Origin of the sequence: Butyrivibrio sp. AE3006, assembly GCF_000424165.1 — a bacterium.
Taxonomy (GTDB): Bacteria; Bacillota; Clostridia; order Lachnospirales; family Lachnospiraceae; genus Butyrivibrio.
In genome coordinates, this window is sequence record NZ_AUJJ01000022.1 from 1 (window position 1) to 57,671 (window position 57,671).

Sequence of the window (57,671 nt, forward strand, 5' to 3'; positions counted from 1 at the left end):
GCATAAGCTTGCCAATACAAGAAAAGGCACTTGGAGAGCGGCACAGATGCTTTCCATTGCGCTTACAAATAAAATAATAGCCAAGCTCGGATATACGTCCATGCTTGACTATTATCTGAAAGTCTGTTGAAAACTAAAGGAACCGCCTTGGTACCGAACGGTATGCCGGGTGGTGTGTGAGGTCGGCTACTCACTTGAGGGGTAGCCTCCTACTCGATTATAAAATGCTTTTTACATTTCGAGAGGGGAATATAGAGAGGAGCAAACTTGCGCAAAACATGAAGAAATTTGGGGTTATTTTTCCGCCTATCGGAATGCGGATAATCAAATCAGCCGTCGGGGTGCTGCTGTGTTTTGTAATTTATTTTCTCAGGGGAAAGCAGGGCACACCATTCTATTCGGCTCTTGCAGTGCTTTGGTGTATACAGAATCAGACGAGTAACACCTTAGGGAATGCGCTGCAGCGGACAATCGGAACCTTTATCGGTGCCGTATACGGACTCATCTATATACTTTTCAGAATGAATATTCCGGCTATAGGTGACAGCTTTTGGCATTACGCAATTATCTCTTTTATGCTGATTCCTATTATTTATACGACAGTAGTGATTCAGCAGAAGAAGGCTTCATATTTTTCCTGCGTAGTATTTCTGAGCATAGTTGTTAATCATTTCATGGATGATAATCCTTACTTATTCGTTCTTAACAGATCCTTTGATACCCTGATAGGAATTTTCCTCGGAGTTGTACTTAACTCTACTCTTATCTTTAAGGAGTTTTACGGGAAAAACTATTCACAACATATTACCGGAGCAGACATTGAAGCACAAAAAGAGGAAGGAGCAGAAGTATGACGACCTATACGGATATTTTCAGCAAAATGGAACGGGTAGAGGACATGGAGCTATACGCAGGTGCGGGGGATGTGAACGAGCAGCTGGCCAGGTATGGCGTAAAGTTTGGAATCTATAAAAACAATGAGTTTAAGGAACAGCTTTTTCCCTTTGACATGATCCCCAGGGTCATTGACAGCAAAGAGTTCAGTTACCTTGAAAAGGGGTTAAAGCAAAGGGTAATGGCCCTCAATCTTTTCATTGAGGATATTTACGGAGATAAGCGCATCGTTAAGGATGGCGTGGTGCCTGAAGAATTCATCTATGCAGGAAGCGGGTACCTGCCCCAGTGCGAAGGGATAAAGCCGCCAAAGGGTATATATTCCCATATTTCCGGTATCGATCTTGTGCAGGGAAAAAACGGGGAATGGTATATCCTTGAGGATAATCTGAGAATCCCTTCAGGTGCTTCTTATCCCATGATAGCAAGGAAAATTGCAAGACGGAGCGCGCCGGATCTTTTCGCGGGAAGGCATATTGAGGATAACAGAAACTATGCATCGCTCCTTCGAAGGACCATGGACCACGTGAATGTGGGCGGACATACGGTGATACTTTCTCCCGGACGATATAACGCCGCTTATTTTGAACATTCTTATCTTGCTGAGAAAACAGGTGCACATCTTGTGACGGGACACGAGCTTATTGTGGAGAATGATTATCTGTATTTCATTGACTACTCCGGAAGAAAAGAGAGAGTAGGTGCAGTATACAGGCGTATCTCAGATGAGTATCTTGATCCTATGAATTTTAACAAGGAATCGGTTATCGGAATTCCGCACATTTTTGATATATACAGAAAAGGTAATGTGGCGCTAATAAACGCACCCGGAAACGGCGCTGCGGACGATAAGGGAATCTACTACTTCGTTCCCAAAATGATCAGCTACTATCTGGGAGAAGAAGCAATTCTGAAAAATGCTCCCACATATCTGCCTTACTATGAGGATGATATGAAATACATTTTGGCGCATCTTGATGATCTGGTTCTCAAGGATGTGGCAGAAGCAGGCGGATACGGCGTGGTATTTGGAAATAGGATGAGCGCTGACGAGAAAGAGAACTTCAAGGCAATGCTACAAAGAGAGCACAGAAGATTCATCGCTCAGGAGGTCATTGATTTCCTTGATATAGACATAATCGAGGGCGGCCAGCTCCTTCCGAGAAAGGCGGATCTAAGAGCCTTTGTACTTATGGCGGATGAGCCTATGGTATGGAAAAGCGGCCTCACCAGATTTTCCAGAAATCCTGATTCATTTATCGTAAATTCATCACAGGGAGGAGGTTTTAAGGACACATGGGTATTATCTCAGTAGAAAACACCGACAGACTTTACTGGCTTGGCAGATATACGGAACGGGTTTATTCCACCATCAAAATTTTCGAGACAAGATTCGACTCCATGATAGATATTGATGACCTTGAATATTCAGAGTTCTGTAAAAGTCAGGATATACCAAATGTTTATAAGTCCAGAGAGGACTTTGCCGGCAGGTACTGCTTTTCTTTGGAGGATGAGAATTCTATTTTCTCTAATCTTATGCGGGCCTATGATAACGCAATAGTTCTCCGTGAAGAGATAGGAAGTGATACTCTTTCCTACATTCAGCTTGCAGTGTATGCCATGAACCAGGCAGCTATTTCTAAGGCGCCGCTGATCGGTTTGCAGAAGGTAACCGATAACCTGGTGGCATTTTGGGGTATGGCAGATGATGCCATAGATGAGTCCTCAATCAGAAACATGATACGGGTGGGAAAGATTGTAGAAAGGATTGATCTCTATGCCCGTCTTAAGGAACCGCCGGAGAAAATAAGAAGGGAGGCCAGAAGACTTTCAAACAGAATTGATAAGAGCACAATGAGATACAGCTTCAAGACCATGGCACACGTGAATTATCTCGTTCAGCTGGACGACCTTCCCTATGAAAAACTGATTGAATCTGTCGAAAAACTGGTAGGTGATGATCTGTGAAAAAACTAAGGTTTGGGTATCACATGAGATTATCCTTTAGCGGAGCTGTGACTAACCACAGATTTTCTCTAAAGTGCATACCTCATGATACGGATATGCAGCATATCGATGAGATAAGCATATCCGTTTACCCTGATCACATAACAAGTGAAGATACTGATTCTTACGGAAACATAACGCTGTTTGGATATACCAATGAGTTCCACAACAGCTTCGGATTTGATATTACAGGCATGGCTACTACGGGGCTTTCTGAATATGAAAAATCCCAGGAACTTCACAGAGTGGGCCTGTACAGATATCAGACTCCTATTACGATGCCGGGAAACAGTATAGTCGATTTTTACAGCGGACTCTCTTTGTCCGAAATGAAAAATGCAAAAGATAAGGCCCTGCACATTATGGAGAGATTGAATGAATTCTTTGTATATGGACAGGGCTGTACCTGTATGGAAACTACGGCGGAGCAGGCTTTGTCCGGTGGCACCGGTGTCTGTCAGGATTACGCTCACATAATGCTGTCCCTTTGCAGGATCGAAAAAATACCCTGCAGATATGTGGCCGGCATGATGATGGGTGAGGGCCGATCCCATGCATGGGTTGAGGTCTGGGATGACAGAAAATGGTATGGCTTTGACCCCACCAACAGAAAACTTGTTGATGATGAATATATAAAAATATCAAACGGAAGAGACTCTGCTGATTGCCTTGTTAATCAGGGTATTTTTACAGGAAATGTTACACAGACCCAGGGAATAAGAGTGATTGTGGAAGAGGTTTAATATGAGTGAACTTATTGAAACCCTAGAAGATGTGGTGAGAATACCGCTTCCTGTTGGCGAAGAATACACCATCAGGAAACACAGGATAGAGCTCCTTGAAGGGAAAACAAAGGATAAAAAACGAATATGCATAGTAACGGGAATTCACGGCGATGAGTTGGAAGGGCAGTATGTATGCTTTGAAATAGCGAGATTATTAAGAGAGGGAGCAGAGAATCTGAGCGGTATAGTTGATATTTATCCTGCTCTAAATCCTTTTGGTATCGACTCTATTACAAGAGGTATACCTGCTTTTGATCTTGATATGAACAGGATTTTCCCGGGTAGTCGTGACGGGGATATGAATGAATTTATCGCGGCAAAAATCGTGGAAGAGCTGCAGGGAGCTGATCTTGTCATTGATATCCATGCCAGCAATATTTTCCTTACGGAGATTCCTCAGATAAGGATTAATGAGCTCCATGCAAAAGAACTTGTTCCTCTGGCTAAAAAAGCAAACATGGATCTTATCTGGGTCCACGGAGCAAATACGGTTCTTGAATCAACTCTTGCCTACGCCCTTAACAGTAAGGGCACAAATACCCTGGTTGTGGAGATGGGTGTTGGAATGAGGATAACTCCTGAATATGGACATCAGCTTACAAACGGCATCTTTTCTCTTATGAGCGAGCTTGGCATTTGGACCGGAAATCCGCCAATGGTCAAGGATTCCATCGTGGCTTTTGATGCAGATGAAGAAGATGTGTGTTACCTTAACGCGCCCTGTTCCGGAATATATATGAAGGAAAAGGTTCATGGAAGTTTTGTGGAAAAAGACGAGCTTGTGGGCAGGATCATCAATCCTCTAAGCGGAGAAACCATGGCGAATATTAAGGCACCTGAAAACGGAATGATATTTACCGTAAGAGAGTATCCCGTGGTTGAAGAAGGCTCGCTTATGGGAAGAATCCTTAGAGAAAAGGTATATATGGAGAAGCAGCTATGAAAGAGGTTGAATTATATTCATTCAAAGGTCTGTACAGGGATGATTTCAGGGTAAAGGGTTACAGGTTTGGAAAGGGTGAAAAAACAGCATGTGTCCTTGGAAGTCTTAGAGGAAATGAGTATCAGCAGATTTATGTGTGCAGCAGGCTTATTACTGATCTTAAGATGCTGGAGGAAGAGGGATTTATTGCAGAGGGACACTCTATCATGGTCATTCCCTGCGCAAATCCATATTCGGTAAATATAAAGAAACGATTCTGGAGTATTGATAACTCGGATATTAACAGAATGTTCCCCGGCTATGACAAGGGCGAAACCACTCAGAGAGTTGCAGCGGGTATTTTTGATCAGATAAAGGATTACAAATATGGAATTCAGTTTGCATCCTTCTACATGCCGGGGCACTTTGTACCTCAGGTCAGAATGATGAAGACGGGAAATGAAAATGTGGAGCTGGCAAAAAAGTTTGGTCTGCCCTTTGTGGTGCTGCATAATCCCAGACCTTTTGATACGGCTACATTGAATTATAACTGGCAGATATGGGATACGGATGCGTTTTCTATTTATACATCAAGTACGGAAAAAATAGATAAAGTCAGTGCGAGACTTGGAGTAAATGCGGTTCTCTCTTTTCTTGCAAAAGAGAATATCATCGAGTATTCCGGCATGACAGGCTATACCTCAAAGGTTGTGGAGAGCGAGCAGTTTCTTAGCATAAGAGCCACGGAAGCAGGTTTCCTTGAGTCCCTTGTAAAAGCGGGGGATACCGTGGAAAAGGGGCAGGTTCTTGCCTATGTTACAGATCCTTATACGTCTGATATTATGCAGACGGTAACGGCCACCGAGGATGCAATAGTTGCATTTGAATATGACAGTCCAATTGCCTTCAAAAACACTGCTTTATTTAAGTTAGTTCCCGGCAAATGGTGATTTTATGGGAAACTTGATTTTTTTATCGGAAAACTTGATGAATTTTATTGTGGTATAGGAAGCCATCTGATATAATCCATTTAATTAAGTTAACGCTTTAAAACGTCAAAACGTTGGAGACATGGCTATGTAATAGGAAAGGGTGCTTTAGATGGAGACATGGTATTACGTTGTGGAAAGTATTGACGGCGATTATGCAAATTTAAGGAGAACGGATATTGAGTCCGATGACCTTAAGCTTGTGGCAAGAGCTCTTTTACCTGATGGAATTGCGGAAGGGACTCAGCTTAAATACGAACTGATGCAGTATACAATAGTATAAGGCAGTATGGCAGCCATAGTTTTTGGCTCCGATAATGAATTTATAATGCGGTGTAAAACAGACCATTATCCGTGCAGGATGGGTCTGTTTTTTATTATCTGCTATTTTATTGTCAGAGCACTGTAAAAGGAAAACGCACCCTTAAAATGACGTAACTGTTAATGACAAAAGTAGTAGATAAAGGGGGATTTTGAGATGTTAGAAATAAAACATTTAACCAAAACCTATGGTGATAAAAAAGCCGTAGACGATCTTAGCCTTGAGATCAAGGAAGGAGAGATCTTTGGCTTTATCGGACACAATGGTGCCGGTAAAAGTACCACACTTAAGAGCGCTGTAGGTATCCTTAATTTTGATGAAGGGGACATACTTATAGATGGGATTTCCATGAAGGCAGATCCCATCCGCTGTAAGAAAGACCTTGCTTACATTCCTGATAATCCGGATCTGTATGACTTCATGAGCGGAATCAAATATCTGAATTTTGTCGGAGATATATTTGAGATACCCTCAGATCTTCGAAACGACAGAATCAGAAAATATGCGGATCTGTTTGAGATCACAGATGATCTGGCACTTCCTATCGCAGCATACTCTCACGGAATGAAGCAGAAGCTTGCACTTATTTCGGCATGGATGCATGATCCTAAGCTCATAATAATGGATGAGCCCTTCGTGGGTCTTGATCCGAAGGCATCACATCTTCTGAAGGAAATGATGCGAATTCACTGCGATAAGGGCGGTGCAATTTTCTTTTCAACCCATGTACTTGAGGTTGCAGAAAAACTCTGTGACAAGGTTGCCATAATCAATCACGGCAAGCTTATAAAAGTCGGAACTATGGATGAAGTCAAAGGCGATGATACATTGGAAGATGTTTTCCTTGAACTGGAGGCGGTCTAAATGCTTAGGACTCTACTTAAAAAGCAGCTATTTGAAGTATTCAAAGGATATTTTTACGATGCGAAGAAAAACAAGATGCGCTCACCCCTCGCTATCGGAGCGTGGATTGTATTTTTCTTTGTGATAATGGTGGGACTCCTGGGAGGGATGTTCCTTGCATTGTCATTTACTTTATGCGGCCCGCTCATTTCTGCAGGGATGGACTGGATGTATTTCCTTATGATGGGCGGAATGGCGATTCTCCTTGGCTGCTTTGGAAGCGTGTATAACACATACACCGCTTTGTATCTTGCAAAGGATAATGATTTACTTCTTTCAATGCCAATTCCTGTTCGCAAGATTGTAGGTGCCAGACTCCTTAATGTTTATCTGATGGGAACCATGTATCTGGTGACGGTTATGATACCCATGGATATTGTATATCTGATGGATACCGGGGTATCAGTCATGAAGCTGATATGTATGCTTTTGCTGTTCTTTATCCTGTCATTTTTTGTTCTTGCCCTCTCGAGTCTGCTTGGACTATTTGTGGCAAAGATAAGTCTTAAGATAAAGAATAAAAGTTTTGTAACTGTGGCTGTTACACTGCTTTTTATAGTTGGCTATTATTTCTTTTATTTTAAGGCGGGGATTTTTATCAGAGACCTGCTGCTTCATGCACAGGAATACGGCGAAAAGATAAAAGGTGTGGCTCATGTTCTTTATCTCTTTGGCCTTATCGGAACAGGTGATATTGTCTGTGCAATCGGCTTTACAGTGGTGGTTTCTGCTGTGGTTATCTTTATCTGGATGAGGATGCTTAAGAGCTTTATGGCCATTGCCACTGCTACAGGAAAAGTAAAAACTCAGCGCTATGTTGAGAAGAAGGTTAAAGAAAAGAGCCTCTTCGGAGCAATGCTTTCAAAGGAGCTTACAAGATTTACATCAAGTCCCAACTATATGCTTAACTGTGGCCTTGGAATACTTCTTATTCCTGCAGCGGGAGTTTATTTCCTTTTGGAAGCTAAGGAGTTTATGCCTCTTATAAACGAAGCTATGGCAGATCGCCCTCAGTGCGCAACAATCCTTGTGTGCATGGCGCTGTGCCTTCTTGCTTCGATGAATTCTATGGCTGCACCATCTGTTTCGCTGGAGGGAAAGAATCTTTGGATAAGCCGGTCACTTCCTATAAAGCCCTGGGCATCGTTGGCAGCAAAGGCAGGACTTCAGATTATCCTTACGGGAATACCGATGCTTTTGGGAAGCATAATGACAGCTATCGGCGCTGATGCACCTTTGGGAGAGAAGGTTTTACTGGTGCTTATGCCTATGGTATTTGTTCTGTTTTCGGCAATACTTGATACCATGATAGCAGTAAAGATGCCGATCCTTAGCTGGACAAACGAGATTGAGCCAATAAAGCACAGCGGCGGAGTATTTCTTGCTATGTTTGGAAGCTGGGTTATCTGCGTGATATTTACAGCATGCTATATGTTCTTTGGATATCTGGCAGGGAATATGGTTTATATGCTGATCTGGACAGTGGCTTTTGCAGTTCTTTCAATTGTCATGGCGCTTTGGTTAAACAGCAGTGGGGCAAAGGAATTCGCAGCACTTTAAATTAATTATAAATGCGAAGAATACTTCTGAAATTCTCCATCTTTTGTTATCATAGATATGTATGATTAAAGAGATGGAGAATTTTTTATATATGGGTTGTTGTCGCAAATGGGGAAATCTTTTTTCTGGCATTGGGAAAAGGATTATTTGTTTTTCGTTTTTGATTGTTCTTATAACTGTTTTTATAAGTCCTTTGTCTGTAAGAGCAGAGGATGGCTCTTTGGCAGATCCAGAAGATAAGATCATAAGAGTCGGATACTACGAGAACGAAGTTTTTGAGGAAGGTGCTGCGGTTGGCGCCGTTAAAACCGGTTATGCATACGAGTATTATCGTAAGCTTTCCGAATACACAGGCTGGAAATATGAATATGTCTATGGGAGTTTTCAGGAGCTCTACGACATGCTGGTTAAGGGCGAGATAGATCTCATGGCGGGACTCGCCTGGAAAGAGGAGAGAGCATCTATTATCGCATATCCCGACGAGCCCATGGGTAATGAGACCTATACTCTGGTAAAACACGACAGAGATGGCACGGTATCAAGGAATCCCAAGACTTTAAGAGGGAAAAAGATCGGCGTTTTACGAAGCGCCATGGTGGATGAGCTCGAGAAATATCTTGTGGCAAGCGGTACCACCGCAAAGGTTGTGATATTCGAGGATTATGATTCTCTTTTCACAGCTTTTGATACCAAGGAGATCGATATTCTGGCAGCTGAGGGCTATGGTACCCGTGAAAGGGAGCATGCCGAGGTTATCAGTAATTTCGGTGCCAATGATTATTATCTTTGTGTAAATATTAAAAGAAAAGATATTTTGGATGAGCTTAATTATGCACAGCTTCAGCTTTCTGTGGAGGAACCAAGTTATTTAAGTACTCTTAGAAGTAAGTACTACGCATCCACAATCTCAAGTCGTTCTTTTTCCGAATCTGAAAGGACCTGGATGAGCGAGCATTCAAGCCTGACTATTGGCTATCTTGAGAATTATCTGCCCTACAGTGATACCGATGAAGAGGGCAATGTGACTGGTGTAATAAAGGATCTGATTCCCACTATTTTGGAAAGTTTAGATATTTCCGGAATAGATGTAGGTTATGTGGGGTATCGCAGCTACGATGACATGATTTATGATGTTACAAGAGGCGATATTGATGTGGCTTTTCCTGTGGGAGGCGGCCTTTACTATTCCGAGGAAAACGGGATATACCAGTCAAATGCAGTGATTTCAACATCCAGCGATCTGGTTTACTTAGGAGAATATAACGACGATGTGGTTACTCATTTTGCTGTAAATGAAAACAACAAGATGCAGTACTATTACATCAAAACTAATTTTCCCGGGGCTGAGGTAAGCCTGTATCCTTCGATAGAGGAGTGCCTTGATGCTGTTCTTGCGGGAGAAGCAAATGCGACCACACTTAATGGTCTTCGTGCAAACGATATTTTAAGGAACAGAAAGTATTCGGGCCTTTCCCTTAAGCAGCTTAGTATGGCTGATGACAGGTGCTTTGGAGTAAAGATAGGAAATGAAGGACTTCTAAAGCTCCTAAACCGCGGAGTGAATATCATCGGTCCTGAATATGCGCGGAATATGGCCTATCGCTATGCGGGTCTTCTTTATTCGTATTCAAACATGGATATGTTTAAAGATAATGTATGGCTGTTTCTTTCAGTGATTTTGGTTATTGCTGTAATTGTAATTTTGATCAGATTGTTAAGGACAAGGGTTCAGTTTTTCAGAATGATCTGATGGCTTTAAGTAACGGAGGAGAGTAATTATGGAAACTATTTATTTTGCAGGTGGGTGCTTCTGGGGCACTCAGAGATTTTTTGACCAGTTTGACGGTGTTATCAGTACTGATACGGGCTATGCCAACGGCCCCACCGAGAATCCTACCTACGAGGAGGTCTGCAATGATTCAGGTCATGCAGAGACAGTGAAGGTTGAGTTTGACAGCAGCGTTATCACACTTGATGAGCTGATCGGATATTATTTTAAGGTCATTGATCCCACATCAATTAACAAGCAGGGCGGAGATGAGGGAATTCAGTACCGCACAGGAATTTACTACACAGATGATTCTCAGCTTTCTGTTATCGAGAAAAGAATGGCTGCTCTTGAAGAGGAGCTTGGACAAAAGAGTGCCATAGAGGTTAAGCCCCTTGAGAATTTCTATAAGGCAGAAGAGTATCACCAGAAATACCTTGTGAAGAATCCTCAGGGATACTGCCATATTCCGGCTATTATGTTTGAGATTGGCAAGAAAAAGTCCTGATCTTTTTTATAAATATTGGGTATCTATGATAAATGCAGGAGGCGTTTATGGGAAGCAATAGCGGAAATGATTATCCATTAAGCAGGTTGCGAAATCCTTTTATGGAATATAACAACATAGAGATTGTGGAGATATCTCCCGAGAAAAGCGTTCTTAAGGCCACCATAACGGAGAATTCCTGTAATCCATACGGGATGGTTCACGGCGGTCTTTTGTATACACTTATGGACTGCGTCGCGGGAATAACGGCCAGAGCCGATAATCACAATTATGTGACCCAGAACGTCTATGTGAATTATCTTTCAAATACAAAGGACGCAAAGGAGATTTTTGCCGAGAGCAGTGTAATAAAGCGTGGTAAAAGTGTTGTGGTTATTCATGCCAGGGTGACGACACCTGATGGTAAGCTGCTTTCAGATGGCAACGTGGACATGTTCAGGTTACCGGATAAAGACCAGTAGGGGGATATGCCATGCAACTAATAAATACTTTTCCTACAAACAGTATTAAAAATTTTTCATACAGAAGAGGGCACGTGCTGCCGTTTGGAGCATCCCTCTATCATGATGGTGCAGTTAACTTCAGTATCAATTTTTAAAGAAGACCTGAAGTGCATGGTACATGTGAAGCTGCCAAGCTTTCATGTCGTGAACACCGCCGGGGATAATGAAGAAATCGTAGTTCTTATCCTGAACCAGCAGGTCGCTCTTAGCAACTGCTTTTTCCATGATATCCTTGTGCTCCTCGAAGGCGATGTCCTTATCACCGTTGCAGCAAAGCATGAACTTAAGGTCGTAGCCATTTTCTTTGCCCTTTTCAAGTGTCTCGCAGATTCTCTTAACCTCAACCTCGTGATCACCGAAGGGGCCGCAGCATCCTGAGAAGGGACCATACCATGCAAACAGATCGAAGTTATTGTAGAAAGCAGCTCTGTAGGTGGTCATTGAACCAAGAGAAAGCCCTGCAAAAGCACGGTGATCTCTTGTCTTAATGAGATTCTCCTCAGATATATCTTTTCCCGAGAATCCTGCATACTTGCTCTCGGCTGCAGGAATCAGGTCTTTGCGAAGTTCGTGACAGAAGTTTTCACATCTGGACTCATCCTTGGTGTGCTTGTCATCCTCATCGTGATAGAAAGTAGGTGTTACAACGATGCAGGGATCGCAGAGCTTTTTCTCTATCATGTTATCAAGTATTGTCACAGTGTCAGGGAAAAGCTTAAGCCACCAGTCCTGTGTAAATCCGCCGCCATGCAGCAGGTAGAGAATGTTGTAGTTTTTGGTTTCATCATAATCATAGGGAAGATATACCCATGCTTTTTTGTGAAGAGTTCTGTTCTCTTCATCATAAGTGTTTGAATCGTACTCAAGCAGCTCGACGCGGCCCTTCTTTTCCGCTTCTACGAGCATTTCCCCCGGCATTTCAAAAACGTAATCCATTGTTTTTTGCTCCTCCTTTGGTTCAGGCTATTTTGATTGGACTTAGGCCCGGATTTTGTCTGTATCCATGGCCATCGGCGCATTCTGCCCGAACTTATAATAGTATCATATACCCTTGTGTGGAGCGCTTCTTTCCAAATATTGCTATGTTTTTGACAAACCGGTTAATAAACGGATTTTTAATACTTTTTTAGCGATATTTAACTTTATTTTTCATAAGTCTGTGTCATAATTAAGATAGGTTAATGTTTTTGGTTTCCAAAAAAGGAGAGCGCTATGGAACAGACCTATCTGGCAGCGGAAAATTTGCTTCGTTATGTGGTTGAGTTTTCTACACTTTTATTGGAATTCTTTGGCATCTGCATTCTGGTGTACACCGGTGTGAAGAGCTTCATTTACTGGATAAAGAAAAATGATGCCATAAGACTTGAGCTTGCCCAGGGCATAGCACTTGCTTTGGAATTTAAGCTTGGCGGTGAGGTTTTGAGAACAGTTGTTGTTCGTGAATGGGCTGAGCTTGGAATCCTGGGAGCTATCATAACTTTGAGAGCTGCTCTGACTTTTCTGATCCATTGGGAGATCAAGAACGAGGAAAAGGCTTTAGAAAAATAACACATGAATTTATATATTGAACTTAAATGCAAACAGCTCAAGACCAAAAGTCCTGAGCTGTTTTTCCATGAAATCAAGCAAAAATGATGCGACCCCATGACAGAAAAGAAGGGGGCGAGCCAAAGGGTCACACGGTGAGTATAATAGTTCGCCTACTATGACTCATCTATCATAAAAAATACCATTTAGGTGATTCATGCACTACTTAATTTTTGAAGTAGTACCTCTCAAAATTTGTCACAGAGCGGGTTTTTGAGAATTATATCAAAAATGAGTTTCCATTTAACTTCCTATTGCATCGCTGAAGAATACTTCTTTTTTATGGAGTCATGAATAAGAAACAACTGTTATATTACACTATAATATAGACGCTCTGACTGTTCTGACTGTGCGATTCAGCTGAGCATTTAGGAAGTAGACAGACAAAATAAAAAATGCAAAGATGATATTACTGTCAGGAACAGTACAAAACAAGGTAAAAAAGGAGTATCATAGAATACGCTGATTAAGTATTTTGGGGAAGGTATTTGGGGAAATGTCAGTACTTCTTTTAGGAATTTTCGATTTTATAGGCACAGTTGCCTTTGCTATATCCGGTGCGATCACAGGTATCCAGAAGAGGATGGATATATTCGGTGTTAATATTCTTGCCATTCTGACGGCTTGCGGAGGCGGTCTTATGCGAGATATTGTCATGGGCAATTTTCCGCCGCAGATGTTTATTAATCCCTTTTATGTTTTGGTGGCAGCCATTGTTGCCAACATTGTTTTTTGCATAATGTTTTTCCATAAGGGTGTACCTGAGAAGTTTACAGGTCTCTATGACAGGGGGCTTTTTGTATCTGATACTCTTGGGCTTGCGGCATTTATGGTTGACGGTGTCATGATCGGAGCTAATTTTGGTTACGCTGATGATCTGTTTCTCCTTGTTTTTCTCGGCTTTATCACAGGTGTCGGCGGAGGCGTGCTTAGGGACGTTCTTTCCAATCAGATGCCTGCTATTTTCGTAAAGCATGTTTATGCCCTTCCCGTAATAATTGGCGGAATTCTCATGGTTTTCATGCACGAACTTTTTCATGCCTGGAATGCTGCGATGGTATGCAGCTTTGCCCTTGTGATTTTGCTCAGAGTTCTGGCAAGACATTTCCTCTGGAATCTGCCAAAAGTGGACCACGGGGACGTGGTTAGTGGACCAAAATAAAGTGGACCAGGGGGACGGAGTCAATTTTATTGATTATTAGGAGAACCGGCGTTGGCAGGGATACAGAGTCAATTAGATTATTTACTGAAAAATTGGGATCTTGATAATCCGCATATTCTAGAACAGCTAAAGGAAGATATAAAAAGACCTGTTTACAAAATAAAAACGAATTCTGGATTTTATATTTTAAAGGGATTTTCTTGCGAAATGCCTGAAACTGTTATATCGAGTAATGCTCAGGCACACTTGTTTTTAGGAAATGAAAAGGGCGTAGCACCAAGAATTATCCCTGCGAAAACAGGTAAATTCTATATATGTGACGGCGATTTTTGGCTTTATCTTATGGAGTTTATTGATGGCAGGCAAATGCAAGAGACTCCCGACGATGAATACATGATCGGTAAAGCATTGAGGCAGTTGCATAAGCTGGAAGGATATAACATTAAATCTCCTTTTACTCAGAGCAAAATGCGTTTTTATGAATGGTTCAGAGATCGCAGCTTTGTTAAAGAATTCGATGCAATTCTGGACGATATTCCTGATTTTGAACAATTGGATCAATGCTTTGTTCATACCGATATAGGTCCACATAACGTAATGCTAAGCAAGGATGGAAAGGTGATGTTTGTCGATCTGGATGACGCCGGAATTGGCAGTAGATATCTTGATCTTGGGTGGCCTTTCATCATGCAGTTTGTAGACTTTAATCATGATACCGAAGAGATGAATTATCGCTTTGATCTGGCTAAAAGCTTCCTTAGAGGATATTACGGCGAAGAAGAATTGACGAAAGAAGAATACGATCTGATCTTTTTAGGCGCAGAACAGATGCACATTTCATACATGCAGACTTATGGTCCATATGCTGTGGATTCATTATGGAAAATCCTAAATTTCGGCATAGATCAAAAAGAAACCTTGTGGGATATGATTACTTGTAAGTAGCAATATCAGGAGGAAAGATGCTGATGAATATTGTGGTATATTGCGGGTCAACAAGTGGGAATAATGAGAAGTTCACAGAGTCAGCAAGGACACTGGGCAAATGGATAGGCGAAAACGGACACACTCTTGTTTACGGCGGGGCCAGCAAAGGCCTCATGGGAGCTGTAAGTGACAGTACTTTGGAAGCAGGCGGCAAAGTTATCGGAGTTCTCCCCGACGTTCCACAGATTCAGGAGAGGAAACATCATGGCCTTACTGAGTACATAGAGACTGCCACCATGGCCGAGAGAAAAGCAAAAATGATCGAGCTGGCAGATGCTTTTGTGGCTCTCCCCGGCGGCATTGGAACCCTGGATGAAATCACAGAAGTAATGGCTCTTGGGAGTCTTGATATCACTACCTGTCCCATCGTCTTTTTCAATACAGACGGATATTATCAGCCATTTAAGGGCGTCATTGATAATGTCATAAATAACGGCCTTGGACAGAAGGAGTACTTTAGAAGGGTTCTCTTTTCTGAGGATATGGAAGAGATAGCGGAGTTTATAAGCAAGAAGTGATATCATAGATTTATCAAATTGATGCTGGAGTTAGTGCTTGGGGCGATAATGTGGTAAGTGGTAATGCTAATGCTAATGCCGGGATTGATGCTGAGGCAGTACCTGGTTTTTTTGCTGTTGTGGCTATTTGGTTTAGCCTTGTTGAGGCTTTGGGGGAGAGCTTGTCATGAAAAACATCAGACATCAAGTGGAAGAGGATTATTTTACGCAGACATATTTTGGCGTCGAAGACGGGAGAGACTATATAACAGTCTCAGTCAGGTGCCCATTGGAGTTGGCGAAAGACTACGCGGCAGCAGTATTGAAATGCAAGGCTGAAGATATCAAGGTCATTTCCGGTTTCTGGTATGCAGACGACGAGGATCTGTACGATAAAGACCCAAAGATCCCTTGCAGCAGAGTCCAGGTGTTTTATAGGGGATGAAGAAAATATTGAAGAGATATTATAAAAGAGTATAAATAAGTGAATAATAATATTTGGTTTATCAAGGCGGGAAGAAATTCCTGCCTTTTTCAATGGAAAAATATTGCAGAAAAATAACGCAGGAAAAGAAACTAAAAATCCATTTAATTATCCTTTAAGCCGCAGTTTACGAGGGTTTTAGATATGTGAGGGATAATAAATATATATCATGGAATAGTATGTGTTTATGGAGTTGGATTGGCAGAAAGGCAGTCACGCCTCTATTTTGGGAAAAATTAGAAATTCCTCTGCGCGAGAAGCCTGTTTGAGCTTGTGATGAGGGCAGCCGCGCCTCTATTTTGGGAAAAATTAGAAATTCCTCTGCGCGAGAAGCCTGTTTGAGCTTGTGATGAGGGCAGTCACGCCTCTATTTAGAGGAAAATTAGAAATTCCTCTGCGCAGAAAGTCTTTTTGAGCTTGTGATGAGGACTGTCACGCCTCTATTTTGGGAAAAATTAGAAATTTCTCTGCGTGAGAAGCTTGTTGAAGCTGATGATGAAGGTAGTCACGCCTCTATTTAGAGGGAAATTAGAAATTCCTCTGCGCAAGAAGATTACTTGAGCATACCTGGTCCCTAGATATAACTATTCTGAGAGCGTTTAAGGAAAACAGGAATCTATGCTATTGAATGTTTACAAGAAAGGCAGGTGTTTATATGAATTGTCCTAATTGCGGTCTTGATTTAAATGGTCATGAGAGATTTTGTCCTAACTGCGGATATGGCCTGAAAGGTGAACAGTACAGAGCGCAGGTTCCTACGCAGGCGCCTGCGCCGGATAATAGTGAAATATTGGCAGAGCTTAAGCGAATCAATATGCAGCTGGAAGACGGAAACAGGCAGAGAGCTAAGCTTGCGGATGCACTTGGACAGCTTATTTCCAGCGGAGCATTGTTGAACTTTTTGAAGAGATAAATTGTATTATTCATAGTATAACTAGAAAAAGAGCATCGCTTCGGCGATGTCCTTTCGTTTATGTGAGGAGCATTTATAAATTATTAGTCTCAGGGTATGGGGTATTGAATTAAAATGGACCACCTCGTCCCCCAGGTCCAAAATAATGTAGTATGATATTTATAGAAAGAAGCGAAATGGGGGGTCAATATGCATTCTGATTCTAAAAAGAGTACAGTATCGTTCTGGTCATTCGTGTGGCTACTGGGACTTGCCGGACAGCTTTGCTGGAATATGGAAAACCAGTGGTTTAACACCTTCGTGTATGCAAAAATCGCAAAGGATCCGACTATTATCTCGTGGATGCTGGCAATATCTGCCATGGCAACAACAGTCTCCACATTTTTATTCGGATGCATATCCGACAGAAAAGGAACCCGAAAAACGCTTATATCAGTTGGGTATATTTTGTGGGGAATCTTTACAATTCTTTTTGGAACAACGGAATTTCTGAGGAATCAGGAAAATCAAAATGCTTCCATCATAGGTGTTGCATTTGCTGTCATTGCAGCTGACGCAATCATGAGTTTCTTTGGTTCCATGGGAAATGATATAGGTTTTAACGCCTGGATCAACGACTACATGACTCCGGAAAACTCAGGAGCATTGGGTGCTGCTCTTGCAGTTCAGCCTGTCATCGGAACGATCGCAGGAACAATTCTTGGCGGTCTTCTTGTGGGTGCAGATGACAATTACATGCGACTTTTTGTGGTAATTGGTGGAAGCGTGATATTGCTCGGATTGTATTCTCTTTTTGGAATGAAGGATGCCGAGTCTCTTCGCCCTTCTGTTAAGGGAAGCTTTTCACAGCAGTTTTTCTCTATTTTCAATATAAAAGAATACTTAAAGCACAGGGAGCTTGTCTTCGTAAACTTGATGCTGGCAGTTTACTTTATTTCTTTCAATGTTTATTTTTCACATCTTGGAAACTTCATGATCTATTATCTTGGCTTTACGGCTGATACTATGGGCCTGATCGAGGGCGTGGGGCTTCTTATCGCCATGTTTACGACCATTCCTGCAATTAAGCTTATTCAAAAAGGAAAATCAGCGCTGATAATTTTGGTAGCTATCATTATCAATTCCATAGGCCTTTTAATAATCGGCCTGCTTGTATCACCCACTAACGTTGATCCTTCCACTATCTGGAATCCGCATCTTTTGGCAGGTGTGCTGTTTGTAGGCATCGGATACATGCTGTTTTTGCAAACCATCACCGTTTGGTCAAAGCGCCTGTATCCTGAGGATTCAAGGGGCCAGTTTGAAGGTATACGTATTATTTTCTATGTCCTTATACCCATGGTGGTTGCTCCGCTTATCTCCAATCCCATCATAAAAAGAAGCGGCGAGTTTGTGGATGAGTACGGCTTTACAGAGTATCTTCCTACAAACGCAGTGTTTATTGCAGGATTTGTCGTAGTTCTGTTAACCATCATTCCGCTGTATTTTGCACAAAGAAAGAGTATGGAAAAATCATGAAAAAACTCACAGACTATGGAAAAATAAGTCGCCTGACTGATCAGATTAGCGTTGAAAAACCATATCCGCTTTCAATACTGGAAGGGATTCAAAACGGCGAAATATTTGTGGATGATGTGGACTCGCCAAAGGTTGCACTTATCTGGCACTATTGCGGGTTTGCCAACATCCTTGGCGACTACAATGAGAGATTCATTGAAGAAACTGTGTCAATGATGCGAAAACCACTTGATGGTCACTCGGGGCGTCTGGCGCTGCAGGCAGAAAACGATCTGAAGTTGCAGGAGATGATACTGAAAACGCCGGGAGTTTCTAAATATGATCGATATATTTTTGAATTTCGTGGAGAGAAAAATGTCACAGCACCCGTCACAGGATTAAAGCCCAAAGAAATAAACGCAGATAATTACGACTTGATGAGGGGATGGATAGTTCCGACATTTTCATGGGAGAACAAGAATGCCTTTTTGGAAAAAGGATTTGGATATTTTTTGATCGAAGACGGACGTATGGCAGCTTGTGCGTTTTCTGCCGGAGTCTCAAAGGATTATGTGGATATCGGAGTGGAGACGGCAGAAGAATGCCGGGGAAAAGGATATGGAAAAATCGTTGCTTCGGCAATGGTAAAAGAAACGCTTCGAAGAGGAAAAACACCTTCATGGGGCTGCGATACGAGGAATGAAGCATCCATGAAAATAGCCTGCTCTGTCGGATTTGAAATAATCGGAACACATCCATGGTACAAATATGAAGGTTGATAACATAAATAGTTCCACAAGTAGTAGTTTTTGTAATAACGGATGAATATGTTTCACTTAAGTTACCTCTAGGACCATCTTTTATATTGATTCTTATCGCGAACCAGAAGTTTTTCTGCGACCATATCGCGACGAAGCGTACAGAAATCGTCATGAAAATCAGCGATGATGATATTCACTTCACGCTCTGTGTAACTGCGGTCAGGCTCAAAAGCTTTAGCGATTTCCTCAAGAACAATGCGTTCTTTTTTTCGCTGGGTAGGAATACTTTTAAGTTTGCCATATTCAAAGAAGCTGTCTATTACCTTTTTTCTGTAGTTTTCGTCTCGCTCTGCCTGCAGATCTTTTTCCTCTGACTCTTCCCTAAGGATATCAAGAATTGATACATTAAAGACCTCATCATTGATGGAGTAAATGGTATAGTACTGTTCCTTGCGCGATTTCACGGCTCCAACGTCCACAAGCTTTTTCAGGTGAAAAGAGATTGTGGCAGGGGTGAGGCTTAATCGCTCGGAGAGGCGCTCTACGTACATTTCCTCCTCGATGAGAGACTTTAAAATCTGTATTCTTGATTTGTCTGCAAGACATTTGAAAAGAGCAATTGCCTGTGATTCAGTCATGCTACCTCCTTAAAAGAGCTCGTCAATCTTTTCCAGAATCTCGGAAACCGCGGAAAGCTTGGCTTCTTCGATCAGAATCTTGTAACTGTCATCATGAGCTTTGGCCTGCTCCAGGGACTTCTGCCACTGGCCTGTTATGTTTCCAAATGTTGATAAAAAGGTATCTTTAACATTGCCGTCAGAAGCTTTCTTGGTCGCTGCTCCAAACACGGCTTTGCAGATATCATAGATATTGGATTTGGCCTTTAAGATGTTGCTCTCGTCCATCCTGTCCTGGGATGCCAGATCCTTGACCTCTGCCAGCACTAAGGCCTTTTTCTCATCAAGAAAATCAAATAATTCTTTTTCTTTCTCGTTCATCAGATAATTCCTTACTCTTTCCAAATAAATTCTCCGTGGCCGATCAGATCGTTGTGGAAGTCAGCCTCGTTAGTTCCTCCAAACATTGTGTTATCGCCAATGCCAAGATGGAAGGTGCCTATCATTTTTTCATCCAGAACTGCGCAGCCGCAAAGGCTTGTAACTCCGGGATTCATGCCAAATCCAAGCTCGCAGACAGTGACGTTTTCAGGGCCGAATTTTTCAATAAGGGCGTTAAGTTCATCGTTGTTTGAGCTTGTAATAACGCCATCTTTTATGGAGAGTACAACCTTGTCGAAATCATGTCTGGCTCTGGGGTTCTCCGGATCAGGGAGATATATCTTTTCAAAGAAAATCTCACCGTTTGTCTGATTCTCCATGGGTGCGATGTTGATCTCACCGCAGGGAATATCACCGTCTCCCGCATCAATATCCCATGATCTGTCTCCGAATGAAATTTCGAGGCTGTAATTGTCACCGGTTTTAATTGTAACACCACTGAAACGGCTGTTGGCAGATTTGAGTTCCTCGCATTTCTGTCTGAGGGAATTATAATCTATATCCATTGCAGCTTCCATGCGAGCTTTGTAATCTTCAGGGGCAAGGCCCTCTTTTGAAGCCATAACCTCAGTGGGAACGCGAAGCTGAAGCATCTTCTTTTTGGATGCGCATGTCTGGAAAAGTCTACCCATATATCCGCCGAGAAGTCCCATTTTTTCAGGATCAAGCGGCTTGGTAAGAACGCCCACAGGTCTCTCCATAAGGTCGATGATCACATCAGCATCTTCGTACAATTTGAAAAACTTGTCGCTATAGGTGTGCTCGGTGGCATTTTCATTGATAAGCTGACTAATACTGAGGTTCTGTACCACCATTACCGGTGTTGCGCCGGCAGCAGCTATCTCAGCCTGAAGAAAACCAATATCCTCACTGAAGCTGTCATTCATCCAGTACTGAATAAGTACAAGGTCTCCGGTTTCTATGCTTGATGCAGCGACTATTTTTTTATATGTATCTCGTTTCATAATATCCTCCTCACAATTTCTAATTAGATGATTATCTAAATATAAACACATCTATTATTTTTGTCAATATAATATTAGTGAGGAGAGGTTTTTTTATTTACTATATTCTCTGAGGGCATAGTAATAGTATTTGCGCAGATTTTCCTTAAGTGAAGCCGGTTCTATTACTATGGCATCCCTTCCAAAACGCTTGAAGTATTCTTCAAGCTGCAATTCGGGCCAGTCAAAGTAGTAGAGGTCGCCGTCTATCTTTGACACAAGAGGCCTGTTCTTGGTGACAACCTTAAATTTTCTAACTCCATATTTATTTAATTTGATGACAGCAGATACCGTTTTCGATACTGATTGAGGGCTCCGGATAGCTTTTCCCTGGAGCTCTTTTTGCAGCTCTGAATCAATTTCAAATTTATCTGATGTTACGAAGGCGCTCCTGATTCTTGAGATTCTGAAGGTATGCGGAGTGCGAGTACGGGCATCGCAGCACAGAAGGTAGTTGCACTGTTCTTCTTTAGAAGGCGCAATAAAGTAAGGCTCCACAGCAAAGGATTTGTCATCCTCAGAAGATGTTGTTGTGAAGGTGAGCACACGACTTTCCTTAAGCGCTTTTTCTATATCTTCGTAGGTATCCTTAAAAATGATGGATTCTCTCTGGCTCCTTGGAATGGACAGATATGAATTGAACATGTCCTTAAGATACTGCGAGAGGGAAGTATCACGTAGCATGTTGTTTTCTATAATTCGAATTATGTCATAGGATGATCCGCTGACAGTCAACGTAACAGCTATATTTTTGGAACTGGATATCCTATCGTTCTTTATGTATGTGCTGACGATTTTGTCTGCCAGATGGGCAGCATCTGCATCAGATATGGATGTCATCTCTGTGAGATCGCTCATTATGTTGTTTAACAGAGCCTCGCTGTCATGCCTGTATTGATCGAAGTAGTTGACGATCAGGATTTTCAGGAAGGCATTGAGGTTTACAGTTTCATCCTTCTTAGTGAATTCAAAAAGCTCTGCATCGTTAATAAGTCTTGATCTTGTATCCTCGGATAAATAAATTTTATATTTCTCAGTCATGGCACGCCTCTTAAATGGGGTTGTAAAAATAATAAATATCTATGTGTTTTGTGGGTCCATTGTATCATATTGGGGTTGCGATATGTATGCTAACTGCATCTTTTTATATCCAATTAACTGGGCTAAGATAAAATCACAGAAAGGCAAAAGACACATACAGCAATTTGGTTGGCACAGTCGGATTTCGGTTCGGCTTTGTGGGTTCAAATCCCACCCTTCCCTTTTGGGGAAGTGTGTCTTGTAAGGCTGAAATACAGTAATCAAATAGATACGAACAGCAATAATTCCAATGGTTCGCTACATGGTAGCACCTGGCTTATAACCAGGCATTCGATGGGTTCGAATCCCATCACATATTTAAAGGTTGTATCTAGTGGATTAGGAGGAAAAGAAAATGTTGGAGTTTTTAAAGAAGGAAGCAAATAAAACATATACAGAAAACGGCGCAGTTACTTATGCATCCACTCAGTCTGAGTGCCTTGATATGTTTGCGACAATCGGTGCCCTTAGAAATGCTTCTGAGGATGATATAGTTTGCAGATTCATTAAGGCGTATGCAGAAGATGCTGATCTTGCCATGAAGATGCTCTTTTTTGCAAGAGATATCAGAGGTGGTCTTGGAGAGAGAAGAGTGTTCAGGGTAATCCTTGAGTACCTTGCTATGACTGAGCCTGAATCTGTAAAAAAGAATATTGAGAACGTGGCTGAATACGGCAGATTCGATGACCTTCTTGCTCTAATTGGTACTCCTGTAGAGAAGAAAGTAATGGCTTACATTGCTAAGACTTTAAAGAAGGACATCGAGATTATGAACGGTTTTCAGGAAGAAAATGAAACTGTTTCACTTCTTGCCAAGTGGCTTCCTTCCGTTAATACAAGCAATAAGGAAGCTGTAAAAAATGCAAGAAAGATCGCAAGAGCCATGGGCATGACTGATGCCGAGTACAGAAAAACATTGTCTGCGCTCAGAGCACAGATCAGAATCATAGAGAATAATTTAAGAGAAAAGGATTACACCTTCGATTATGAAAAGCAGCCTTCTAAGGCGCTCTATAAGTACAGACAGGCTTTTTTAAGAAACGACCAGGAAAGATATACAGCTTTCATAACAAAGGCAGAGGCTGATCCTTCCATCATGCATACAGGTACACTTACTCCTTATGATGTTATTGCGCCTGTGATAAAAAGAGTAGCATTTTCAGAGGACGAAAGACATGCCATGAATGCCACGTGGAATGCTCTGGAGAATTATGCTGGTGCCGAAAATTCACTTGTTGTAGTTGATGGTTCAGGTTCTATGTACTGCGGTGTAAATCCGCTTCCGGCAGCAGTTGCGCAGTCACTTGGCATATATTTTGCTGAGAGAAATACAGGCGCTTTTCATAACCATTTCATAACCTTTTCCACCAATCCCAGATTAGTGGAGATAAAGGGAAGAGATATTGTGGAAAAAGTGCGTTACTGTATGCGTTTCAATGAATGCAGCAATACGGATATAGCCAGAACTTTTGCGCTTATTCTCAGAACTGCTGTAAAGAATAACCTTACACAGGCAGATATGCCGGAAAAGCTCTACATCATCTCTGACATGGAATTCGATTACTGTGCGGGTAATGCGAATATGACCAATTTCGAATATGCCAAGGCTGAGTTTGAGAGATATGGTTATAAACTTCCTCAGATAGTTTTCTGGAATGTGGAGAGTCGAAACAGTCAGCAGCCAGTGAAGATGAATGACAGAGGAGTGGCGCTTGTTTCAGGCTGCAATCCTCAGATTTTCTCCATGTTAAAAGAAGGAAATCTTGAGCCATACAGATTTATGATGAGTGTCCTTTCATCAGAAAGATATGATAGGATCGTTGCTTAAAGGATGAATGGGCTGGCAGAATGGAGCTGACAGCCATATATAAAAGGTGCATACAGCAATGAACTACATCGACTGTCAATCGAACAATCTGCCCCGAGGGGGCAGAGGCACCTTGCAAAGAGGAAAAAATAATGAACACAATTGAGATTAAGGGAAAAGTAAATACAGCCATCTGCTACGCCAAGGTAGTGGAGGATGAGGCTATAGAGCAGATCAGAAGAATGTGCGATTTTCCCATGACAGAAGGATCAAAGATAAGAATCATGCCTGACGTCCATGCAGGAAAGGGCTGCACTATCGGCACGACCATGACCATCAAAGATAAAGCAGTACCCAATGTTGTGGGCGTGGACATCGGATGTGGCATGTACACAGTTAACCTTGGCAAAAATCCAATCGACCTTGAAAAGCTTGATGCGACGGCTTTTCTTATACCTTCCGGAAGAGATGTGTGGGAGGGGAGAACAGAGAAGTTCGACCTCACAGAGCTTAGATGTTATCGAATGCTCAAAGAGACAAAGCGTCTCGAGAGATCCCTGGGAACACTTGGCGGAGGTAATCATTTCATCGAGGTGGACAAGGCAGCAGATGGAACTCAGTACCTTGTGATCCATTCCGGTTCCAGAAATCTTGGCAAGCAGGTGGCAGAGTACTACCAGTCACTGGCAGTTGACCTTGATAAGGGTATCGGCGAGTATTTTGAGGCAAGGGATGAACTTATCAGAACTTATAAAGAGCAGGGGAGACGCTCTGAGATTCAGGCTGCGTTAAAAGAGCTTTATAATAAAAAGTACCATGAATATCCCGGAACCATGCCTGCTGATCTTTGCTTTTTATCAGGAAAATATCTTGATGACTATCTCCATGATGTTGAGATTTGCCAACGTTTTGCCAGAAGAAATCGTGAAAAGATGGCTGAGATATTGGTGGAGAAAGCAGGACTTGGAGGTGGAGAGGCTTTTCATACAATCCACAACTACATCGACACAGATGAGATGATTTTGAGAAAAGGCTCAATAGCTGCACACAAGGGAGAGAAGGTTCTGATTCCAATAAACATGAGAGACGGATCTGTGCTTGCTGTGGGAAAGGGCAATCCCGAGTGGAATTACTCTGCGCCTCACGGTGCCGGAAGAATAATGTCCAGAACCGCCGCAAAGAACAACCTTTCCATGGAAGAGTACAAGGAGTCCATGAAGGGGATTTTCACATCATCTGTATGCGAGGCCACAATCGATGAGGCGCCTATGGCCTACAAGTCACTTGATGACATCATCGATGTAATAAAGGAGTCTGTAGAGATAGTTGATGTGATGAAGCCTATTTATAATTTTAAGGCAGCTGGATGAAATGGGACTTCGCCGCTATGGACCGATAAATAAAGAAAAAATTGGGGGCATATTTTTCAGAAATGGATAGTATGCCCCTTTTTTGTTGGGATATAATAGGTACAGCGACGAACCGGTAAAGAGGGGGAATTGTATGGAAAATGTGAACGGAAACTGGATAATGTACGGTGTGGACTGGGATGACCCGGAGTGTCTGCGCACGGTTCAGGATGCAATAAACTACATAAATGAAGTAGGATTTCTGCCACTTTTCAAAAATGATATTCCGGGATTTTCACTGGAGGAACGCACTGTTCCGGGCTACTGGTGGTGCGGAGATCCCAAGGTTGATCCCTGGGAGTGGCGAGAGATCATCGCCAGAAGCGGCGAAATTGCATATGGCAAATTTTTTGAAAAAAAGGCCGGCTTTATCTCTAAGGAATGGCTACCCTATTTCGTCAATTTCAGGCGGGATGGCTATGACTTTGATGCTCTTTGGGATGATGAGAAGGCATCAAGAAAACAGAAAAAGATAATGGACATCTTTGAAACTGAGGATGAAATATATACCAACGAAGTCAAGTTAAGGGCAGGTTTTGGCAAAGGTGGAGAGAAGGGGTTCGAGGGAGTAGTCACAGACCTTCAGGCAAAAACCTACCTCTGCGTAAAGGACTTCAGACAGAGGAAAAACAAAAAGGGCGAGTACTACGGCTGGTCCATCGCGGTGTATGCAAAGCCAGAAACTCTCTGGGGATATGACTTTGTCACCTCCAGATATGGTGAGACGCCTGAAGAATCAGGGAAGGCCATAGAAGAGCACATAAAAGAAATATTCCCCATTGCATCCAAAAGTCAGATAGCAAAACTATTAGCTGGATCAGGATCATCGACTAAAAGCAAGAAGGCTCGTGCTCCTAAGGAATGGATCATTCCTGCCAATCCCAAGTACTATGACATAGTTCACGCATTTGATAATGCTGAGGAGATAGACTGGAAGCAGGGAGCAGGAATCATAACCGAAGATACGGTTTACGTGTATGTTGGTGCTCCTGTGTCTGCGGTAATGTACAAGTGCACAGTCACTGAAACGGACATCCCATATGACTACTCGGATAAAAATCTGACCATAACAGCACTTATGAAGATCAAACTGGAAAAAAGGTATCCAGAGGATAGTTTTACTTTCCAGGTTCTTAAGGACAAGTACGGAATAAATGCAATCAGAGGGCCTAGGGGAATAACTGACAGCTTGAGTGATGCGCTAAAATGAATCGAAAAGTATGTATACTACAAGGCTAATGACAGCTTTATGAAACTGTGATAATGTACGATCTCTTCCCCCTCACATATGGTCATAACGACGCACAAAATAAATCTGTATTGAAAGCAAAACTTTAAATCACACGAGCATACTATCATCTAATGTCCAACAAATGTCCACAATAGCAGTGATAGTTATTCAAAGGGATTACAATTGGGAGTATACGATTCATAAATGAATGGTATGCTTCTTTTTTGTTGGCTATAATAAGTGAAGTGATAGAAATAGATATAAGGTTAAGGTGTAAAAATGGAGTTCTTTGATATTACTGATGAAAATGGAACGCCTACAGGCGAGACAGTTAGCAGAAGTGAGGCCCATGATAAGGGAATATTGCACAGGACTGCTCACATTTGGGTTGTTAGAAAAAAGGGTGATTCATGGCAGGTGCTGCTTCAGAAACGAAGCGCTGAGAAGGAATCATTTCCTTTAATGTATGACACATCTTCTGCCGGTCACATTCAGGCCGGGGACGAACCGCTGGAATCAGCACAGAGAGAGCTGTTTGAGGAGCTGGGAATCGACGCAGGCGAAGATGATCTCACATTTGCCGGTAAGTTCCATATAAACTATGAAATGGAATTCCATGGAAAGATGTTCAGGGACAACGAGGTTGCCTTCGTATATGCTTATGAAAAACCTGTTGATGAGACTAAACTTGTGCTTCAGACAGAGGAAGTGGAAGAAGTAAAATGGTTTGATATTGAGGAAGTACGCAAGGGCTGTGAGCACCGCGATGATACTTTCTGTGTACCGACTGAAGGACTTGAAATCATTACGGAATATCTCAAAAATGGACCACCAACCCCGTCCCCCAGGACCAAAATTTAGAGGAAAGCGATGATAACAATTTCAAAACAACAAGCCAGACAGTTTATTCTTTCAAAGCAGGGACTGATTGGGGCATATCGTTTTAAGGGAAAAGACGGAGCCTATGATTATGTCAGGCAGGCCGGATGTATTCAGTATGATCCGGTGGATGTCTGCGGAAAAAATGCCGAGCTCACATTGCAATCCCGGGTTAAAGGCTTCAAAAAATCCATGCTTCAGGAACTCCTATATGAGGACAGAAAACTCATTGACTACCCGGATAAGGAGCTTTCCATATGGCCTGCACAGGACTGGCCGTATTTTTCTTCCTACAGGGAAAGGAGCCTTGAGTTGGGACGTACCTTCGAAGGATTAGAGGAACTTAAGGAGCAGGCTATAGCGTATATCGATGAAAACGGCCCAGTTTCAAGCGACATGCTTCCGATAGAAGGAGAGATTTACTGGCATTCATCAATGCATTGGAGCGGCAACTGGGACAAAAAATCAGCTGCTGCAAGATCCGTTCTTGAACAGCTATATACTGATGGAGAGCTCGTTATTCACCATAAAAAGGGAAGCCGCAAGTTCTATGATCTGGCGGGAAAACATTTGCCGGAATCTATTTTGAATGCTGAGAATCCCTGCGGAGATGATGAGAGTTTTTTATGCTGGCGAGTACTTAGAAGAATCGGTGCGGTTGGCCTTCTTTGGGACAAGAATAGTACAGCTTTTCTTGGGCTAAACATTAATGCCGAGATGCGGAAAAAGATATTGGCAAGGCTTACGGATGAAGACAAAATCTGTCCTGTTATGGTGGAAGGCATGAAAACCACATTCTATTATCTTTCTTCCGACGATGCCCTGATGAAAAAAATAATTGAAGGAAGTGCGGATCTAAAACCCAGGATGTCGTTTATAGCACCACTTGATCCTTTAATGTGGGACAAGTCACTAATCCTTGCGTTGTGGGATTTTCAGTATTCTTGGGAAATATACACACCAGCAGTAAAGCGTAAGTATGGGTACTACACCTTGCCCATTCTTTTTGGTGAAAAGTTCGTGGGAAGGATAGAGGCTATTCCAGACAGGAAAAATAAGATCCTTTCCGTAAAAGGATTATGGTGGGAGCCGGGAATCCGGAAAACCAAAAAGCTGGACGCAGCACTTTTAAGTACACTGAAAGCGTTTAGCAAATTTAACGACTGTATTTTTGATGAAGGAGTATCATGAGAAAAGCAAGAACAGAAAAAGAAAATGCGATCAGAGAAAAGATAATCTCTGAACTATATGCAAATGAGTATAACAAGTTCATTGGATTTGAAGTGCTGGAGCTAAGTCCGACCTACAGTAAATCCAGGGTTAAGTGCGATGAGAGACTTCACAACACATACGGAAGCATTCATGGCGGAGCGCTGCTTTCTTTTGTTGATGTCATGGCGGGTGCTACAGGAAGCATGAGCGGTTACTATGTGACGACGGTTTCTGCTAATCTGAATTTCCTTTTGCCTGCAGTGAATACGGAGTATATATATTGTGAATGCATGAAGCTGAAAACAGGAAAACATATCCTGGTATTTGATATCAGAGTGACTGATGATAACGGTAATCTTCTTGATAGCGGTGAGTTTTCATTCTTCGCCAGCAAGGTACAGGTACTTGGGGATAACCTAAAGTTTTAGGGAGGATCTTTCCGGCGAAACTGAGATTGTATTTTTGAAAAATAAATAACCTCTAAGCCGGAAGAATAAAGTGCTTGTCTGATGAGATTGGTAGTATAATATTTTTATCGTTATTAAAACATCGTTGGAGGAGGAACAAAAATGGCAGACATAGCAGGAATTCTCAAACAGATTAATGGTAACAAAGAGTTAATGGCGCAGATAGCCAAGGCTGATCCGGCTCAGGCCAAGGAGCTTTTCAAGAAAGCAAACATTGACGTGGACGAGTCAGATATCAAGAAGGTACAGGCTGCTGTAGCAGATGGAAAACTTGATCTTAACGATATCAAAGATCTCGCAGGCGGATTATTTAAGAAATGATTTCAGCGGAGCGGTACGAAAATGTACCGCTCTTATTTTTTGATATTAAAAATTATATAGTGGGAGGATTATTGGACTCGATTTTCTGTATCATGGAAAATGAGGGAAAAGCCAATAATCCTCCCTTTTTATCTATTTATCTTTTTTTACAAAAAATCTTAAGAAATCGAGGGCAAAATTCTATGTTTATTGACACCGTTAACAATTTCATGACCAGCTTCTTGGCGCAGTTCGGGCTTAAATGGGACTTTTTTTATTTTATGATAGGTTATATGAGTATCATGTCACTTTTGGATTATTTCTATGAGTTTAGAAAGGAAATGGATGAAGAGGATGAGGAAGATACCTTTTTTCATAGACACTGATCTGAGGTACTGCGATTCAATGTAAATTGTGGGCTTTATTTTGGCGCGCCTTGATACTACAATTACTGATGGAGCAAAAACTTGATGTTAGGATGAAACAATAGGTAAATGAAGACTAAGAGTTATGAAGATTTTGCAGTCTGGATTAATGAGAAGTGAAGGAAAAAAGTATGAAGAAAAAGAAACTTCTGGTGGTATTCCCGGGGATTGGATATCACTGTGATAAGCCGCTTTTGTATTACGGCAGGAAAACAGCAGCTGAAGCCGGTTATGACGAGGTTATAAATATCGGCTACAGTTGCCCTGTTCAGAACATTCGCTGTGATAAGGAAAAAATGAGGCAGGCCTTTGATGCTCTTTATGCGCAGGCTAAGGAGAGTCTTAGCGGCGTAGCTTTTGATGAATACGCAGATGTCATTTTCATGTCTAAGAGCATCGGAACCGTAATTGCGGCTGCATTTGAAAAAGAGTATGAGATAAAGGGCGTAAGACACGTGCTTTACACGCCGCTGGCAGAGACTATCGAGGTCCTTAATGGGGAAAAGAATATCGACGCGATAGCATTTATCGGCTCAGACGATCCCTGGAGCGATGTTCCTAAAGTGGTAGAGATGGCAAAGAGACAGGGGATTCCAATGCACCTCTATGAAGGTGTTAATCATTCACTTGAAGGAAAAAACACTCTTGAAAACATCGAGATACTTGGGAAAGTCATGAAGAAAACTAAGCATTTTATAGAAAAATAATGGGAGGAAAATGATACTTGAGGTGCAAGTATCACAGAGAAATTTGTTGGTATAAAAAAGAAATGGTTATGGCAGGTGCTCATGAAAGGGAGTGAGTACCTGCCAATTTATGTCTAAGAGAAATTTTTTAATACTCGTATAAAGCTGAATCATCAATGTCTGAAACCTTTGCAAAGCCGGTATTGCTCATGATGTATCGAAGCTCGTTTCCGATTTCTGTAAGGAATTTTGAAACGCCGGGAGCTCCGTCTTTTTCAAGAGAAGGCATCATTGATCTTCCAACAGCTGCAGCGTCTGCTCCAAGAGCCAGAGCTTTGTAGACATCAGCACCGCTGGCAATGCCGCAGTCTACAATGATTGTCATATCTTTATCTTTTAGTGCTTCCTTGATATCAGGCAGGATCATCATCGGAGGAACTGCATAGGGAAGTCGTCCGTGATGGTGACTTACTATAATTCCTTTTGCACCGATCTCTGCGCATTTTCCTTTTTTGATGTTCAATGAAATTTTGATTCATGCGTTAATGTTGAAAAAATATGAAAGATATAATTTGCAAAATACAGTATAATTATGCAGTAAACTAATATTTTTCTTGGAGGGTGAGATATGAGGTTTCTGGGTAACTTGATATGGATTATATTTGGAGGATTTTTCAGTGCGCTTGGATGGTGGCTTGCCGGTATTTTTTGGTGCATCACTGTTCTGGGAATTCCGATAGGAATACAGTGCTTTAAGCTGTCGACGATTTCCCTTTGTCCATTTGGAAAAGAGATAGTTGATGAAGGCGGAGCAGGTTCATTTCTTTTGAATTTGTTGTGGATGCTCATTTCAGGACTTGAGCTGGCACTTGGCAATGCTCTGATTGGCATTATCTTATGTATTACGATCGTAGGAATCCCCTTTGGTAAGCAGTATTTCAAGATCGCGAGACTTGCACTGTTTCCCTTTGGCGCAAGAGTTGTGAAAAAATAAAAAATAAACGGTTAGTGATTTGAATGATTTCAGTCACTAACCGTTTTTTATTACTCTTCAATCCTTCTAAAAATGTTTGCCAGCAGAGCGCCGGATATGTTGTGCCACACCGAGAAGATAGCGCCGGGAACTGTGGCCATGGCAAGGTCAGGAAATGCTGTTCCTGCAAGTGAAGTCGCAAGTCCTGAATTTTGCATTCCAATCTCGATGGCAAGAGCCTTTTTCCTGGTCATTGGAAGACCAAGGATTTTTCCAAGGATAAAGCCAACTGCATAGCCAAGAAGGTTATGAAGGATGACCACAACAAACACGATAGCGCCTGTTTCCAGAATTCGTTCTGAGTTATGAGAAACTACCGCCGCTACGATGAGAGCGATGGCTGTAACTGAAATCAGTGGCAGTACTTCGGATACTTTTTCTGTATATTTCCCACAGAATTTGTTAATGATAAAACCCAGAGCTATGGGAACGATGACCACTTTGATGATGGATACGAACATACTTAGCATGTCCACAGTTACAGTTGTTTTCAGCAGAAGATAAGTGATGAAAGGCGTAAGGAAAGGGGCCAGCAGAGTATTCACACTGGTCATGCCTACAGAGAGTGCCACATCACCTTTGCTAAGGTATGTCATGACGTTACTGGCTGTTCCGCCGGGACAAGTTCCAACCAGGATTACGCCGGCAAGGAGCCCTGCTTCAAGTCCGAATATTTTTCCAAGAGCAAATGCCAAAAGCGGCATGATCGTAAACTGAGCAATGCAGCCGATGATGATGTCTTTTGGTCTTTTAAATACTATTGCGAAGTCTTCAAATTTTAGTGTTAGCCCCATGCCAAACATTACTACCATCAGAAGGTAGTTGATCCATGATGTCTGTATCCACAGACATGATCCCGGCACAAATAGTGCAAGCGCAGCAACCACAAGAACAATTACTGCCATATACTTTCCAACAAATTCACTTACTTTTTTCATTTTGAATATCCCCCTAATCCGGCGCCGCTGCGGGTGCCATCTATTGTTTGGGGACAGTATACTGCATCTTTTTAAAATGTACAGGCCCTTTTTTCAAGAAATTTTAAAAAAGTAAAAAATGATTTGAACATCTTGGTACAGTTGATGTTATGATAATTGAGACAGATAGTTGATCATGTTTGAGTATATAAATATACGGTTTTTTATGAGGGAACAGAACATGAAGAAAACACTGATTTTTATCGTGGGGGTCGTTATGGCTTTTGGACTATTTGGCTGCGGTATTAAAAATTTTGGTGGTGATGCCGGCGGGAAAAATGCTGAAGGCACATGCGGCGATAACATAACCTGGAAGTATGATAAAAAAGAAAAGACCATGACTATTTCGGGAACCGGTGAAATGGTGGTTCCTGAAAAATTCATGTGGTCTGATTATAAGATTGAAAAACTTGTGATCGGCGAGGGTATAACGTCGGTTGCAGCTCTCGCTTTTTATTCTAACAGCAGCCTCAAGGGCGAGCTGGTTTTGCCGGAAAGCCTTAAGTCTATAGGTGAGTTTGCTTTTTATGGATGCGATGGACTGACAGGTGAACTGAAGATTCCGGATGGAGTTGAAACTGTCGGGGACTATGCGTTTACAAGGTGTACCGGTTTCTCCGGGCTCAGTATTCCCAAATCATTGAAAAACATAGGCGTAGAGACCTTTGAAGGCATGAGCGGTTTGAACTGTGGTCTTGTCTTTCCGGATGGCCTGGAAAGGATTGAGCGCTGTGCCTTCAACAGGTGCGAGAATCTGGTGGGTGATCTGGTGATTCCGGACTCGGTTACTTTTATTGGAGACTATGCTTTTGCGAAGTGCGGATTCGACGGAACCCTTACTCTTTCCAAAAATCTGACAGAAATTCAAACGGGTACTTTTTCAACTTGTGAGAATTTTAAGGGCGACCTTGTGATTCCTGAGGGAGTAAAAACCATTGCAATGCACGCCTTTGTGGATGATGGATTCGACGGAACATTGACACTTCCCGAAGGTCTTGAATATATCGGAATTTATTCCCTTACATGTAAGAATCTAAAAGGTGATCTGGTGATCCCTGACTCCGTGACATTGATCGATTCGTCGGCATTTCAGAGCTGTGAGGGATTTACTTCACTTAAGCTTCCGGACGGCCTTGAATATATTAACGACAATGCTTTTATGTATTGCAAAGGAATGACAGGGGAGCTGCATCTTCCATCAGCGCTTGTTGTAATCGGCGATGATGCTTTTACTGCCACAGGATTTACGGGAGAACTGGTGCTTCCTGCAGGACTTAAGTCTATCGGCCGAGGAAGCTTTGGGGACTGCAAAGGATTCACTTCTATAAGCGCGTTTCCTGAAAGTCTTAAGCATATAAAACGATATGCCTTTGGCGGCTGTTCTTCCATCGCCGGTGAGCTTGTTTTTCCTGAAAAAATGACCAGCGTAGGAGAGAATGCATTTTTAGACTGCCCTCTTATAACCAAGGTCACTTTCGGAAAAGATATGCGCAGCATAGGAGAAGGAGCATTTAAAAAATGCGAGGGTCTAAAGAATGCTGTATTCACCGGTGATATTCCGGATTATTACGGTCCGGAAGAAAAAGAACCAAGTTTCCCTGAAGGGTGCGTGGTTAGTGCTCCCGCTTCTGCTGTTAAGCTGTCGGACACCTGGACTAAGAAAGTGGCAGAAACTTCTTCAGGTAAAAAAACAGACAATGATCTTGGCGAAGAACGCGAAGTGCCCTATTACTGGACCCAGTCCATAACAGGAGAATACTTTACAGGTGCGGGATATTTTGCAGATGTGACAATCCTACTTGATGATGAAATACTTCACGTGTCTGTGAACGGCAGAGAGCTTATGGATGTTCCCTATTATGCAGATCCTAACGCCGATGGTGAGGATCAGGTCGTGGAGACAGAAGGATTTTTCTGCAGAGATGGAATGATTAAGAATCTTAAATTTGAGCAGGGCTTTAATTCTGACAGGATGCTTATAGGAACGCTAACAAGGGACGATGGAGCCACGGAGGAAGTGGTGTTCCACACTTTATCTGAAGAATGCTTGTATCTTAGCACGTGGTAAAAGGACAAAACAAAAATGGAAAACTTGAAGATTACTACACTTACGCCGGAATATGACCTGGCCCTTGCAGAGATAATAAGAGATAACTTGAAAAAGCATGCTCTCGATATTCCTGGAACGGTCTACTTTGATGATAACTTAAATCACCTCAGCGATTTTTATCTGGCTGATGCCAGGGAGCGCTTTTACTACATTTTGCTTGATGAAAAAGACAGGCTTGTGGGCGGAGTCGGACTTGCAAAATTCGAGTTTAGAGAGGACTGCGCGGAGCTCCAAAAGATATATCTTTCGGATGAAGTTAAGGGCCGTGGGATCAGCTACAAACTCATGTCACTTATCGAAGACAAAGCCAGGGAGCTTGGTTATAAGAGGATGTATTTAGAGACTCATAATAACCTGCCGGTAGCTATTCATCTTTATGAAAAATGCGGCTACAAAGAAATCGAGAAGCCCAAGGAAGTGGTCCATGCCACGATGAATAGGTTTTTCCTGAAAGAGCTTTATTTAGAATAAAACAGTTTAAAAAATGGTTGCCATTGGCGACCATTTTTCTCTTTACGAATAAAACCCGATGTAGTAGAATTTGCCTTGTGGAAAACGTTTTCTTAACTGAATAATTTTTACTTGGGAGGTCGAGGTGAAAAGAGCAAAAAGAGGTATCACTTTTGTCATGGCTTTCGTCATGGCAGCAACGCTTTTCCTGTCGGATTTAGGAGTGTCCATGCAGGTAAGAGCGGATGAGGGGGTCACACTGAAACTGCATTATCATAGGGAGGATGGGGACTACGAACTATGGGATGTATGGCTTTGGTCGGATGGTGGCGAAGGAGCAGGTTATCCTTTTGAAGAAGAGGACGGGGATATGGTTGCGACCATGACAGTACCTGCGGGAGCTACAAGAGTCGGTTTTATCGTCAGGACAGAGGACTGGACGAAAGACATCGAGCAGGATCAGTACATTGACATTTCAGAGGTTATATCAGGAACAGTACATGCCTACGTTGAATCAGGCGTAGAAGGCGCAGTTAAAGAATATGGAGATGATGTTGTGACGGGGACAAAATTAAAGAGTGCAAATTATGACGGGAAAAATAAAGTTACGGTACTTTTTACAGGAGAGCTTGATGCCGATCAGGAGAAGTCTTTTTATGTGATCGGAAGACAGGGCAAAACTGAGGTTACCGAGGTGGCATTAAAAGAGAAGGCTTCCGAGAGCGAGTTTTACTATGATCTGACAATCGCAGAAGAGCTTGATGTGAACAGAAATTACAGGGTTGGTTTCGAGGATGAGGAGTATCAGATCATCATGCCCATCGTTTATTCGACACCTGAGTTTGAGGAAAAGTTCACTTATGAAGGCGATGATCTTGGCGCTGTTTACAGTAAGGACAAGACTGTTTTCAGAGTTTGGGCACCCACTGCTGAGACAGTTTTCCTGAATCTGTATGAGTCAGGAGATCCCTGGGAGGAAAATCTCATAGAGAAAATTGAGATGAATTCCGATGTTAACGGTACATGGGTAGCAGAGGTTTCAGGAGATAAAGCAGGAACCTACTACACTTTTACCGCTGTTATAGATGGTCTTAATGTGGAGGCCTGCGACCCTTATGCAAGGACAACCGGCGTCAACGGCAAAAGAGCCATGGTTGTAGATCTTGAAGGCACAAATCCTGAGGGTTGGGATAGCGATAAAAATCCTCACGCAGGAGAGAACATCACGGACGCAGTTATTTACGAGCTTCATGTAAGGGATTTTTCTGTTAATGAGGCAGGTGGAATCGGTGATGCGGGAAAATATACAGCTTTTTCCAAAACGGGCACAAAGACTGCAGGTGGCAGCAGCACGGGAATTGACTATATAAAGGACCTTGGTGTGACACATGTACACATCCTTCCCTTCTATGATTTTGGATCTGTTGATGAGAATTCACCCACTTCAGATCAGTTCAACTGGGGCTATGATCCTGTGAATTTCAATGTACCTGAGGGTTCATATTCAACTGACCCTTATCACGGCGAGGTTCGCGTGGCAGAGGCAAAGGAGATGGTTAAAGCTCTCCACGACAACGGACTCTCAATTGTAATGGACGTTGTTTACAACCATGTTTACAGCGGAAAAGATTTCTGCGTGAACAGACTTGTTCCGGGATATTTTTCCAGAATAAATGATGACGGCACTTATTCAAATGGTTCGGGCTGCGGCAATGACACAGCTTCCGAGCGTTCCATGGTTAGAAAATATATCGTTGATTCTGTTCGCTACTGGGCAGATGAGTACCACATCGACGGTTTCAGATTTGACCTTGTGGGACTTCTTGATGTGGATACGATAAATGAGATCGTGACTGAGGTTCACAAGACACATCCCGATGTTATTTTTTACGGCGAAGGCTGGAGCATGAACACAGATGTAACCAAGGATGACGTAGTTCTTGCTACGCAGCAGGCTTCGGGAAGGACTCCCGGATTTGCATATTTTAATGACAATATTCGTGATGGCTTAAAGGGTAGTGTGTTCAATTCTGCTGAGACAGGTTGGGCTTCCGGCTCCAAAGGAAAAGAGCGTCAGATGACAACCTCTTTCATGGCTGCTGAGAGCTGGAGTAAGGACCCTACCCAGATCGTGCAGTACACATCCTGTCACGACAACAACACTTTGTTTGACAGGATCGCCGTTGCAAGAAAGGATTTAGACAGAGCATCCTGGATAAAGATGAGTAATCTGGCAGCAGCTTTCTATATGACTGCAGAGGGAATTCCTTTCATGCAGGCAGGTGAAGAGATTCTCAGAACGAAAGTAAAAGAAGACGGAACCTTTGATGAAAACAGCTATAGCTCAGGGGATGAGATAAACTGCATCAAGTGGGAGACCTTGGACGATCCGGAATACAAAGCTAATCTTGATTTTTATAAGGGACTTATTGCTTTCAGAAAAGAGCATGGTCTTCTCAGACTTACAAGCGCAGACGATGTTGCAAAGCGTGTTGTGCCTGTGGAGGGACTTGATAAAAATGTAGTTGCTTTCTCTATGGATAACGCTGATAAGGGTGTTACAGGTGAGAATGCTGAGGGAATTTTCCTTGTATTCAATCCTAATCCTGAAGAAACTACAGTTGAGCTTCCTGAAGGTGAATGGGATGTTTGCGTAAAAGACATGAAGGCCGGCGTTAATTCTTTTGGCAAGGTAAGTGGCAGTGTGAGTGTTGACGGCATTTCTGCTCTGGTGCTTGTTAAGGGAGATGACAATATTGTTGCCGGTGATGATGGCGATGACAGCACTGTTGCAGGTGATGAGGGCAACGACAAAGAGGAAGGAACTACTGCTGGTGAAACAGGCAGCACATCCGGTGGCGATGCAGCTACCGAAGCTACTTCCGGTGCAGGTGGCCTTAGCGGCGGCGTTGTGGCTGGCATCATAGCTGGCGCTGCAGCTCTTGCTGGATTGATTGCTTATCTTTTATGTAAGAGAAAAAAATAAGTATACAGATGCTTTTGTCTGAATGAAGTCAAAATTTCTGATTCTGTACTCACAACGAAACACTAAGCTTTTCTACAAAATCAGATATGAGTTTATTAATTTCATCAGGTGCATCAGTGTTTGAATTGTGACCGGCTCCTTCTATCCATGTGATGGGGAGGCCGGTCTTTTTATGCCATGCCTTGTTGTATCTTTTGCAATAACCTGCCTGGTCCTTGGTGCCGCAGATAAGCTGGGTGGGGCATTTTAGCTCATAGGGCAGATCTGCTGATATAGCCTCAGCCACAATTCTATAGCCCTGGCCCGCCAAAAGAGCATATCTTGGCTGGTCACCGTCGTAAGTCATCATCATACTGTGCATTAAAGAGCGTCCATAATCGGTTGTTGCAACACCTTCGGTTCCTTGCTTAAGGAGAAGCTTCCAGGGGTATTTCTTATAAACTGGCTCCATTCGGAAAAGGACCCACAGTTCCCATGATCTGTAGTAACCTCTTCCCAAAGGCGCAGAATCTATGGATATGAAGCCTTTCATTTTATCAGGGAAAAGCCAGGCATACGCCTGGCTGAGATATCCGCCCATAGACTGTCCAATGAAAACAGGTTCTTTGAAGTTTTCCAGCTTCAGAATTTCATCCAGCCATTTTGCTTTATCTTCGAGACTGAAAGTCATCTTAAAGGGATAGGAAGATGCATGTCCCGGCGCATCCCAGACAAATATCCTGTATTTTCCTGCAAAATATTCAAGCTGTTTTTCATAGAGTCTGTGGTCTGCTGTAAGCCCCGGAAGAAAAACAAGTTCCGGCTTGCCTTTTTCAGGTGTATCGCAGGTCCAGTAATGGATTGTGCCTTTATCGGTTATGTAAGTTTTTTCTGTCAAATTCATAGATGTGTATTTTCTCCTGCATTATTATCGAAAAAGAATTTGCTACCATCATACCACAAAGACAGTATGGATGCGGAAGAAGACTTCTATTTTACCTAATTGTAGAAAATATGATTATCGGAATTGCAATAACCGGCATGTAACTAACCATGAAACCAAAATATACTTAAGACATAACAAAGAAAACGGTTTGCGCCGGGCGAAAAAAAGGCTATCATATAAAAGGTGCCCACTAACCCGGGGGCCGAAAAGAGTTGGAGGAAAAAGGTATGTTTATACTTATTGTTATGACTTTAGTTTTGAGTTTGTTATGGGGAATGCTTGCAGGTTTTATTGCCAGCAAGATCATGGGCGAGAAATCAGGAATGCTGAAAAACATGATTTTTGGCGTAATTGGTAGTATCGTAGGATATAACCTGTTTAAGCTTATTGGTTTTACTGCAACAGGTATCATCGGAAGCATGATTGTTCCTGTTGTCGGCGCTTGCATCTGCATTTGGATCGGTAGAAAGCTGTTTTAATTTGGGACGAGGGTTTAAATGAAATCAATTTTAATCAAAGATACTACAAAGGAAGAGCGCGAGCAGATAGTTGCGGAGTCCATAGGAAATATCAGCGGTTCATGTGATGGTTGCATGGGTGGTTTGGCAGAAATGTATCAGCCTTACATCGATGGACTTAAGGAAATCCGTGAGATTAACATGGAATTCAGAGCGCATTACGAGTCCGGTGTGGACGGCCCGGAGAAATCAGAGTGTGGCTATAAATCATTCTGAGTAACTAATGGTGAAAACAGAAAGGATGGGGAAGTATGGGAGTATTTTCAAAGGTACACAGATTCAGAGAAGCCGGAGAGGTTGCAAATGTCAATAACGTAGATCGTTTTGGTGAACCTGCAAAGTCACTTTTTACAACATCAAAAGTTTTTACGCTTCATCATAAGATCGATATAACCGATGCCGGCGAAAATGTGGTATATCATGCTGAGACAAAATTCCCTTCTCTTCACGATAAGACAGATATAACCGATGCGTTAGGAAATCAGGTTGCTCACATCGAAAGGAAATTCTTCACTCTCCACGAGAGACATTTTGTAACTATGGCAGACGGAACTTCTTTTGAGGTTTCAAACGAGCTTTTCCATCTCATAAAAGACATCACGAATATCGAGGGTCTAGGCTGGCAGCTCAGGGGCAATATACTTGGCCTTAATTTTGAACTGTATGATCAATATGGAGACATCATTGCTGTAATAGCTCAGAAGATGCTCTCAATCCATGATAAATACTGCATCGACATCTACAAGCCTGAATATGAAAAGAATGTAGTTGCAATTCTTATCACATTGCAGCACATGATCAAGGATAGAGAAAGCGCAGCAGATTCTTCTTCATCCTCCTCATCTTCTTCAGACTGATGAAAGAGCTTTTTCCGGAGAAAAGCTGACGAATTAAAAGCCGGAAAATATTAGTTTAGGAGTTCACTAAATGGGACAGATTTGGGAAATATTACATAAGCCTGATACCGTGGTTTTCTTTGATATAGACGGGACACTTACAAGCTACAATTATGGTGACCATCATGCGCACCACGAGCTTGACTACACGCCCGAATTCAGGGACGTCAACATATATGCAGACTGCAAAAGGCTGAACCCGATATATGAATATATTCAGAGTCACGACGTAAACAGGCTTTATTGTATCTCCAGAGAGCCCCACGGTCATGAATCATGGAAGTCAGAGATGGTGGAGCGCTTCTACGGAATCCCTGCATCCCACTGCTTTTACACTCTGGATGCCTCTAAAAAGCCGGAGATAGTCAAGGACAAGATAAAAGAACTTTTCCCTGACATCGATCCCATGTCAGTGGTCCTCATGGACGACAACGATGAGACCTTAGGCCTGTACATGAAGGAAACACCCTTCTGCACCGCCCATCCTATGATTTTCATGGAGAATTTGTGAGATAGAATCCTACCCTAAATATTTCCACCCCTGGTGCCGATGTAAATATTGTCATGCGAACTTGTTCGCATACCCACTTCTTAATGTCAAACAAGTGTAAAAAGCAGCAGAATTGGTGTGTTAGACATTTGTTGGACATTGTGTGATAAAACTGTGATAGATGGATTGATAATATAACATCATCAACAAGATAAACGAAGAAAACACACAGTTTTGTGAATAGAGAAGAGGGGTATAGAAATGAGAGAGGGAAACATGACAAAGAGAATCGCAATGGTACTTACAGCAATTACAATTGTTGCAGGAGCAGGCTTCCACAGCCACATGACAGCAGAAGCAGCAAAGACACAGATGATGGAAATCAGCTGCCCGCACTGCCATGAGAATGTAACAGTAGATGTAATGCAGGACGATGTTGAGTGTACACATTGCATGGAGCACATTCACATTGTTGGTTGATTGAAGGTATAACAAACGTTAGATACTTATTAGGGGGTAGATGACTTATGCGTAGAATATTTGAGAGTTTCATGGAAGAGCTTGGATTTATGGATTTTGCGACTACATACAGAAAGCCTTTTGGCAGACTTGAGTCTTCAGATTATAGCAGAATAGAGGCAGCTCTTATCAGATTCGCTGATGATCTCGTGACAGTTCGTTAAGCGAGTTATTAAAAAATACCATTCACTCCGCAGCAAAGGGAAACCGATGCTGCGTTTTTTATTGTCTTATCAGAAACCGCACCATTATTGCGCTCAACTTCATTTCTAAACATTCTCTAAAAGTTTTCTGCAAATCCGCATTTTATAAATAGCCTATTGTAAAATAAATGTACAGCTGAACAACTTGTTTTACAGGTAATACACATGACGCGAATGAGCTTTGCTGATCTGAAACAGAATATTACCGAAGTGACTGATTATCCATCTTTTCTTAAGGAAAACAGGAAGATGGTAAACAGATACTTAAACACGGTTTTGTGGTTCTGTATTTTTACAGGGCCTGCTATTGCTGTGGGCATAAAGTTCGGTGTTTTTTCAGCTGCTACTTATTATACCTGCGTCATAGTATCTGCATGCATGTTGGTCGTATCAGTTCTTCATACGCTTATTATCAGGATATGGCCCTACTCTGAACATGTGGGAATGCTGGCTCTTATTGCCATGGAGCTTCTTTTGATGTTCATGGTATATAACCATATTCATATTAATATTTCCTGGTTTTTTGTACCGCTTCTAAGTATTCTGTTCTGCGATGCCAGGCTGTTTTTTGTGACGCTTGCCACAAACTATGCTGCAATGTTTATCGCAAACTGGCTTGTGTCACCTTATTATGACGCCATAAATCTGAAATTCAATTCGGCATTTGAGTATTTCCTTAACGCCATGCTGGGCTATACAATTGAGACTATCGTTATGCTGGTTGGCGGAATCACTCTGACCAATCTTCTTAAGGATTATTTTTCCGCACTTATGGACAAAAATAAGAAAGCACGGGAGAGCGCAGACATACTGAAAAAGCAGATGAACATTCTGTTTTCTATGGCAGAGGTCTATGACAATGTTAATCTGATCGATCTAAAGTCCATGACAGAGACATCCCTCAGTGATCAGTCCTACAATGTACATGATCTTGACTTTGAGAAGCATGCACACACAGTTATGACTCATCAGATAAAAAAACATGTTTCCGAAGATCATTTGGAAGAGTTCTTGGAATTTACCAACTTAAGGACCCTGGAAAAGAGACTTACAGGGAAAAGATTTATCTATGGCGAGTTCGTAAATTCAGATACCGGTTGGTTCCGTGCCCAGTATATCAACGTGGAAGCTGATGAAAAGGGCGTTCCTTTTATAGTGGTATTTACGGTTCAGAATATAAATATGGATAAGCGCCGTGAGGAGGATCTGATCAGGATATCTCTGACCGATGAACTGACACAGCTCTTTAACAGGCGAAGTCTTGATGATGACCTTGCCCGCTATAAATATGAGTCCATGGAAGACGACCTTGTATTTGCTTCCATCGATATCAACAGGCTGAAGGCCACGAATGATACTCTCGGACATGCTGCCGGTGATGAGCTTATTATTGCTGCCGCGGACTGCCTTGCATCTGCTATCGGAGATTCGGGAAAAGCCTACAGAACTGGCGGAGATGAGTTTACGGCAATTATTCACACCAACAGTATTTCTGCAATAGATAAAAATATCAGGGAAAAAGTAACAGCCTGGAGCGGAAGCTATAGTGAAAGTCTTGCGGTTTCCATAGGATATGCTGCCCATAAGGACTATCCGGATGCTACAATAGAAGAGTTAAAGAAAATAGCTGATAAGTATATGTACGAAGAAAAGGCAAGATATTATCAGGAAACCGGCTACGAACGCCGCGGAAGACCATAGACCCCTTCAAACATGCAAGCAGACCCGACGTGGAAACTGAAAAAAGGGGTCTAAAAATTTTTGCAAAACATTTTAAACAATTAAATTGCAATAAATGGCAAAAGTGGTATAATCATCCCGTAACAGATATTGATTCAAATAAGGTAATCAGATGATAAAAGTATTTCATGCAGGATATGAACTTATAATGCGTCCGGACCTTCACAGAGGCCGCAAAAATGCAGACTTTGGACAGGGCTTTTACGTTACAAAGGATTATGAATTTGCAACCAGGTGGGCAAGAGAGAAGTCCGGAGAGGACGTTATTTTGAACACCTATGAGCTGGATGAGAGCGGACTTAAGATAAAGTATTTAGACAGAGATGAAGAGTGGTTTAGATACATTTTTTCCAACAGAAGGATTAAGCCTGATGAGTTTTCGGAGTATGATGTAATAGTGGGTCCCATAGCAAATGATACTATTTTCAATACTCTTGGAATTATGACAAGTGGGTATCTCTCCGATGATGAAGCCCTTAAGCTTTTATGTGTGGGCCCCATGTATCAGCAGGTGGTGCTGAAGACCCTGGCAGCAGTCGATAATCTTCATTTCGTGTCTGTCAGTAAGCTTCTTAGTGAATCAATAAAAGAAAATAAAGAGATCCTTGCAAAGGAGGAAGAGTGCTATCTTAATGAAGTGGCGCAGGTTATGCAGGGATTTGATCAGGAGGAAAAGTAATGAGCGAATTTTTGGAATTGGCGAAAACCAGAAGAAGTGTTAGAACCTTTGATGGACAAAAGCTTGATGATTCAGTGCTGAGCGAGCTTAAGGATTTTGCCAGAACAATAAACAATCCTTATGGCGCACAGGTTAGATTTGTATTCCTTGATAAGGATGAAAACAGTCTTTCAAGTCCCGTGCTTTCAGGTGAGAAAACCTATGTGAGTGCAGTTGTTATAAAAGGTGAACATGCAGATGAAGCTTACGGGTATGCCTTTGAAGCTCTTTTGATGCATGCACACAAGATGGGACTTGGTACCGTGTGGATTGGCGGAACAATGCCAAGAGAAAAATTCGAGAATGCAACAGGTCTTGCAGCAAATGAGATCATGCCCTGCATGAGTCCTCTTGGAAAGCCTGCGCAAAAGATGTCAATTAAGGAAACTCTGATGCGTAAGGGCGTTAAGGCAGACAGCCGTATTGATTTTAATAAGCTCTTCTTCGAGGGAGATTTCAATACACCTCTTTCTGAGGAAAAGGCAACAGCTGCCGGAGTTTTTGAAGCTCTTGAAAATGTAAGAGTTGCACCTTCTGCAGTAAATAAGCAGCCCTGGCGCGTAGTTATAGATGGAAACGCAGCACATTTTTATGAGAAGAAAGACAAGGGCTTTGCAACTCCTGATTACGATCTTCAGAAGATTGATGTGGGAATCGGAATGTACCACTTTGAGACAGAGCTTGTTTCTAAGGGACTTTCTCCCAAACTTGAGATAAGCGATCCGGGTCTTGCAATACCGGATGATACAGAGTATATCGCAACTTACAGATGGTAAGAAGTGTTTTCATATTTCTCCCCAAAACGGTCACATAGTGGCCGTTTTTTCTTTTCTATAACCTCCTGTTTGACTTATAATATTGTATTGAGGAGGTTGGCGCTGCGGCGCCGAAAAAGAAGGTAGGAGGTTACAAAATGAAGTATCAAAAGCTTTTTGAGCCCATTAAGATCCGCGGGCTTGAAATCAAAAACCGCTATGCTATGGCGCCTATGGGACCCCTTGGTCTTGGCGATTGTGAAGGCGGTTGGAACGACAGGGGAATTGATTATTACACAAGACGTGCTAAGGGAGGCATTGGTCTTATTATCACCGGTGTTACATTTTCCGACACAGAGGTGGAAAAGCCCTCTTTCCCCAACACACCCAATTCAACTTATAATCCGGTTCAGTTCGTAAGAACAAGCCGTGAGATGACAGAGCGCGTTCATGCCTATGGAGCAAAGATTTTTCTGCAGATGAGCGGCGGCTTTGGCCGTGTTACTATTCCCACAAACCTTGGCGAATTCCCGCCGGTTTCAGCATCAGCAATACCCCACAGATGGCTTGATAAGACCTGCCGTCCCCTTACAGTTGAGGAGATCCACGGCATCGTTGAGAGTTTTGGAAAAGGTGCTTATAACGCTAAGCGTGCAGGCTTTGACGGCGTTGAGATCCACGCTGTTCATGAAGGCTATCTGATAGATCAGTTTGCTATTTCATTCTTCAATCACAGAACAGATGAATATGGCGGATCCCTTGAAAACAGACTCAGATTTGCCAAAGAAATCCGAGAAGAGATCGCTAAGACCTGCGGTTGGGATTTCCCTGTAGCAATGAGATTTTCACTTAAGAGTATGGTTAAGGATTTCCGTAAGGGTGCACTTCCCGGAGAAGAATTCGAAGAGAAGGGCCGCGATATCGAAGAGGGTATTGAGGCAGCAAAGCTTCTTGAGAAATTCGGCTATGATGCCCTCGATGTAGACGCAGGAACCTATGATGCATGGTGGTGGAATCATCCCCCGATGTATATGGAGAAGGCTCCTTACAGAAAGTTTGCCAAGATTACAAAAGAAAATGTAAATATTCCGGTTATCATGGCAGGTCGTGTGGATAATCCCGATCTGGCACTTGATTGCCTTGAGAGTGATGTGTGCGACATGATCTCCCTTGGACGTCCTACTCTGGCTGATCCTGATATTGTAAACAAGATCAGAAGGAACGCTCTTAGTCAGATCCGTCCCTGCATAAGCTGTCAGGAAGGCTGTATGGGACGTATTCAGGCATATTCACTTACTAACTGCGCAGTTAACCCTCAGGCAGGAAAAGAGAGACTTAATCAGTACAATCCTGTTTGCAAAAAGAAGAAGGTTCTTATTGTGGGCGGCGGCGTAGCAGGAAGTGAAGCTGCAAGAGTTCTTGCAGAGCGCGGACATGAGCCTGTTCTTTATGAAGCTACAGGCCGTCTTGGCGGTAATCTTATTCCCGGCGGTGCACCTTCCTTTAAGGAAGATGACCTTGCACTTGCAAAGTGGTATGAGGATGAGATGGTTCGCCTTGGAGTAGATGTTCACTTTAATACAAAGGCTACAGAAAAAGAGATTCTTGATCCTCAGTACGATGCGGTTATCCTTGCAACAGGATCAAGACCCAAGATGTTCTCTCTTGGTGATGATGACAAGGTATATGCTGCTGAGCAGGTTCTTCTTGGAGAGAAGGAAACAGGCGACAAGGTAGTTGTTGTGGGCGGCGGTCTTGTAGGCTGCGAGCTTGCTCTTGACCTTGCTATGAAGGGTAAGAAAGTAACTATCGTAGAAGCTCTCGATAAACTGATGGCAGTTAATGGCCCTCTTTGTACAGCAAACAAGGAGATGCTTGAAGAACTTATTCCTTTCAACGGAATAGAAGTTGTTACAGGCGCCAAGGTTACTGAGTTTAAGGGCGGTGTATTAAAAGCTTCAGTTGGTGAAGCGACAAAAGAGATCAATGCAGACAGCGTAGTACTCTGCGTTGGATATGCAAGTGAGAATACTCTTTATGAAGCACACAAGAATGATGTGGACGAGATCTATCTTCTTGGTGATGCTAGACAGGTTTCCAATATCATGTATGGAATCTGGGATGCATTTGAGGTTGCCAATCATATCTGATGATTGCATGAATTGGTGATAATTAAAAATGATTCCCTAAGCAGACAGAGGAAAAATCCGAAGTCTCTTAGGGAATCTTTTTTGTTATATCGGATCATATTGTGATTTTCTTAAGGCTTAATCATAAAATCAATATCAATGCACAATAATTTTTGCTTGTCAAGTACGAATTTTGAATGAAACTGTTCATTTTCCGTATCCTACGCATCTCTTTTTTCAGCTACACTTATAGTATAGAAAATCAAAACTTAATAATTCAAAAACCGCTCAGCACGGTTTTGATAAGTAACCTGAGGCAGTTTCTTATGAGGAGGAACAAGATATGCGTAAAAACCATAAAAGACTGTGGGCATTCATAATCAGTTTAATTCTGGTAGCAACTACTCTGAGTAGTGATCTCGGATCAGCCAGAGTTCATGCCACGGGCGAAGAAGTGCTGGAGGAGAACACTGATATAGTGTCCCTGGAAAACAATGGGGAAATAAATGAGGAAAATCTTCCTACAGAAGAAGAGCCATCCTACGAGGAACCTGAAGAAGCAGAGGAAATCCAAGAGGAACTTGTAGATGACAACTCCTATGAGGAAGAACAGCCCAGTGAAGATTTCAGTGAAGAAGCACCTGAAGAAAGCGTAGAAGAAAACGCTGATAACGGTGATGAGGCGGTTTTTGAGAATGACAATTCTGAAAACATTCCCACTGAAGAAACAGAAGTAAATAATGATGAGACTCCTGCAGACAGCGAAGAGCAGGCAGGTACAGACAATTCGCAGGATACCGGTGCTGACACAGCAGCTGATGATCAGGCAGCAGATGAATTACCGGAAGAAGCAGCAAGTGAAGCAGTACCGGAAGAGCCTGCAGAAGAAGCTGTAGCAGTTCCTGAAGCAGAAGAAGCGCAGGATCCTGAAGAACAGCAGATGCCGGCAGTTACTTTTAACAAGAGTGCAGGCGGCGTAAATGTTGCAATTGATGCTCCCGAAGGTGCTTTTCCTGAAGGCACAACAGTTACAGTTACTCCCGTATATGACAGCGGTGTTATTGCAGCTGTTAAGGATACTGTTGAGCAGGAAGTTAATTCAGATACTTCTGATTCAGTAAAAACAGTTGAGAAGGTTATCGCAGTTGACATTACTTTCTACTGTGACGGCGAAGAAATCGAGCCCGCAAAAGCCATCTCTGTAAAGATGACTTCCTCAGAGCTTGCAAAAGCGGAGGATGCACAGGTTGTACACGTAGACGATTCAGGAGATACATCAATAGTCGGTGCAACAGTAAGCGGCAATGCAGCTGAGTTTGAGAGTGATGCTTTTTCAATCTATGCACTGGTTACAGTAAAAGAAGAGGATGAGGAATTTTTCACACGTACATATTTCTTCTGCGATATCAATGAAGAAGATTCCTACGTACCTTACTTCTTCACCAATGAAGCAGGGCAGAAGGTTGATAACCAGATCCTCAGAAACATCGAAGGCGGCAACGTACTTGCAGCTATAGATACTCCTTACCACGCAGGTAAAGTATTCGAAGGCTGGTTCACACTTAATGATGACGGAAATCCTGATACTCAGGTTAAGCTTGGTGAAGCCGTAGATCTTACAGGACTGGCAGCAAATGAAGAGGTTACTCTGGTAGCTGTTTATAAAGAGTCCTACACAGTTACATTTAAGGATGAGCTTGGCACAGTAATTGAAAACGAGGTTGTGAATCCTGAAAATGGTCCTTACACCATCGATAAGCAGTACACACCCTACGATCCCGATAAGGCATTCCTTGGCTGGGAAGTTGTAGAGGGTACAGAGAGCAATATTCAGAATGTGAAGAATCCTGCTCAGTACGAAAACAGTGATCAGATCACAATCACAGGAAACGTAGTTTTCAAGGCATATACACCTAAAGGAAACTGGCTTTCATTCGAAGGCAATGGAACAGGATCAAGCTATACCGCTCCTCAGTTTGTAAAAGAAGGTGATATTACATCAGAGCCTACAGCTCCCACAAGGTATGGATATATCTTCGATGGATGGTATCAGAATAAGCCTGAAAACGTGGGCGATCATCCTACAGGCGATAAATTCGTATTTAACAGCAGCATAAGTGAGAGAACAACACTTTACGCAGGCTGGTCACCTAATCTTAAGGCAAAATACAGAGTAGTTGTATGGACTGAAAACCTTACAGGCGGCACTTCCTATTATGGAACATATGTAAGACAGGGTTTAGTAGGAACAACTATAGATAAAAACGTAATTAAGCTCAATGATTATGATGCTGTTCTGGTAAAAGATGAAGACAACAATGAAACGAAGATTGAAATAGTTGGATTCAGACCTAAGGAGTTCGATGAGAACGTAGTTATTAAGACAGAAGGAAATGCAATTGTTAACGTAATCTTTGAAAGAATTACTTACACCATCAAATTCAGATATGCAAAAGATTTAGGTAACGACACCTATGAATTTGTTCACTATGAGACAGATGCGCGTTTCACAATAACAGACAGCAGTCTCGTGAACGCTTTCCCTACAACAGAAAAGGATGGCGACTACTATTACATACCGGTAGAGATCACCTACGGCGATCAGTTTGGTAATAACTGGCCTGATTACGACAGGTTTGAGGCTCTCTACAATGTCATGAAGGGCAATAGCGGCTACAACTCAAGCGGTGCCAGAAACTATACCAGAATGACAAGCTGGATCCTTATGGATGGTGCTCCTCTTAAGACATCAACAGGTGGAAACGGCGGAAATACAGTAAAGGGTAAGATTGATACACTTGATTATCATATACTTGGCAACTGGAAAGAGCCGGAAGGTAATTATCTCACAGCCAGATTTGACAAGCAGCAGTATCAGTACACTTACAGGATTTTCTTCGATGTGATAGACGGAGAAGAACCTCCTCAGGGCAAGGAAATTCAGCAGTTTACCTATGAAGAAGATGGTAAGAGAATAACTAAGAGTTACTACTTTGTAGAGGAAGTAAGTGCAAGATCAACATCTGAGTATGAAGGACAAAAGCCCCCGGCATACAATGGTTTTACAAATGTAGGAAATACTCATCCCACAGGAGAGGCAAATCTTAACCGTCATGTAAGTTTCTTCTACAACAGAAGTACCAATAAGGTTCTTTACTACGACGGTGTATATGTAAGCGGTGCAAATCACAAAGAAATCCTTGATGAGTACGAAAGCCTCGGCCTTATTAAGGAAAGTGATCCCATCCAGGTTGATGCCAGCGTAGCATCAGAAGGAAGCTTCAAGCCTTCAAGTTACGACGGATTTGTTTTCGCAGGATGGTATGGCGACAAAGAGTGCACTGGTGATCCTTTTGATTTCCAAAATGCCACAATGCCTCAGGGCGGTATTGAAGTATATGCAAAGTGGATCCGCAAAGAGTATCGTGTTTTCCTGCACACAAATGCATCAGGCGATACTACACTGGATTGGGGTGCAGAAGGACAGGCAACCTGCTTCAAGGTTGATTATGGAAAGAAGGTCGTGGGTATAAACCAGGTACACAGAGCAGATTATGAGCTTATCGGCTGGTATTCAGACCCCGAGTTCAAGCATCCTTTCAACTTCGATGCATATGCAATGACAGAGGAAACCACAGAACCTTATGATCAGACTGAGAGTACTGAGCGTGATAAGTGGGGAGATGTTTTAGTAGAGACCAATAAGGATGCCAATGAAAATCGTTACTGGGTTGACAGAAAGATTGATCTTTATGCAAGATGGCGCGGCAAACTTGAAGGCGCTGACGGAATTAACATCGAATATGATGTAGCACTTGGAAAACCCAATGATCTTCAGGTAGTTGTAGATCCTACTCTTTATAAGGATCAGGCAAAGGCAGAAGTACTTGATAATACAGCAGAAGCACCTAAGGGTCAGCGCTTTGATCACTGGGTTCTCATGAGCCCTAAAGTAATGCGCAGAGCAGGAGATTTAACAGAATCTGATATTACCTTTAAGCCCGGTAATCTCCTTACAGCAACCAGAGATTATGCAAGGATGCAGCCTGTACAGGATGCAAATACAGATACACCTTCATATCAGTACATAATAAGACTTCGCGCGGTTTATGTACCTGATACCAACGAAGACATCAGACTTACAAAGATCGTTTATAACGGTAACGGAGATGCAGCTTCACCTGCAACCACAGCACTTGTATCTGACACAGCAAAGAACCTTACGGTTTCTGCAGACAAGACTACAGCTACCTACAGCAAAATTCAGATCAATGCTCCTATTACAGTAGCAGGAAATATTTTCACAAGACCCGGATATGAGTTCCTTGGCTGGGCAAATGAGAATCCTGATGCTACAGAGCCTGATTTTGTAGAAGGTGACCTGGTTGGCGCAGATAATCTTCCAAAGGAGACCAATACTCTTTACGCTATATGGAAAGAGGTACCTCAGGAAGAGGAGAAGAAGGAAGAAGAGAAAAAGGAAGAGAAGGTAGAAAAAGATCCTGAGCCTACAAAGGAACAGACTTCCACTACATTACCTGACAGTGCAGATATTGAGGATGAAAGTGGTGAGATTGAGGAAGAGGTTATCGATGAGACTCCTGAAACTACTGAGTCATACTCAGATGATGAAGTTACTGTCATAAATGAGGCACCTGTTCCTCAGGCAGCAGTTCTCGGAGCAAGGAGAGAAGCACCTGCAGAAGAAGAGCCCGCAGTTCTTGGAGCAAGAAGAGGCGGAACAGATGATACTACAGATAACGTTTCAAGAATCATAGTTTTACTGCTGGCAGCTGCAGCCCTCGGACTAATCCTTTTAGAGAAGCGTGAAAACAAGGAAGAAAACTGACGGAAACAAGTTGCAAATAATTAAAAGTTTATAAAATGCACTTGAAAGAAAAGAACAGTGATGAATGAATAAGATGTCTCATTTTGGCGTAACACCTATAACACGCCAAGATGGGACATTTTCTTTTGCCCCCATTTTCTTAAACTAGAGACATAAAAGTTAATGGGGGTTTTTATGAGATACGGACATTTTGATGAAAAAAACAATGAGTATGTAATAGACAGAGCCGATATTCCCACTTCCTGGACTAATTATCTGGGAGTTGAGGATATGTGTGCTGTTGTTAATCACACTGCGGGAGGATACCTTTTTTACAAGTCTCCCGAATATCACAGGATAACAAGGTTTCGCGGCAATGCCGTTCCTATGGACAGACCCGGGGACTATATCTACATAAGGGATAACGACGACGGGGATTATTTCAGTATCTCCTGGCAGCCTGTGGGGAAGCCTTTAGACGTGGCAAAATATACCACAAGACATGGCATGAGCGTAACCACCTATGAGTGTGAATACAAGGGATTATGGGCCAGTGAGAAGCTGAGTATCCCTATTGGTGACAATGCGCTTATCTGGGATGTCGTCATTAAAAATGAAAGTGATCATACAAGGAATCTAAGTGTATTTTCTTATGCCGAATTTTCTTTCCATCACGTTCCAATAGATAATCAGAATTTTCAGATGAGCCTGTACTGTGCGGGATCCGAGTACAAAGACGGGATAATACTGTACGATCTTTTTTATGAAGAAGAGGGATATCAGTATTTTGCGGCAAGCTTTGAGCCTGATGGCTTTGAGTGCTTAAGGGATAAATTTATCGGAACCTACAATACCGAGTCAAATCCTGAAGCCGTGGAGAAGGGAAGTCTTTCCGGCTCCTTTGAAAAGGGCGGAAATCACTGCGCAGGGCTTTCCAAGAATATAGAGCTGAAAAAGGGTGAGTCTGTAAGGCTTATCTATTTTCTTGGCGAGGGCGGCTATGATGAAGCAAGAGCAATCAGAGAAAAATACAGCGATCCCGCAAGGCTTGATGCTGCCTATGAAAAACTTAGAGAGTTCTGGAGAGAAAAGCAGAGAACCTTTGCTGTTTCAAGTCCCGAGAAGGGCATAGATACCATGATAAATGCATGGACCTTGTATCAGGCTGAGATAAATGTAATGTTTTCAAGGTTTGCTTCTTTTATCGAAGTAGGCGGAAGAACAGGTCTTGGCTACAGGGATACGGCACAGGATTCCATGACGGTTATAGCAAGTAATCCTGCGGGCTGTAAAAAGAGAATTGTAGAACTGCTACGAGCGCTCACAACCAGAGGTTATGGAATTCATCTCTTTGAGCCCAGGTGGTTTATGCCTGAAGATGAAAAAGAGAATAAGAAAAAGCCCTTTAAGTCGCCCACTGTAATTCCGGAACCTGAGGCATCATCTAAGGTTCATGGCCTCTCCGATGCATGCTCGGATGATGCCTTATGGCTTATACCTTCAATTACGGAGTATGTCAAAGAGACAGGTGATTTAAATTTCCTAAAGGAGGAATACGGTTACGCAGACGGAGGATCCGGAAGTGTTTATGAGCACATGAAAAAGATTGTTCTTTTCTCTCTTGAGGAAGTGGGCGAACATGGAATCTGCAAGGGACTTCGGGCTGATTGGAACGACTGCCTTAATCTTGGCGGAGGAGAAAGCGCACTGGTTTCATTCCTTTTGTACAGAGCACTTATCTGTCTTAGAGAGACCGCGGAATATATGGAAGATGCCGACTTTGCCAAAGAACTTTCTGAAAAAACAGATGATCTTTCTAAGCATCTTGATTATGTATTGTGGGATGGTGACTGGTATCTTAGAGGTTTTACAGGTTCCGGAAGAAAGATTGGAACCAGGGAAAACAAAGAGGGACAGATCCATCTTGAATCAAATGCCTGGGCAGTTTTGTCAGGTGTATCCACAGGAGAAAGAGCAAAGAAGACTCTGAGCAGTGTTCACGAAAGGCTTGCAACTCCTTACGGAATCATGCTTAATGCCCCTGCATTTACAGAGCCTGATGATGAGATTGGTTTTGTGACAAGAGTGTACCCGGGACTTAAGGAGAACGGAAGTATTTTCTCTCATCCAAATCCCTGGGTGTGGTCTGCGGAATGCAGGATGGGTAATGGTGAGAGAGCCTTTGAATACTATAAGAGCCTTTGTCCCTATTATCAGAATGATGATATTGAAAGAAGATGGGCGGAGCCATATTCTTACTGCCAGTTCATTTCGGGAAAAGACCACACCACCTATGGAATGGCGCATCACCCCTTCATGACAGGCAGCGGCGGCTGGGCATATTTTGCTGTGACCCATTATCTTCTGGGAGTACGACCGGGATTTGATGAGCTTATTGTTGATCCATGCATCCCTGCGCATTGGGATGGATACGAGGTATCAAGAGTTTTCCGCAGCGTTGTTTACAATATTAAGGTTACAAATCCGGAGCATGTTCAATGCGGCGTAAAGAAGGTAGTAATTGATGGTGTAGAAGTATCCTGCGGCTATGATAAGGATTTTTCGAAGGATAGGAGCGTAGCTGTAATACCGGCAGGCTCAGCCGGGGAAGTGCACAGTGTGGAAGTTGTGATGGGATAAAGGGGGCGAAACAATGATCAAATTCGGAACCGGCGGATGGCGAGCCATAATAGGTGATGGTTTTACCAAGGAAAATGTTCAGATTCTGGCAAACGCCATGGCTGCCAAAATGAAGGCTGAGAACGTGGCAGATAAGGGCATTGTTCTTGGCTACGACAGACGTTTTTTGTCCAAGGAAGCAATGCAGTGGGCAGGCGCTACTTTTGCGGCAGCAGGCATAAAGGCAAGCCTCATAAATAAATCAAGCCCCACACCTCTTGTTATGTTCTACGTCATGAAGCATGAACTACCTTATGGAATGATGGTGACGGCAAGCCATAACCCTGCTATCTACAATGGCATAAAGCTTTTTACATACGGCGGCAGAGATGCTGATGAGGAGCAGACAAAAGAGGTTGAAGAATACATAAACAGGGTGACACTTCCTGTAGAAACCATGGAATACGAGGATGCAAAGGCAGCAGGGCTTATCGAGGAGTTCTATCCGATAAACGAATATATAGATAACATTCTTGACCGCATAAATGTGGATGCCATTAAGGCTGCATCCCTGCGAGTGGCTCTTGATCCCATGTACGGAGTAAGTGAGACTGCCATAAAAACCATTCTTCTTACGGCAAGGTGTGAAATGGAGACCATCCACGGACGTCATGACACACTTTTTGGAGGAAAGCTCCCTGCGCCAAATGAACCTGCCATGAGCCTCCTTAAATCCACGGTCATTGATAATCGCTGCGATATAGGAATTGCAACAGATGGTGATGCCGACAGAATAGGTGTCGTAGACGACAAGGGAAGATACTTATCTCCAAATGATATTCTGGTTCTTTTGTACTACTATCTTCAGAAGTACAGAAATGAGAAGGGGCCTGTAGTCAGGAATCTTTGTACCACACACATGCTTGACAGGATTGCAGAAAAATTTGGAGAAAAGTGCTACGAGGTTCCCGTGGGCTTTAAGCACATATCGGCAAAAATAACGGAAACGGATGCCCTTATCGGCGGCGAATCCTCCGGGGGACTTACGGTTAGAGGACACATAAACGGTAAGGATGGAGTATATGCAGCGGCCCTGCTTGTTGAGATGCTGGCTGTAACAGGTAAGAAAATATCTGAGCTTTACGATAATATTAGGGAGGAGTTTGGAGAGTTTTTCATGATTGAAAATAACTATTCCTTCAGGGCTGAAAAAAAGCCCGATTATCAGAAAATCCTCATGGAGGATAAGGTGATTCCTGCCTTTGAAACGGAGATTGCAAGGACTTCCTATCTGGATGGCTGTAAGGTATACTTTAAAAATGGGGGATGGGTATGTGTAAGGTTTTCAGGAACAGAACCACTTCTTAGGATTTTCTGTGAGATGCCTGATAAGGCCCTTGCGGAAAAGACATGTGATGCTTACAAAAATCTGTTGGGGTTGGAAGAATAATGAAAAAAAGAAATTCTCTTAAATGGCAGATGCTAAGACTTCTTGCACTAGGGTGGATTGTGCCCCTTACTGTCATTCTGGTGGTTTTTCTTGTGGTGGTTTCAGGAAGAATCGACAGACAGAGTCAGCGTATAATTAATACATCTATGGAAAAGGCGGCGGATATCAGTATCCTCCGCCTTTTGGACTGCATCGATTCATCAAAGGATGCATCTTATCTTTCTTACATAGGAGACTACTGGGCAGAGTATCAAAGTAGCGGTGATTCCGGTAATCTCTACAATCAGGTTACTACATTTTTATCAGCCCATTATAAATACGATCCAAGTTTTGATATCACAGTGCTTATTTTTACGGATGAGCCTGACACCCTGTATTACACAGGTAATACCACGGGAAGAGGAAGTGTTTCAAGGTTTAAGTTTTTTACAGATTCCGTTAAGGATAAAGCCCTTGAGATTTCAGAGGATCTGGATACAAGGACAGAGTTTTTTGCCATGGACGGTCATGTGTATATGATAAGAAACCTCCTTGGCAGAGGCTTTAAAAAGTATGCGCTTCTTGTCATGGAGATTAATCCGGAAGAGGTTTTCGAGAGCTTAAAGAGCGTATGGGAATATCGTGGCATGGATGTATCCTTTAATGGCGAGAGGCTGTACGGTGAGGGTAACTACAACACGTCGGGCGGTTTTATAAGCTGTGACAGGAAAAGCGTAGACGGATTTTTTACTTTTTCTGTTGCCTATGATGCGACAGCTGTGGGCTTGGAGAGAAGGTCCATAAATATCACATTTTTAATACTATTGATCTTCCTTCTGCCACTTGTGCTTCTTATGTTTTTCTTCTTTAACAGCAGGATTAACAGGCCTATTGCCACGCTTACTGCTGCTTCTAAAAAGATCGCTGATGGCGAGTACGGGGAAGTAGTGGAAGAACCAAAGGGACACAGCGGCGAGATTGCTGACCTTACAAGGAACTTTAACAAGATGAGTACCAAGCTCGGAGAGCAGTTCAATAAGATTTTTGTGGAGGAGATTGCCCTTAGAGATGCCAATATTCATGCCCTGCAGTCCCAGATAAATCCTCACTTTTTAAATAACACTCTTGAGATCATCAACTGGGAAGCCAGAATGAACGGTCAGGAAAAGGTGTCCAGTATGATCGAGGCTTTGTCTGTAATGATGAGTGCCACCATGGACAGAAACAGGCAGTCACTTATCGCGCTGTCTGAGGAGCTTGAGTATGTAAACGCATACATATACATAATAAAGTGCAGATATCAGGACAGATTCATCTATGAGGAGCATATAGATAAATCGCTTCTTCATGTGATGGTGCCAAGGCTTATCATTCAGCCTGTAATTGAAAATGCTGTTGAATACAGCTACTCAGAGGATGGAATCAGGAGGGTCCGTCTTGAGATAGAGGGAACTCAGGACAATGAAAAAATCGATATGAGAATAAAGATAATTAATCCCGGCGTTCCTAGCGACGAGGATTTCGCCAAGATAAAAGAGCTTTTAACGGACACTATGGATATAAAGCCTCTTGAAGAGCGCTCTACCAGAATTGGAATCCGCAATGTTCACAGGAGACTGAGGATACTCTACGGCGCTGAAAGCGGCCTTACAATTGAGACGGATGGAAACAATAATACTATCAGCACTATTTTTGTCAAAAATTGACAATTTCAGCAATCTGATTTAATTAGGAGC

55 protein-coding genes and 1 tRNA gene are annotated in these 57,671 nt (G+C 42.5%); 48 read left to right on the forward strand and 8 right to left on the reverse strand.

Annotated elements, in window-relative coordinates:
* The first annotated feature begins 278 nt into the window (after window positions 1–278).
* The 12 genes from G603_RS20205 (at window position 279) to G603_RS0111860 (ending at window position 11,122) form a co-directional block, all read left to right on the forward strand.
* Window positions 279–854 (forward strand): FUSC family protein, encoded by a 576-nt coding sequence (locus tag G603_RS20205; RefSeq protein WP_051207794.1) that lies wholly within the window; start codon window positions 279–281, stop codon window positions 852–854.
* Window positions 851–2,209, forward strand: a complete 1,359-nt coding sequence (locus tag G603_RS0111810) for a circularly permuted type 2 ATP-grasp protein (protein ID WP_330367646.1) — start codon at window positions 851–853, stop codon at window positions 2,207–2,209. The genes G603_RS20205 and G603_RS0111810 overlap by 4 nt, the downstream gene beginning before the upstream one ends.
* Window positions 2,191–2,865, forward strand: coding sequence for an alpha-E domain-containing protein (locus G603_RS0111815; RefSeq protein ID WP_026670348.1), 675 nt, complete (start codon window positions 2,191–2,193; stop codon window positions 2,863–2,865). The genes G603_RS0111810 and G603_RS0111815 overlap by 19 nt, the downstream gene beginning before the upstream one ends.
* Window positions 2,862–3,647, forward strand: coding sequence for a transglutaminase-like domain-containing protein (locus G603_RS0111820; RefSeq protein ID WP_026670349.1), 786 nt, complete (start codon window positions 2,862–2,864; stop codon window positions 3,645–3,647). Before G603_RS0111815 ends, G603_RS0111820 begins: the two co-directional genes overlap by 4 nt.
* Window position 3,648: 1 nt before the next feature.
* Window positions 3,649–4,632, forward strand: a complete 984-nt coding sequence (locus tag G603_RS0111825; RefSeq protein WP_026670350.1) for a M14 family metallopeptidase — start codon at window positions 3,649–3,651, stop codon at window positions 4,630–4,632.
* Window positions 4,629–5,561, forward strand: a complete 933-nt coding sequence (locus G603_RS0111830; protein WP_026670351.1) for a M14 family metallopeptidase — start codon at window positions 4,629–4,631, stop codon at window positions 5,559–5,561. Before G603_RS0111825 ends, G603_RS0111830 begins: the two co-directional genes overlap by 4 nt.
* Window positions 5,562–5,712: 151 nt before the next feature.
* Window positions 5,713–5,883, forward strand: coding sequence for a hypothetical protein (locus G603_RS0111835; protein ID WP_026525002.1), 171 nt, complete (start codon window positions 5,713–5,715; stop codon window positions 5,881–5,883).
* Window positions 5,884–6,078: 195 nt separating this feature from the next.
* Window positions 6,079–6,786: an ABC transporter ATP-binding protein gene (locus G603_RS0111840; RefSeq protein ID WP_026670352.1), complete on the forward strand. Its 708-nt coding sequence runs from the start codon at window positions 6,079–6,081 to the stop codon at window positions 6,784–6,786.
* Window positions 6,787–8,385, forward strand: coding sequence for a hypothetical protein (locus G603_RS0111845; RefSeq protein ID WP_026670353.1), 1,599 nt, complete (start codon window positions 6,787–6,789; stop codon window positions 8,383–8,385).
* A gap of 220 nt (window positions 8,386–8,605) precedes the next feature.
* Window positions 8,606–10,135, forward strand: a complete 1,530-nt coding sequence (locus tag G603_RS0111850) for a transporter substrate-binding domain-containing protein (RefSeq protein ID WP_026670354.1) — start codon at window positions 8,606–8,608, stop codon at window positions 10,133–10,135.
* A gap of 28 nt (window positions 10,136–10,163) precedes the next feature.
* Complete coding sequence (msrA, locus tag G603_RS20210; RefSeq protein ID WP_035793039.1) at window positions 10,164–10,661, forward strand: peptide-methionine (S)-S-oxide reductase MsrA; 498 nt, start codon at window positions 10,164–10,166, stop codon at window positions 10,659–10,661.
* 47 nt (window positions 10,662–10,708) lie between these two features.
* On the forward strand, window positions 10,709–11,122 hold the full coding sequence (locus tag G603_RS0111860; RefSeq protein ID WP_051207798.1) for a PaaI family thioesterase: 414 nt from the start codon (window positions 10,709–10,711) through the stop codon (window positions 11,120–11,122).
* A gap of 126 nt (window positions 11,123–11,248) precedes the next feature.
* Here the strand turns inward: G603_RS0111860 and G603_RS0111870 are convergent, their stop codons facing one another.
* Entirely contained in the window at window positions 11,249–12,100 is an 852-nt protein-coding gene (locus G603_RS0111870) for an alpha/beta hydrolase (RefSeq protein ID WP_026670356.1), read from the reverse strand.
* A 276-nt stretch (window positions 12,101–12,376) separates the two neighbouring features.
* Between G603_RS0111870 and G603_RS0111875 the strand changes: the two genes are divergently transcribed.
* The 8 genes from G603_RS0111875 (at window position 12,377) to G603_RS0111915 (ending at window position 19,070) form a co-directional block, all read left to right on the forward strand.
* Window positions 12,377–12,712, forward strand: a complete 336-nt coding sequence (locus G603_RS0111875) for a DUF1622 domain-containing protein (protein WP_026496163.1) — start codon at window positions 12,377–12,379, stop codon at window positions 12,710–12,712.
* Between the two features lie 535 nt (window positions 12,713–13,247).
* The gene (locus G603_RS0111880) at window positions 13,248–13,913 is read left to right on the forward strand and encodes a trimeric intracellular cation channel family protein (RefSeq protein WP_035793042.1); all 666 of its coding nucleotides are present in this window, start codon (window positions 13,248–13,250) and stop codon (window positions 13,911–13,913) included.
* Window positions 13,914–13,964: 51 nt separating this feature from the next.
* On the forward strand, window positions 13,965–14,858 hold the full coding sequence (locus tag G603_RS0111885) for a phosphotransferase (RefSeq protein WP_026670358.1): 894 nt from the start codon (window positions 13,965–13,967) through the stop codon (window positions 14,856–14,858).
* 23 nt (window positions 14,859–14,881) lie between these two features.
* A complete protein-coding gene (locus G603_RS0111890; RefSeq protein WP_026670359.1) occupies window positions 14,882–15,418 on the forward strand; it encodes a TIGR00730 family Rossman fold protein in 537 nt (178 codons plus the stop codon).
* Window positions 15,419–15,584: 166 nt separating this feature from the next.
* Complete coding sequence (locus G603_RS0111900; protein ID WP_026496158.1) at window positions 15,585–15,842, forward strand: hypothetical protein; 258 nt, start codon at window positions 15,585–15,587, stop codon at window positions 15,840–15,842.
* A 667-nt stretch (window positions 15,843–16,509) separates the two neighbouring features.
* Entirely contained in the window at window positions 16,510–16,794 is a 285-nt protein-coding gene (locus tag G603_RS0111905) for a zinc-ribbon domain-containing protein (RefSeq protein WP_026670360.1), read from the forward strand.
* A 189-nt stretch (window positions 16,795–16,983) separates the two neighbouring features.
* Entirely contained in the window at window positions 16,984–18,312 is a 1,329-nt protein-coding gene (locus G603_RS0111910) for an MFS transporter (RefSeq protein ID WP_026670361.1), read from the forward strand.
* On the forward strand, window positions 18,309–19,070 hold the full coding sequence (locus tag G603_RS0111915; protein WP_026670362.1) for a GNAT family N-acetyltransferase: 762 nt from the start codon (window positions 18,309–18,311) through the stop codon (window positions 19,068–19,070). Before G603_RS0111910 ends, G603_RS0111915 begins: the two co-directional genes overlap by 4 nt.
* Window positions 19,071–19,138: 68 nt before the next feature.
* Here the strand turns inward: G603_RS0111915 and G603_RS0111920 are convergent, their stop codons facing one another.
* The 4 genes from G603_RS0111920 to G603_RS0111935 form a co-directional block, all read right to left on the reverse strand.
* Window positions 19,139–19,690: a DUF2087 domain-containing protein gene (locus G603_RS0111920; RefSeq protein ID WP_026670363.1), complete on the reverse strand. Its 552-nt coding sequence runs from the start codon at window positions 19,688–19,690 to the stop codon at window positions 19,139–19,141.
* A gap of 9 nt (window positions 19,691–19,699) precedes the next feature.
* Entirely contained in the window at window positions 19,700–20,074 is a 375-nt protein-coding gene (locus tag G603_RS0111925) for a hypothetical protein (protein ID WP_026670364.1), read from the reverse strand.
* Complete coding sequence (locus G603_RS0111930) at window positions 20,062–21,075, reverse strand: aminopeptidase (protein ID WP_026670365.1); 1,014 nt, start codon at window positions 21,073–21,075, stop codon at window positions 20,062–20,064. Before G603_RS0111930 ends, G603_RS0111925 begins: the two co-directional genes overlap by 13 nt.
* Before the next feature lie 93 nt (window positions 21,076–21,168).
* Window positions 21,169–22,155, reverse strand: a complete 987-nt coding sequence (locus G603_RS0111935; RefSeq protein ID WP_026670366.1) for a WYL domain-containing protein — start codon at window positions 22,153–22,155, stop codon at window positions 21,169–21,171.
* 287 nt (window positions 22,156–22,442) lie between these two features.
* On the opposite strand from G603_RS0111935, the gene G603_RS22390 reads away from it, so the two are divergent.
* The 10 genes from G603_RS22390 (at window position 22,443) to G603_RS0111980 (ending at window position 30,631) form a co-directional block, all read left to right on the forward strand.
* A tRNA-Ile gene (locus G603_RS22390) sits at window positions 22,443–22,515 on the forward strand.
* Between the two features lie 34 nt (window positions 22,516–22,549).
* Entirely contained in the window at window positions 22,550–24,022 is a 1,473-nt protein-coding gene (locus G603_RS0111940) for a DUF2828 family protein (protein ID WP_026670367.1), read from the forward strand.
* A gap of 131 nt (window positions 24,023–24,153) precedes the next feature.
* Entirely contained in the window at window positions 24,154–25,371 is a 1,218-nt protein-coding gene (locus tag G603_RS0111945; RefSeq protein WP_026670368.1) for an RNA-splicing ligase RtcB, read from the forward strand.
* 133 nt (window positions 25,372–25,504) lie between these two features.
* The gene (locus tag G603_RS23160; protein WP_081669917.1) at window positions 25,505–26,620 is read left to right on the forward strand and encodes an AlkZ-related protein; all 1,116 of its coding nucleotides are present in this window, start codon (window positions 25,505–25,507) and stop codon (window positions 26,618–26,620) included.
* 300 nt (window positions 26,621–26,920) lie between these two features.
* Window positions 26,921–27,502, forward strand: a complete 582-nt coding sequence (locus G603_RS20220) for an NUDIX hydrolase (RefSeq protein ID WP_035793046.1) — start codon at window positions 26,921–26,923, stop codon at window positions 27,500–27,502.
* A 9-nt stretch (window positions 27,503–27,511) separates the two neighbouring features.
* Window positions 27,512–28,711, forward strand: coding sequence for a winged helix-turn-helix domain-containing protein (locus tag G603_RS0111960; protein ID WP_026670369.1), 1,200 nt, complete (start codon window positions 27,512–27,514; stop codon window positions 28,709–28,711).
* The gene (locus tag G603_RS0111965; RefSeq protein ID WP_026496146.1) at window positions 28,708–29,160 is read left to right on the forward strand and encodes a PaaI family thioesterase; all 453 of its coding nucleotides are present in this window, start codon (window positions 28,708–28,710) and stop codon (window positions 29,158–29,160) included. Before G603_RS0111960 ends, G603_RS0111965 begins: the two co-directional genes overlap by 4 nt.
* A gap of 141 nt (window positions 29,161–29,301) precedes the next feature.
* Entirely contained in the window at window positions 29,302–29,520 is a 219-nt protein-coding gene (locus G603_RS0111970) for a hypothetical protein (RefSeq protein ID WP_026524980.1), read from the forward strand.
* Window positions 29,521–29,702: 182 nt separating this feature from the next.
* Entirely contained in the window at window positions 29,703–29,885 is a 183-nt protein-coding gene (locus tag G603_RS22395; protein ID WP_155832671.1) for a hypothetical protein, read from the forward strand.
* 170 nt (window positions 29,886–30,055) lie between these two features.
* Window positions 30,056–30,631 (forward strand): hypothetical protein, encoded by a 576-nt coding sequence (locus tag G603_RS0111980; protein ID WP_026670371.1) that lies wholly within the window; start codon window positions 30,056–30,058, stop codon window positions 30,629–30,631.
* Between the two features lie 127 nt (window positions 30,632–30,758).
* Here the strand turns inward: G603_RS0111980 and G603_RS20225 are convergent, their stop codons facing one another.
* Window positions 30,759–31,133, reverse strand: a complete 375-nt coding sequence (locus G603_RS20225; protein ID WP_051207799.1) for an alpha-hydroxy-acid oxidizing protein — start codon at window positions 31,131–31,133, stop codon at window positions 30,759–30,761.
* Between the two features lie 105 nt (window positions 31,134–31,238).
* On the opposite strand from G603_RS20225, the gene G603_RS0111990 reads away from it, so the two are divergent.
* Window positions 31,239–31,604: a YccF domain-containing protein gene (locus G603_RS0111990; RefSeq protein WP_026524977.1), complete on the forward strand. Its 366-nt coding sequence runs from the start codon at window positions 31,239–31,241 to the stop codon at window positions 31,602–31,604.
* 50 nt (window positions 31,605–31,654) lie between these two features.
* On the opposite strand, the gene G603_RS0111995 is transcribed toward G603_RS0111990, so the two are convergent.
* A complete protein-coding gene (locus G603_RS0111995) occupies window positions 31,655–32,590 on the reverse strand; it encodes a bile acid:sodium symporter family protein (protein WP_026670372.1) in 936 nt (311 codons plus the stop codon).
* 211 nt (window positions 32,591–32,801) lie between these two features.
* Here G603_RS0111995 and G603_RS0112000 point away from each other — a divergent pair, with 211 nt between their 5' ends.
* From G603_RS0112000 to pulA, 3 genes are all read left to right on the forward strand, one after another.
* Complete coding sequence (locus G603_RS0112000) at window positions 32,802–34,688, forward strand: leucine-rich repeat domain-containing protein (protein ID WP_026670373.1); 1,887 nt, start codon at window positions 32,802–32,804, stop codon at window positions 34,686–34,688.
* A gap of 15 nt (window positions 34,689–34,703) precedes the next feature.
* Window positions 34,704–35,201, forward strand: a complete 498-nt coding sequence (locus G603_RS0112005; protein WP_035793053.1) for a GNAT family N-acetyltransferase — start codon at window positions 34,704–34,706, stop codon at window positions 35,199–35,201.
* 124 nt (window positions 35,202–35,325) lie between these two features.
* On the forward strand, window positions 35,326–38,166 hold the full coding sequence (pulA, locus tag G603_RS0112010; RefSeq protein WP_026670375.1) for a type I pullulanase: 2,841 nt from the start codon (window positions 35,326–35,328) through the stop codon (window positions 38,164–38,166).
* Window positions 38,167–38,215: 49 nt separating this feature from the next.
* Here the strand turns inward: pulA and G603_RS0112015 are convergent, their stop codons facing one another.
* A complete protein-coding gene (locus G603_RS0112015; RefSeq protein ID WP_330367648.1) occupies window positions 38,216–39,049 on the reverse strand; it encodes an alpha/beta fold hydrolase in 834 nt (277 codons plus the stop codon).
* A gap of 269 nt (window positions 39,050–39,318) precedes the next feature.
* Between G603_RS0112015 and G603_RS0112020 the strand changes: the two genes are divergently transcribed.
* From G603_RS0112020 to G603_RS0112085, 14 genes are all read left to right on the forward strand, one after another.
* Entirely contained in the window at window positions 39,319–39,570 is a 252-nt protein-coding gene (locus G603_RS0112020) for a GlsB/YeaQ/YmgE family stress response membrane protein (RefSeq protein ID WP_242829648.1), read from the forward strand.
* An 18-nt stretch (window positions 39,571–39,588) separates the two neighbouring features.
* Entirely contained in the window at window positions 39,589–39,825 is a 237-nt protein-coding gene (locus G603_RS0112025) for a hypothetical protein (protein ID WP_026524969.1), read from the forward strand.
* Between the two features lie 35 nt (window positions 39,826–39,860).
* Complete coding sequence (locus tag G603_RS0112030) at window positions 39,861–40,466, forward strand: LURP-one-related/scramblase family protein (protein ID WP_026670377.1); 606 nt, start codon at window positions 39,861–39,863, stop codon at window positions 40,464–40,466.
* Window positions 40,467–40,536: 70 nt separating this feature from the next.
* Complete coding sequence (locus G603_RS0112035; RefSeq protein WP_026670378.1) at window positions 40,537–41,016, forward strand: hypothetical protein; 480 nt, start codon at window positions 40,537–40,539, stop codon at window positions 41,014–41,016.
* A 240-nt stretch (window positions 41,017–41,256) separates the two neighbouring features.
* Window positions 41,257–41,475 carry a hypothetical protein gene (locus tag G603_RS0112040; protein WP_026670379.1) on the forward strand — a complete coding sequence of 73 codons (219 nt, stop codon included), beginning with the start codon at window positions 41,257–41,259 and terminating at the stop codon, window positions 41,473–41,475.
* A 47-nt stretch (window positions 41,476–41,522) separates the two neighbouring features.
* Complete coding sequence (locus G603_RS22400; protein WP_155831018.1) at window positions 41,523–41,678, forward strand: hypothetical protein; 156 nt, start codon at window positions 41,523–41,525, stop codon at window positions 41,676–41,678.
* 204 nt (window positions 41,679–41,882) lie between these two features.
* Complete coding sequence (locus tag G603_RS21570) at window positions 41,883–43,418, forward strand: GGDEF domain-containing protein (protein WP_026670380.1); 1,536 nt, start codon at window positions 41,883–41,885, stop codon at window positions 43,416–43,418.
* 151 nt (window positions 43,419–43,569) lie between these two features.
* Window positions 43,570–44,136, forward strand: coding sequence for a DUF3990 domain-containing protein (locus tag G603_RS20235; protein WP_051207801.1), 567 nt, complete (start codon window positions 43,570–43,572; stop codon window positions 44,134–44,136).
* Entirely contained in the window at window positions 44,136–44,951 is an 816-nt protein-coding gene (locus G603_RS0112060; protein ID WP_026670382.1) for a nitroreductase family protein, read from the forward strand. The genes G603_RS20235 and G603_RS0112060 overlap by 1 nt, the downstream gene beginning before the upstream one ends.
* 137 nt (window positions 44,952–45,088) lie before the next feature.
* A complete protein-coding gene (locus G603_RS0112065) occupies window positions 45,089–47,080 on the forward strand; it encodes an oxidoreductase (RefSeq protein WP_026670383.1) in 1,992 nt (663 codons plus the stop codon).
* Between the two features lie 322 nt (window positions 47,081–47,402).
* The gene (locus tag G603_RS0112070; protein WP_026670384.1) at window positions 47,403–51,908 is read left to right on the forward strand and encodes an InlB B-repeat-containing protein; all 4,506 of its coding nucleotides are present in this window, start codon (window positions 47,403–47,405) and stop codon (window positions 51,906–51,908) included.
* A 174-nt stretch (window positions 51,909–52,082) separates the two neighbouring features.
* Window positions 52,083–54,527 carry a GH36-type glycosyl hydrolase domain-containing protein gene (locus G603_RS0112075; protein WP_026670385.1) on the forward strand — a complete coding sequence of 815 codons (2,445 nt, stop codon included), beginning with the start codon at window positions 52,083–52,085 and terminating at the stop codon, window positions 54,525–54,527.
* 13 nt (window positions 54,528–54,540) lie between these two features.
* Window positions 54,541–55,956 carry a phosphoglucomutase/phosphomannomutase family protein gene (locus G603_RS0112080; protein WP_026670386.1) on the forward strand — a complete coding sequence of 472 codons (1,416 nt, stop codon included), beginning with the start codon at window positions 54,541–54,543 and terminating at the stop codon, window positions 55,954–55,956.
* Window positions 55,956–57,641 (forward strand): sensor histidine kinase, encoded by a 1,686-nt coding sequence (locus G603_RS0112085; RefSeq protein ID WP_026670387.1) that lies wholly within the window; start codon window positions 55,956–55,958, stop codon window positions 57,639–57,641. Before G603_RS0112080 ends, G603_RS0112085 begins: the two co-directional genes overlap by 1 nt.
* Window positions 57,642–57,671: the final 30 nt, after the last annotated feature.

Coding starts and splice junctions, on each gene's coding strand:
- G603_RS20205 (WP_051207794.1), top strand. CDS start 279: ATGAAGAAATTTGGGGTTATTTTTCCGCCTATCGGAATGCGGATAATC.
- G603_RS0111810 (WP_330367646.1), top strand. CDS start 851: ATGACGACCTATACGGATATTTTCAGCAAAATGGAACGGGTAGAGGAC.
- G603_RS0111815 (WP_026670348.1), top strand. CDS start 2,191: ATGGGTATTATCTCAGTAGAAAACACCGACAGACTTTACTGGCTTGGC.
- G603_RS0111825 (WP_026670350.1), top strand. CDS start 3,649: ATGAGTGAACTTATTGAAACCCTAGAAGATGTGGTGAGAATACCGCTT.
- G603_RS0111830 (WP_026670351.1), top strand. CDS start 4,629: ATGAAAGAGGTTGAATTATATTCATTCAAAGGTCTGTACAGGGATGAT.
- G603_RS0111835 (WP_026525002.1), top strand. CDS start 5,713: ATGGAGACATGGTATTACGTTGTGGAAAGTATTGACGGCGATTATGCA.
- G603_RS0111840 (WP_026670352.1), top strand. CDS start 6,079: ATGTTAGAAATAAAACATTTAACCAAAACCTATGGTGATAAAAAAGCC.
- G603_RS0111845 (WP_026670353.1), top strand. CDS start 6,787: ATGCTTAGGACTCTACTTAAAAAGCAGCTATTTGAAGTATTCAAAGGA.
- msrA (WP_035793039.1), top strand. CDS start 10,164: ATGGAAACTATTTATTTTGCAGGTGGGTGCTTCTGGGGCACTCAGAGA.
- G603_RS0111860 (WP_051207798.1), top strand. CDS start 10,709: ATGGGAAGCAATAGCGGAAATGATTATCCATTAAGCAGGTTGCGAAAT.
- G603_RS0111870 (WP_026670356.1), bottom strand. CDS start 12,100: ATGGATTACGTTTTTGAAATGCCGGGGGAAATGCTCGTAGAAGCGGAA.
- G603_RS0111875 (WP_026496163.1), top strand. CDS start 12,377: ATGGAACAGACCTATCTGGCAGCGGAAAATTTGCTTCGTTATGTGGTT.
- G603_RS0111880 (WP_035793042.1), top strand. CDS start 13,248: ATGTCAGTACTTCTTTTAGGAATTTTCGATTTTATAGGCACAGTTGCC.
- G603_RS0111890 (WP_026670359.1), top strand. CDS start 14,882: ATGAATATTGTGGTATATTGCGGGTCAACAAGTGGGAATAATGAGAAG.
- G603_RS0111900 (WP_026496158.1), top strand. CDS start 15,585: ATGAAAAACATCAGACATCAAGTGGAAGAGGATTATTTTACGCAGACA.
- G603_RS0111905 (WP_026670360.1), top strand. CDS start 16,510: ATGTTTACAAGAAAGGCAGGTGTTTATATGAATTGTCCTAATTGCGGT.
- G603_RS0111910 (WP_026670361.1), top strand. CDS start 16,984: ATGCATTCTGATTCTAAAAAGAGTACAGTATCGTTCTGGTCATTCGTG.
- G603_RS0111915 (WP_026670362.1), top strand. CDS start 18,309: ATGAAAAAACTCACAGACTATGGAAAAATAAGTCGCCTGACTGATCAG.
- G603_RS0111920 (WP_026670363.1), bottom strand. CDS start 19,690: ATGACTGAATCACAGGCAATTGCTCTTTTCAAATGTCTTGCAGACAAA.
- G603_RS0111930 (WP_026670365.1), bottom strand. CDS start 21,075: ATGAAACGAGATACATATAAAAAAATAGTCGCTGCATCAAGCATAGAA.
- G603_RS0111935 (WP_026670366.1), bottom strand. CDS start 22,155: ATGACTGAGAAATATAAAATTTATTTATCCGAGGATACAAGATCAAGA.
- G603_RS0111940 (WP_026670367.1), top strand. CDS start 22,550: ATGTTGGAGTTTTTAAAGAAGGAAGCAAATAAAACATATACAGAAAAC.
- G603_RS0111945 (WP_026670368.1), top strand. CDS start 24,154: ATGAACACAATTGAGATTAAGGGAAAAGTAAATACAGCCATCTGCTAC.
- G603_RS23160 (WP_081669917.1), top strand. CDS start 25,505: ATGGAAAATGTGAACGGAAACTGGATAATGTACGGTGTGGACTGGGAT.
- G603_RS20220 (WP_035793046.1), top strand. CDS start 26,921: ATGGAGTTCTTTGATATTACTGATGAAAATGGAACGCCTACAGGCGAG.
- G603_RS0111960 (WP_026670369.1), top strand. CDS start 27,512: ATGATAACAATTTCAAAACAACAAGCCAGACAGTTTATTCTTTCAAAG.
- G603_RS0111965 (WP_026496146.1), top strand. CDS start 28,708: ATGAGAAAAGCAAGAACAGAAAAAGAAAATGCGATCAGAGAAAAGATA.
- G603_RS0111970 (WP_026524980.1), top strand. CDS start 29,302: ATGGCAGACATAGCAGGAATTCTCAAACAGATTAATGGTAACAAAGAG.
- G603_RS22395 (WP_155832671.1), top strand. CDS start 29,703: ATGTTTATTGACACCGTTAACAATTTCATGACCAGCTTCTTGGCGCAG.
- G603_RS0111980 (WP_026670371.1), top strand. CDS start 30,056: ATGAAGAAAAAGAAACTTCTGGTGGTATTCCCGGGGATTGGATATCAC.
- G603_RS0111990 (WP_026524977.1), top strand. CDS start 31,239: ATGAGGTTTCTGGGTAACTTGATATGGATTATATTTGGAGGATTTTTC.
- G603_RS0112000 (WP_026670373.1), top strand. CDS start 32,802: ATGAAGAAAACACTGATTTTTATCGTGGGGGTCGTTATGGCTTTTGGA.
- G603_RS0112005 (WP_035793053.1), top strand. CDS start 34,704: ATGGAAAACTTGAAGATTACTACACTTACGCCGGAATATGACCTGGCC.
- G603_RS0112015 (WP_330367648.1), bottom strand. CDS start 39,049: ATGAATTTGACAGAAAAAACTTACATAACCGATAAAGGCACAATCCAT.
- G603_RS0112020 (WP_242829648.1), top strand. CDS start 39,319: ATGTTTATACTTATTGTTATGACTTTAGTTTTGAGTTTGTTATGGGGA.
- G603_RS0112025 (WP_026524969.1), top strand. CDS start 39,589: ATGAAATCAATTTTAATCAAAGATACTACAAAGGAAGAGCGCGAGCAG.
- G603_RS0112030 (WP_026670377.1), top strand. CDS start 39,861: ATGGGAGTATTTTCAAAGGTACACAGATTCAGAGAAGCCGGAGAGGTT.
- G603_RS0112035 (WP_026670378.1), top strand. CDS start 40,537: ATGGGACAGATTTGGGAAATATTACATAAGCCTGATACCGTGGTTTTC.
- G603_RS0112040 (WP_026670379.1), top strand. CDS start 41,257: ATGAGAGAGGGAAACATGACAAAGAGAATCGCAATGGTACTTACAGCA.
- G603_RS22400 (WP_155831018.1), top strand. CDS start 41,523: ATGCGTAGAATATTTGAGAGTTTCATGGAAGAGCTTGGATTTATGGAT.
- G603_RS21570 (WP_026670380.1), top strand. CDS start 41,883: ATGACGCGAATGAGCTTTGCTGATCTGAAACAGAATATTACCGAAGTG.
- G603_RS20235 (WP_051207801.1), top strand. CDS start 43,570: ATGATAAAAGTATTTCATGCAGGATATGAACTTATAATGCGTCCGGAC.
- G603_RS0112060 (WP_026670382.1), top strand. CDS start 44,136: ATGAGCGAATTTTTGGAATTGGCGAAAACCAGAAGAAGTGTTAGAACC.
- G603_RS0112065 (WP_026670383.1), top strand. CDS start 45,089: ATGAAGTATCAAAAGCTTTTTGAGCCCATTAAGATCCGCGGGCTTGAA.
- G603_RS0112070 (WP_026670384.1), top strand. CDS start 47,403: ATGCGTAAAAACCATAAAAGACTGTGGGCATTCATAATCAGTTTAATT.
- G603_RS0112075 (WP_026670385.1), top strand. CDS start 52,083: ATGAGATACGGACATTTTGATGAAAAAAACAATGAGTATGTAATAGAC.
- G603_RS0112080 (WP_026670386.1), top strand. CDS start 54,541: ATGATCAAATTCGGAACCGGCGGATGGCGAGCCATAATAGGTGATGGT.
- G603_RS0112085 (WP_026670387.1), top strand. CDS start 55,956: ATGAAAAAAAGAAATTCTCTTAAATGGCAGATGCTAAGACTTCTTGCA.